Annotated in this window: 52 protein-coding genes (2 of these 52 cut by a window edge); 23 read left to right on the forward strand and 29 right to left on the reverse strand. The window is 66.9% G+C overall.

Annotated elements, in window-relative coordinates; genetic code table 11:
- From AUL30_RS10970 to AUL30_RS10995, 6 genes are all read right to left on the reverse strand, one after another.
- Positions 1-259: the beginning of an SDR family oxidoreductase gene (locus AUL30_RS10970; RefSeq protein ID WP_062227933.1), read on the reverse strand. It extends 467 nt beyond the left edge of the window; only the first 259 of its 726 coding nucleotides appear in the window; the start codon lies at positions 257-259; the stop codon falls past the left edge of the window.
- Positions 260-325: 66 nt separating this feature from the next.
- On the reverse strand, positions 326-1,057 hold the full coding sequence (locus tag AUL30_RS10975; protein WP_062228039.1) for an SDR family oxidoreductase: 732 nt from the start codon (positions 1,055-1,057) through the stop codon (positions 326-328).
- A gap of 39 nt (positions 1,058-1,096) precedes the next feature.
- Positions 1,097-2,068, reverse strand: coding sequence for an ABC transporter permease (locus tag AUL30_RS10980; RefSeq protein WP_062227934.1), 972 nt, complete (start codon positions 2,066-2,068; stop codon positions 1,097-1,099).
- Positions 2,058-3,560, reverse strand: coding sequence for a sugar ABC transporter ATP-binding protein (locus tag AUL30_RS10985; RefSeq protein WP_062227935.1), 1,503 nt, complete (start codon positions 3,558-3,560; stop codon positions 2,058-2,060). The genes AUL30_RS10980 and AUL30_RS10985 overlap by 11 nt, the downstream gene beginning before the upstream one ends.
- Positions 3,561-3,614: 54 nt before the next feature.
- Positions 3,615-4,529: an ABC transporter substrate-binding protein gene (locus AUL30_RS10990; protein ID WP_062227936.1), complete on the reverse strand. Its 915-nt coding sequence runs from the start codon at positions 4,527-4,529 to the stop codon at positions 3,615-3,617.
- 105 nt (positions 4,530-4,634) lie between these two features.
- A complete protein-coding gene (locus AUL30_RS10995; protein ID WP_062227937.1) occupies positions 4,635-5,516 on the reverse strand; it encodes a helix-turn-helix domain-containing protein in 882 nt (293 codons plus the stop codon).
- A 513-nt stretch (positions 5,517-6,029) separates the two neighbouring features.
- On the opposite strand from AUL30_RS10995, the gene AUL30_RS11000 reads away from it, so the two are divergent.
- Both AUL30_RS11000 and AUL30_RS11005 read left to right on the forward strand, forming a co-directional pair.
- A complete protein-coding gene (locus tag AUL30_RS11000) occupies positions 6,030-6,686 on the forward strand; it encodes a thermonuclease family protein (protein ID WP_244490797.1) in 657 nt (218 codons plus the stop codon).
- Between the two features lie 210 nt (positions 6,687-6,896).
- Positions 6,897-7,196, forward strand: a complete 300-nt coding sequence (locus AUL30_RS11005) for a BrnA antitoxin family protein (protein WP_062227939.1) — start codon at positions 6,897-6,899, stop codon at positions 7,194-7,196.
- A 42-nt stretch (positions 7,197-7,238) separates the two neighbouring features.
- On the opposite strand, the gene AUL30_RS11010 is transcribed toward AUL30_RS11005, so the two are convergent.
- Positions 7,239-8,282, reverse strand: a complete 1,044-nt coding sequence (locus tag AUL30_RS11010) for a tartrate dehydrogenase (RefSeq protein WP_062227940.1) — start codon at positions 8,280-8,282, stop codon at positions 7,239-7,241.
- 306 nt (positions 8,283-8,588) lie between these two features.
- Between AUL30_RS11010 and AUL30_RS19740 the strand changes: the two genes are divergently transcribed.
- The 5 genes from AUL30_RS19740 (at position 8,589) to AUL30_RS11030 (ending at position 12,992) form a co-directional block, all read left to right on the forward strand.
- Entirely contained in the window at positions 8,589-8,726 is a 138-nt protein-coding gene (locus tag AUL30_RS19740; protein ID WP_157070086.1) for a hypothetical protein, read from the forward strand.
- Positions 8,727-8,863: 137 nt separating this feature from the next.
- Positions 8,864-9,790: a hypothetical protein gene (locus tag AUL30_RS11015; RefSeq protein ID WP_157070087.1), complete on the forward strand. Its 927-nt coding sequence runs from the start codon at positions 8,864-8,866 to the stop codon at positions 9,788-9,790.
- A gap of 112 nt (positions 9,791-9,902) precedes the next feature.
- A complete protein-coding gene (locus tag AUL30_RS11020) occupies positions 9,903-11,354 on the forward strand; it encodes a UbiA family prenyltransferase (protein ID WP_062228040.1) in 1,452 nt (483 codons plus the stop codon).
- A 2-nt stretch (positions 11,355-11,356) separates the two neighbouring features.
- Entirely contained in the window at positions 11,357-12,625 is a 1,269-nt protein-coding gene (locus AUL30_RS11025; protein WP_062227942.1) for an ArnT family glycosyltransferase, read from the forward strand.
- A gap of 10 nt (positions 12,626-12,635) precedes the next feature.
- Positions 12,636-12,992, forward strand: a complete 357-nt coding sequence (locus AUL30_RS11030) for a hypothetical protein (RefSeq protein ID WP_062227943.1) — start codon at positions 12,636-12,638, stop codon at positions 12,990-12,992.
- A gap of 3 nt (positions 12,993-12,995) precedes the next feature.
- On the opposite strand, the gene AUL30_RS11035 is transcribed toward AUL30_RS11030, so the two are convergent.
- A complete protein-coding gene (locus tag AUL30_RS11035) occupies positions 12,996-14,201 on the reverse strand; it encodes an MFS transporter (protein WP_062227944.1) in 1,206 nt (401 codons plus the stop codon).
- A 59-nt stretch (positions 14,202-14,260) separates the two neighbouring features.
- On the opposite strand from AUL30_RS11035, the gene AUL30_RS11040 reads away from it, so the two are divergent.
- A complete protein-coding gene (locus AUL30_RS11040) occupies positions 14,261-15,247 on the forward strand; it encodes an AraC family transcriptional regulator (protein ID WP_062227945.1) in 987 nt (328 codons plus the stop codon).
- Between the two features lie 11 nt (positions 15,248-15,258).
- On the opposite strand, the gene AUL30_RS11045 is transcribed toward AUL30_RS11040, so the two are convergent.
- A complete protein-coding gene (locus AUL30_RS11045; protein WP_062227946.1) occupies positions 15,259-16,317 on the reverse strand; it encodes an alanine racemase in 1,059 nt (352 codons plus the stop codon).
- Between the two features lie 160 nt (positions 16,318-16,477).
- Between AUL30_RS11045 and AUL30_RS11050 the strand changes: the two genes are divergently transcribed.
- Positions 16,478-16,867 (forward strand): RidA family protein, encoded by a 390-nt coding sequence (locus AUL30_RS11050; RefSeq protein ID WP_062227947.1) that lies wholly within the window; start codon positions 16,478-16,480, stop codon positions 16,865-16,867.
- Here the strand turns inward: AUL30_RS11050 and mmsB are convergent.
- The 6 genes from mmsB to AUL30_RS11080 all read right to left on the reverse strand — a co-directional run bounded on the left by mmsB (position 16,864) and on the right by AUL30_RS11080 (position 22,490).
- Entirely contained in the window at positions 16,864-17,754 is an 891-nt protein-coding gene (gene mmsB, locus AUL30_RS11055) for a 3-hydroxyisobutyrate dehydrogenase (protein ID WP_062227948.1), read from the reverse strand. The genes AUL30_RS11050 and mmsB overlap by 4 nt on opposite strands.
- 88 nt (positions 17,755-17,842) lie before the next feature.
- Positions 17,843-18,826 (reverse strand): branched-chain amino acid ABC transporter permease, encoded by a 984-nt coding sequence (locus tag AUL30_RS11060; RefSeq protein ID WP_244490804.1) that lies wholly within the window; start codon positions 18,824-18,826, stop codon positions 17,843-17,845.
- A 22-nt stretch (positions 18,827-18,848) separates the two neighbouring features.
- Positions 18,849-19,733, reverse strand: a complete 885-nt coding sequence (locus AUL30_RS11065) for a branched-chain amino acid ABC transporter permease (RefSeq protein ID WP_062227950.1) — start codon at positions 19,731-19,733, stop codon at positions 18,849-18,851.
- A gap of 5 nt (positions 19,734-19,738) precedes the next feature.
- Positions 19,739-20,479, reverse strand: coding sequence for an ABC transporter ATP-binding protein (locus AUL30_RS11070; protein ID WP_062227951.1), 741 nt, complete (start codon positions 20,477-20,479; stop codon positions 19,739-19,741).
- Positions 20,476-21,276 (reverse strand): ABC transporter ATP-binding protein, encoded by an 801-nt coding sequence (locus AUL30_RS11075; protein ID WP_062227952.1) that lies wholly within the window; start codon positions 21,274-21,276, stop codon positions 20,476-20,478. The genes AUL30_RS11070 and AUL30_RS11075 overlap by 4 nt, the downstream gene beginning before the upstream one ends.
- Positions 21,277-21,284: 8 nt before the next feature.
- A complete protein-coding gene (locus AUL30_RS11080; protein WP_062227953.1) occupies positions 21,285-22,490 on the reverse strand; it encodes an ABC transporter substrate-binding protein in 1,206 nt (401 codons plus the stop codon).
- A gap of 279 nt (positions 22,491-22,769) precedes the next feature.
- Here AUL30_RS11080 and AUL30_RS11085 point away from each other — a divergent pair, with 279 nt between their 5' ends.
- The 3 genes from AUL30_RS11085 (at position 22,770) to AUL30_RS11095 (ending at position 24,858) form a co-directional block, all read left to right on the forward strand.
- Positions 22,770-23,684, forward strand: coding sequence for a LysR family transcriptional regulator (locus AUL30_RS11085; RefSeq protein ID WP_062227954.1), 915 nt, complete (start codon positions 22,770-22,772; stop codon positions 23,682-23,684).
- A 62-nt stretch (positions 23,685-23,746) separates the two neighbouring features.
- Complete coding sequence (locus AUL30_RS11090) at positions 23,747-24,130, forward strand: CidA/LrgA family protein (protein ID WP_062227955.1); 384 nt, start codon at positions 23,747-23,749, stop codon at positions 24,128-24,130.
- Complete coding sequence (locus AUL30_RS11095; protein WP_062227956.1) at positions 24,127-24,858, forward strand: LrgB family protein; 732 nt, start codon at positions 24,127-24,129, stop codon at positions 24,856-24,858. The genes AUL30_RS11090 and AUL30_RS11095 overlap by 4 nt, the downstream gene beginning before the upstream one ends.
- A gap of 7 nt (positions 24,859-24,865) precedes the next feature.
- Here the strand turns inward: AUL30_RS11095 and AUL30_RS11100 are convergent, their stop codons facing one another.
- Positions 24,866-25,180, reverse strand: a complete 315-nt coding sequence (locus tag AUL30_RS11100; protein ID WP_157070089.1) for a hypothetical protein — start codon at positions 25,178-25,180, stop codon at positions 24,866-24,868.
- 99 nt (positions 25,181-25,279) lie between these two features.
- Here AUL30_RS11100 and AUL30_RS11105 point away from each other — a divergent pair, with 99 nt between their 5' ends.
- A complete protein-coding gene (locus tag AUL30_RS11105) occupies positions 25,280-25,549 on the forward strand; it encodes a hypothetical protein (RefSeq protein WP_062227958.1) in 270 nt (89 codons plus the stop codon).
- A 68-nt stretch (positions 25,550-25,617) separates the two neighbouring features.
- On the forward strand, positions 25,618-26,055 hold the full coding sequence (locus tag AUL30_RS11110) for an META domain-containing protein (RefSeq protein ID WP_062227959.1): 438 nt from the start codon (positions 25,618-25,620) through the stop codon (positions 26,053-26,055).
- On the opposite strand, the gene phbB is transcribed toward AUL30_RS11110, so the two are convergent.
- From phbB to AUL30_RS11125, 3 genes are all read right to left on the reverse strand, one after another.
- Complete coding sequence (gene phbB, locus AUL30_RS11115; protein ID WP_062227960.1) at positions 26,052-26,777, reverse strand: acetoacetyl-CoA reductase; 726 nt, start codon at positions 26,775-26,777, stop codon at positions 26,052-26,054. The two genes, AUL30_RS11110 and phbB, sit on opposite strands and share 4 nt — an antisense overlap.
- Before the next feature lie 48 nt (positions 26,778-26,825).
- Complete coding sequence (locus tag AUL30_RS11120; protein ID WP_062227961.1) at positions 26,826-28,010, reverse strand: acetyl-CoA C-acetyltransferase; 1,185 nt, start codon at positions 28,008-28,010, stop codon at positions 26,826-26,828.
- 97 nt (positions 28,011-28,107) lie between these two features.
- Positions 28,108-28,698 (reverse strand): cupin domain-containing protein, encoded by a 591-nt coding sequence (locus AUL30_RS11125; protein ID WP_062227962.1) that lies wholly within the window; start codon positions 28,696-28,698, stop codon positions 28,108-28,110.
- A 107-nt stretch (positions 28,699-28,805) separates the two neighbouring features.
- On the opposite strand from AUL30_RS11125, the gene AUL30_RS11130 reads away from it, so the two are divergent.
- Together AUL30_RS11130 and phaR are read left to right on the forward strand one after the other, a co-directional pair.
- The gene (locus AUL30_RS11130) at positions 28,806-30,143 is read left to right on the forward strand and encodes an aspartate aminotransferase family protein (RefSeq protein WP_062227963.1); all 1,338 of its coding nucleotides are present in this window, start codon (positions 28,806-28,808) and stop codon (positions 30,141-30,143) included.
- Positions 30,144-30,385: 242 nt separating this feature from the next.
- Complete coding sequence (gene phaR, locus AUL30_RS11135; RefSeq protein WP_062227964.1) at positions 30,386-31,000, forward strand: polyhydroxyalkanoate synthesis repressor PhaR; 615 nt, start codon at positions 30,386-30,388, stop codon at positions 30,998-31,000.
- Positions 31,001-31,092: 92 nt separating this feature from the next.
- Here phaR and rpmF read toward each other — a convergent pair whose 3' ends face one another.
- Both rpmF and mtgA read right to left on the reverse strand, forming a co-directional pair.
- Entirely contained in the window at positions 31,093-31,272 is a 180-nt protein-coding gene (rpmF, locus tag AUL30_RS11140; RefSeq protein WP_062228041.1) for a 50S ribosomal protein L32, read from the reverse strand.
- A 226-nt stretch (positions 31,273-31,498) separates the two neighbouring features.
- Positions 31,499-32,248: a monofunctional biosynthetic peptidoglycan transglycosylase gene (gene mtgA / locus AUL30_RS11145; protein ID WP_062228042.1), complete on the reverse strand. Its 750-nt coding sequence runs from the start codon at positions 32,246-32,248 to the stop codon at positions 31,499-31,501.
- 175 nt (positions 32,249-32,423) lie between these two features.
- Here mtgA and AUL30_RS11150 point away from each other — a divergent pair, with 175 nt between their 5' ends.
- Positions 32,424-33,281 carry a polyprenyl synthetase family protein gene (locus tag AUL30_RS11150; RefSeq protein ID WP_062228043.1) on the forward strand — a complete coding sequence of 286 codons (858 nt, stop codon included), beginning with the start codon at positions 32,424-32,426 and terminating at the stop codon, positions 33,279-33,281.
- Positions 33,282-33,285: 4 nt separating this feature from the next.
- On the opposite strand, the gene AUL30_RS11155 is transcribed toward AUL30_RS11150, so the two are convergent.
- The gene (locus tag AUL30_RS11155) at positions 33,286-34,167 is read right to left on the reverse strand and encodes a lytic transglycosylase domain-containing protein (RefSeq protein ID WP_244490799.1); all 882 of its coding nucleotides are present in this window, start codon (positions 34,165-34,167) and stop codon (positions 33,286-33,288) included.
- Positions 34,142-35,392: a flavodoxin-dependent (E)-4-hydroxy-3-methylbut-2-enyl-diphosphate synthase gene (gene ispG / locus AUL30_RS11160; protein WP_062228044.1), complete on the reverse strand. Its 1,251-nt coding sequence runs from the start codon at positions 35,390-35,392 to the stop codon at positions 34,142-34,144. Before ispG ends, AUL30_RS11155 begins: the two co-directional genes overlap by 26 nt.
- 152 nt (positions 35,393-35,544) lie before the next feature.
- On the opposite strand from ispG, the gene AUL30_RS19745 reads away from it, so the two are divergent.
- Entirely contained in the window at positions 35,545-35,703 is a 159-nt protein-coding gene (locus AUL30_RS19745; RefSeq protein ID WP_192843055.1) for a DUF3309 family protein, read from the forward strand.
- A 73-nt stretch (positions 35,704-35,776) separates the two neighbouring features.
- Positions 35,777-35,935: a DUF3309 family protein gene (locus AUL30_RS19385; protein ID WP_083507868.1), complete on the forward strand. Its 159-nt coding sequence runs from the start codon at positions 35,777-35,779 to the stop codon at positions 35,933-35,935.
- 137 nt (positions 35,936-36,072) lie between these two features.
- Here AUL30_RS19385 and AUL30_RS11165 read toward each other — a convergent pair whose 3' ends face one another.
- From AUL30_RS11165 to AUL30_RS11190, 6 genes are all read right to left on the reverse strand, one after another.
- Complete coding sequence (locus tag AUL30_RS11165; RefSeq protein ID WP_062227966.1) at positions 36,073-38,385, reverse strand: fibronectin type III domain-containing protein; 2,313 nt, start codon at positions 38,383-38,385, stop codon at positions 36,073-36,075.
- 392 nt (positions 38,386-38,777) lie between these two features.
- Positions 38,778-42,233, reverse strand: coding sequence for a pyruvate carboxylase (gene pyc, locus AUL30_RS11170; RefSeq protein ID WP_062227967.1), 3,456 nt, complete (start codon positions 42,231-42,233; stop codon positions 38,778-38,780).
- Between the two features lie 118 nt (positions 42,234-42,351).
- Positions 42,352-45,051, reverse strand: coding sequence for a malto-oligosyltrehalose synthase (gene treY, locus AUL30_RS11175; RefSeq protein ID WP_062227968.1), 2,700 nt, complete (start codon positions 45,049-45,051; stop codon positions 42,352-42,354).
- A 4-nt stretch (positions 45,052-45,055) separates the two neighbouring features.
- Positions 45,056-46,891 (reverse strand): 4-alpha-glucanotransferase, encoded by a 1,836-nt coding sequence (malQ, locus tag AUL30_RS11180; RefSeq protein WP_062227969.1) that lies wholly within the window; start codon positions 46,889-46,891, stop codon positions 45,056-45,058.
- Positions 46,888-48,774: a malto-oligosyltrehalose trehalohydrolase gene (gene treZ / locus AUL30_RS11185; protein ID WP_062227970.1), complete on the reverse strand. Its 1,887-nt coding sequence runs from the start codon at positions 48,772-48,774 to the stop codon at positions 46,888-46,890. The genes malQ and treZ overlap by 4 nt, the downstream gene beginning before the upstream one ends.
- 18 nt (positions 48,775-48,792) lie before the next feature.
- Positions 48,793-49,971: a zinc-binding metallopeptidase family protein gene (locus AUL30_RS11190; RefSeq protein ID WP_083507869.1), complete on the reverse strand. Its 1,179-nt coding sequence runs from the start codon at positions 49,969-49,971 to the stop codon at positions 48,793-48,795.
- Between the two features lie 185 nt (positions 49,972-50,156).
- Between AUL30_RS11190 and AUL30_RS11195 the strand changes: the two genes are divergently transcribed.
- The 4 genes in view from AUL30_RS11195 to lepA are tightly spaced (at most 60 nt apart) and all read left to right on the forward strand, a layout consistent with a single transcriptional unit that may run on beyond the window.
- Positions 50,157-53,471, forward strand: a complete 3,315-nt coding sequence (locus tag AUL30_RS11195; protein ID WP_062228045.1) for a transglutaminase family protein — start codon at positions 50,157-50,159, stop codon at positions 53,469-53,471.
- Positions 53,461-55,671, forward strand: coding sequence for a circularly permuted type 2 ATP-grasp protein (locus AUL30_RS11200; protein WP_244490800.1), 2,211 nt, complete (start codon positions 53,461-53,463; stop codon positions 55,669-55,671). Before AUL30_RS11195 ends, AUL30_RS11200 begins: the two co-directional genes overlap by 11 nt.
- Entirely contained in the window at positions 55,668-56,582 is a 915-nt protein-coding gene (locus AUL30_RS11205; RefSeq protein WP_062227971.1) for a transglutaminase family protein, read from the forward strand. The genes AUL30_RS11200 and AUL30_RS11205 overlap by 4 nt, the downstream gene beginning before the upstream one ends.
- Positions 56,583-56,642: 60 nt before the next feature.
- Positions 56,643-56,997, forward strand: partial view of a translation elongation factor 4 gene (lepA, locus tag AUL30_RS11210; protein ID WP_062227972.1) — the 5' end (the start) only. The gene runs 1,457 nt beyond the window's last position; the window shows 355 of its 1,812 coding nt (coding positions 1-355); it begins with the start codon at positions 56,643-56,645; its stop codon lies off the right edge, out of view.

Raw genomic sequence — 56,997 nt, forward strand, 5'->3', positions numbered from 1 at the left:
CCAGGACGTTCGTCCCGGCGCTGTTGACGAGATGGTCGCAGGTCCCAGCCTGCCGGATGGCCGCGCGCGTGGCGGCCACGTCGGACAGATCCACCTGGATGGACTGGCCGCCGATATCCGCCCGCAGGCTGTCGAGGTCCGCCGCGGTCCGCGCCAGGGCGACGATCTCGGCGCCGCGCCCGGCCAGGAGCGTGGCCGTGGCGCGGCCGATGCCCTTACCGGCACCGGTCACGATGATGCGCTTGCCCGTGAACTGCATATGATGTGCTCCGTCAGCAGAAATCCGAACGGGCGGAGCCGGAATGGCTCCGCCCGGACCCGAAGGTCAGACCCGGTCGAAATTGGTCGGCAGGACCAGCATGTCGCGGATGGTGACCGTGCGCTTGCGGGTCAGCATGTAGACGACCGCGTCGGCCACTTCGCTCGGGTCGATCAGGCTGCCGGATTCCTTGGCCTTGCGCAGGTTCTCCTCCGGCCAGTCGGCGAGCAGCGCCGACACGACGGGGCCCGGTGAAACCTGGCCCACGCGCACGCCATGCGGGATCATCTGCCGGCGCATGGTCTGCACGAAGCAGGTGACGGCCCATTTGGACGAGGCGTAGACCGGCTCCCAATAGGTCGGGTAATGGCCGGCCACCGAGCAGGTGACGATGATGTCGCCCGTCTTGCGCGCAGTCATGTGCGGCACGACGTCATGCACGTTCTTGATGACGGCGTTGACGTTGAGGTTCAGCATCTTGTCGATGGCCTCGGACGTCGTCTCGGTGATGTCGCCGCCGATATAGGTGCCCGCATTGCAGTAGAGAATGTCGATATGATCGACCTTCTCCAGGATCTGCGGGATCATCGCCGCGCAGCTTTGCGCATCCAGGAGGTTGGTCACCTGCGGGATCGCCTTCTCGCCGAGGCGGCCGGCCAGTTCGTTCAGGCTCGCCTCGTTCCAGTCGACCATCACCACCGTGGCGCCCTCTGCCAGCAGCGCCTCCGTCGTGGCGAGGCCGATGCCCGAAGCCGCGCCGGTAATGACGGCGATCTTGCCGTCGAGAGATTCAGCCATGTTCATGCTCCTGAGTGTTGGTCGTGCCGGGCGCGTGGCTCAGCGCCATTCGCGGCCGATATAGATGGCGAGCAGGATGATGCCGCCCTTGATGACGTCCTGGAGATACGGGTTGATACCCATGAGGTTCAGGCCGTTGTTCAGAATGCCGAGCAGGATCGCCCCGATCAGCGTGCCGAGGATCAGGCCGCGGCCGCCGGCGATGGCGGTCCCGCCCAGCACCACGGCGGCGATGGCGTCCAGTTCGAAGCCGACACCCGCATTGGGCTGTCCGCTCATGAGGCGCCCGGTCAGGATCAGCGCGGCGATGGCCGCCGTCAGGCCGGAAATGCCGTAGACGGCAAGCTTGATCCGCCGCGTCTTGACGCCGGACAGCTGCGCGGCAAGCTCGTTGCCGCCCAGCGCATAGACGTGGCGCCCGAAGGCCGTGCGCTGCAGGAGCACCCAGGCCAGAGCATAGACCACCAGCATGATGATGACCGGAACCGGCACCATGCCCACGCGCCCCACGCCGAACCAGGAGATCCAGCTCGGAATGCCGCTGACCGGGTAGCCGCCCGAATAGATGAGCGCCAGGCCCCGGGCCATGCCCATGGTCGCCAGCGTGACGATGATGGCCGGCATGCGGCCCCAGGCCACGAGCGCACCGTTGGCAAGGCCGATGCCGAGGCCGAGCGCAAGGCCCGCCGCCAGCGCGACGCCGCCCGGCAGGCCGGAATTGACGATCAGCCCGGCGGCGATGGTCCCCGCAAGGGCCATAACGGCGCCGACCGACAGGTCGATGCCGCCCGTCAGGATGACGAAGGTCATGCCCACCGCCAGGATGGCGACGATCGACACCTGCCGCAGCACGTTGAAGATGTTGCTGATGCTGAAGAAATTGTCGCTCGCCAGGCCCATGAGGCAGGAAACGACGATCAGTCCGACGAGCGGCAGGGTCAGCGGCGAATGCAGGAGGTTGCGCAAGCCCGCCGTGCGGCCGGCCGTGGCGGTGGTGGCGTCAGGCGACATTGTCGACCCTCCCTGTTGTCGCGTGGGTCATGATGACTTCCGAATTGATGGCATCGCCTTCGACCGTCGCCACGATCCCGCCGGAGCGGAAGACGCAGACCCGATCGGACATGCCGACGATTTCCGGCAGTTCCGACGAGACCATGATGATCGCGTGGCCTGCCTCAGTGAACGCGCGCATCAGCGCGTAGATTTCGGCCTTGGCGCCGACATCGATGCCGCGCGTCGGCTCGTCGAAGATCAGCACCTTCATCTGGTGGTTCATCCACCGGGCGATGACGACCTTCTGCTGGTTGCCGCCCGACAGCGTATCGACGCGCGCATCGGGCCCCTGCGCCTTCACGCGGACCTGCTCCATGGCAGCCTGCGTGGAGGCCCGCTCCTTCTTGAGGTCCAGGAACCAGTGGCCCTTGCGGTACTTGCGGTAATTGTTGAGCGAAATATTCTGCAGGATCGAGAAGCTGGTGATGAGCCCCTGCTCCTTGCGGCTTTCCGGCAGAAGCCCGATCCCTTGCGCCAAAGCCACATCCGGGCCTGAGAAGCGCGTCGGCTTGCCGCCCACCTTCACCTCGCAGCGCACGGCCGAATGCGCGCCCAGCATGGCAAGGACGGTTTCCGTCCGCCCCGAACCGACCAGGCCCGCAAAGCCGAGGATCTCGCCCTCCCGCAGATCGAAGCGGGAGACTGGCGCGCCCTTGCGCAGCTGGATCGCCTCCACCTCGATCATGAGCGGGGCATCGGCGGGCCGCGGGGGCTTGGGCGGAAAATTGCTTTCCAGCTTGCGGCCCACCATCATCTCGACGAGGCGGTCATTGTCGATCTCGGACACGGCGCAGGCGCCCACGAAGTCGCCGTCGCGCAGGACGGTGATCCGGTCGCAGATCTCGAAGATCTCTTCCAGGTGATGCGAGATGAAGACGATAGCGACGTTCTGCCGCCGCAATTCCCGCATGACCTTGAAGAGGTGCTCGACTTCCGACGGCGTCAAGGTGGCGGTCGGCTCGTCGAGGACGAGGATCCGCGCATCCAGGGACAGCGCCTTGGCGATCTCCACGAATTGCTGTTGCGCCACGGACAGCCGGTTCACCGGAACGCTCAAGGGCACGTCGATGCCGAGCCGCTGCATGATCTCGGCCGCGCGCTTGCGCATGGCCTTGCGATCGAGCAGCCCGAGCGGGCCCTTGACCTCGCGCGCCAGGAACATGTTCTCCACCGCGTCGAGATAGGGAATGAGGCTGAATTCCTGGAAGACGATGCCGATGCCGGCGGCGATGGCCTCGTCGTAATCGGCGAAGCTGCGCTCCTGCCCGTCGATGCGGATGGTCCCCGCGCTCGGCTGGACGATGCCGCACAGAATCTTCATCAGGGTCGATTTGCCGGCGCCGTTCTCGCCCAGGAGAGCGTGAATTTCGCCCGCGCGCACCGTCAGGTCGATACCGTGCAGAACCTCGATCTTACCGAAGCTCTTCCGGATCCCGCGCAGTTCCAGCATGTCGAATCCTCCTAGCGGAAAGCCCCCCGCGAAAGCTCGCGGGGGGCATTGATATTACCAGCTGAAGTCGGCCGCGTTCTTGGAATCGACGACCATGACGTCGATCGGCACTTCCTTCGGGACGACGCGGGCACCCCACTTCTGGGCCAGCGCCATGGCCAGGCCCACGCGGACCTGATCGCGCGGGAACTGCGCCGTCGTCTCGATGAAGGGCCCGCCTTCCGCGATCGCCTGCACCGCTTCCGGCGCACCGTCGACGGAGGTCAGCTTGATGTCGCGGCCCGAACCCTGGATGGCGGCCAGGGCACCCATGGCGCCGCCGTCATTGACCGAGAAGATGCCGGCCAGGTTCGGGTTGGACTGGATCATGTTCTCGACCACGCCGAGCGCGACGGAGCGGTCCTGACGGCCGTTCTGCGTCGTCACGAGCTTGATGCCCTCGAACTCTTCCAGCGCGGCCTTGCAGCCTTCCACGCGCTGCAGGATCGGCACGACCGGGATGCCGTCCAGGATCGCGACCTCACCCTGGCCGTTCAGCGACTCGCCCAGATACTTGCAGGACATGTAGCCGGCGTCGCGGTTCTTGGAGCCGACGAAGGTGTCGACCGGGCCGTTGGCGTTGGCGTCGACCGCCACCACGATGACGTCCTGCGCCTTGGCGGCGTGGACGGCCGCTTCGATGCCCGCGCTGTCGGTCGGGTTGAGGAGCAGGATGTCGATGCCCTGCTGCAGCATGTCCTCGACGTCGGAAATCTGCTTGGCGACATCGTGGCCGGCATCCGTCACCACGACAGTCGCGCCCAAGCTCGCGGCAGCCTCGTTCAGCGCTTCCTGCATGGAGACGAAGTAGGGATTGTTCAGTTCCTGGAACGTCATGCCGATCTTGAGCGGCGCGTCCTGCGCCAAAGCCGGCGATGCGATCAGCGCAAGCGCCGTCATGGACGTAGCGAAGAGGGTCTTGGCGAGCATTCTATCCTCCCAGAGGGGTTATACGGACATATTCGCACCGCGACCGGACCGGCCGTGGCGGAATGGGTTGGCGGTCCCGCGCGTGAGGGCGGGCCCGGATCGGGGTCAGTCGGACATGGCCAGTTCGCGATTGGCCGCGAAGGTCGCGCGGAAGCGCGCCGGCGACATGCCCTTCAGGTTCAGGAAATGCCGGTTGAAGTTGGACAGGTTGGAAAACCCGACCTCGTAGCAGACGGCGGCGATCTTGACCTGCGGATCGGTGACGAGCATCTGGCAGGCCAGGTCGATCCGAAGCTGGTTGCGGTAGCGCACAAGGGTCTGGCCCGTATGCCGCTTGAAGGCTCTGGAAAAGGCGCTCGGGCTCTGCCCCACCAGGGCGGCCAGCTCGGCCTCTTCGATCCGCTCGGTGATGTGCTCGCGCAGATAGGCGATGGCGCGGTTGATGCCGCTATCGTCCGTGCGGGTCATGTCGAGCTCGAAGCTCAGGCTTGCCAGCACCTCGTGCTCGCCGGCGGCGAGCCGGTCCAGGATTTCCCAGAACAGGGCGACGCGGCGCAGACCCTGCGCCTCGATCAGCCGCTCCATCAAGGGATGCACCGCCCGGCTGGTGCCCCTGTCGAACAGAAGGCCGCGGCGGCTGCGCTCGAGAAGCGGCCGGATGGCCTGCATCTCGGCGATGGCGCCGCAGGCGCTTTCGATGAACTCTTCCGGAAACTGGATCACCATGGAGCGCGCCGGCACCGCTTCGCCGGCCGGCACGTCGCTGATCCAGTTCTGCGGCAGGTTCGGCCCCGTCATGATCAACTGCCCGGGCTCGAAATCGCCCACGAAGTCGCCAATGTAGAAACGGCCCGTCGTGGCCGCGATCATGTGGATCTCGTATTCGGGATGATAGTGCCAGCGCACCGTGCGGAACGGATAGCCATGCATCCAGGCGGCGAAGGACTCGCCCTTGCGGATATGCACAAGCTCCAGATCGGGTTGCATTCGGCGGCTCTCCCACTGCGCGTCCTGCGCCTTTGACGGCGCGGGACCGGCTCCTCAACCGGCCCAGGCAACGCATTGCGCAGACGATAGGAGCCCGGCAGGCCACCGTTCCACATCACAAATCGCCGATTGATGATAGTTTTTTGACGTTTTCGTCGGGTGATTGTGGTCGTGACCTGCGCAAGTCCCTCAGATGCAGGCCTGGTGGAGCAGTGGGGCCGCTTCGGTGGTGACCGTAAACCCCATAAACTCTTTGCGATTTCTGGATGATGGCCGCACCGGGCAGTCGACGCACATCATCTCGCCCACCCAGCCGGGAACGAAATCACATCACCCATGACTCATACTTTTTCGCAAGTGCAGCATGCGCAGGCATCCACACTTTCTGGTGGGTAAGTTCACGCATTCATCAAACCTTTAGTTTAATTCTGATCGGATTTGCGCTACCCGTCCGCAATGATGTTCAAAGCCTTTGCCGCCCTTTTGATTCTCGCCTCCGTCTGTGGTCCTGCCGTGTCGCAGGAGCGCATCGTGTCCGGCCGCGCAAGCGTCGTCGATGGCGACACACTCGCCCTGGAGGGCGTGGCGCAGAGGGTGCGGCTGCACGGAATCGACGCGCCGGAAGGCAAGCAAAGCTGCACGAATGCCGCCGGCCAGACCTATCTGTGCGGTGCGAAGGCCGCGCAGGCGCTGGCGGGACTGATCGGGCGCAATGGCCGCGTCGTCTGCCGGCAGGAAGACATGGACCGTTACGGCCGCATCGTCGCACGGTGCAGCACCCGCGACAGGGTCGAGGTGAACGCTGCCATGGTCCGGTCCGGATGGGCGGTCGATTACCGGCGCTACAGCCGTGGCGCCTATGCCCGGCAGGAACAGGCGGCACGCCGCGACAAGGCCGGCCTGTGGGAAGGCCGCTTCGTCACGCCAGAGGAGTGGCGGCGCGGCAAACGCATGCCGGCCGGAAGGGGCGACCCCGTCATCGCGGTCGAGGGCACCTGCCGCATCAAGGGCAATATCGGCCAGCGCGCGCGCATCTATCATATGCCGGGTTCTGCCGCTTACGACAGCGTGCGCATCGACACGTCCCGCGGCGAGCGCTGGTTCTGCTCCGAGCGCGAGGCCCGCGACGCCGGCTGGCGCCCGATCCACGGCCCTGGCGGCGCGAGCTGACGCGAGGCGCGCCGCGGCCCTGCCGGGTGCGTGACGACACAGCCGCTCCCTGCGCCCGCAGTGAGCCAAAAGCCCTTCGATGTCGCAACCCGTCTACACATCCATTGCGGAGCCGGTCGAAAACTCGTGTATACGGGTTGCGAAATCCTCTGTGCCGGACCCAAGCGGCAAAGAGCGCGCGCGGCGTCGCGCAAGGAGAAGGAAGCTGCGATGAGCACCAGGCCCTACGACCCGAAGCATGCCGCCGAGTACGGCTATACCCGGCAGGATTGGGAGGCGGTGGACGGTTCGGAAGCGACCGATGACCAGCAGTCCCAGGCCGCCATGTTCTCCGAGGCGTTCCCGGATATACACCATGCCATCCTGCGCAAGCGCGGACCGGCCAGGACCAAGACGCCCATCTCGATCCGGCTGGACGACGACCTCGTCGCCAGGCTCCGCTCGTCCGGGCCCGGCTGGCAAGCCCGGGTCAACGACGCCCTGCGTCGCTGGCTCGACGATGCGGCCTGAACGCAGCGCCTGCCGGCCCACGCCCAGGTCCCGCGCCCGGCATTAGCCGAGCGCGTCGAGGATCGCCTGGCCGATCGTCTCGGTCCGGTCGCGTCCGGGAACGGTTCCGATGCCCCGGGCCGTGGTGGCCTCGATGGCGGCCATGACGGCGGCTGCGGCCTCGCTTTGCCCCAGATGGTCCAGCATCATCGCGGCGGACCAGATCGCGGCGATGGGATTGGCGATGCCCAGATGGGCGATGTCGGGGGCCGATCCATGGACGGGTTCGAACATGGACGGCGCGCTGCGGTCGGGATTGATGTTGGCCGAGGCCGCGAAGCCGAGCCCGCCCTGTATAGCGGCGCCGAGATCGGTCAGGATGTCGCCGAAGAGGTTCGAGGCCACCACCACGTCCAGGCTTTCCGGCGCCATGACCATCCGCGCCGCCATGGCATCGATATGGTAGTGCGACACGGCGACATCGGGATAGTCCCGGGCCACGATGCGCGTGATGTCGTCCCAGAACACCATGGAATGCTTTTGCGCGTTCGACTTGGTCACGGAGGCGAGGATGCCCCGGCGTGTCCGCGCCATATCGAAGGCGAAGCGCAGGATGCGCTCGACGCCCGCCCGGGTGAAGATGGCCGTCTCCACCGCGACCTCGGCGGCGGTCCCCTGGTGAACGCGCCCGCCGGCACCCGAATACTCCCCTTCCGTGTTTTCGCGGATGCAGAGAATGTCGAATCCTTCGCTGCGCAACGGCCCCGTGACCCCCGGCAGCAGGCGGTGCGGCCGCATATTGGCATATTGCACGAAGGCTTTGCGAATGGGCAGGAGCAGGCCATGCAGCGACACGGCGTCGGGCACCGCGTCCGGCCAGCCGACCGCCCCGAGCAGGATCGCGTCGAAGGCCCGTAGCGTCTCGATACCGTCCGGCGGCATCATGGCGCCCGTTTCCTTGTAAAAGCGGCAGGACCAGGGAAACACGACGCCCGTCAGCTCGGCCCCGTGCCTGGACGCCGCCGTACGGGCGATGTCGAAGGCCCATGCGGTCACGTCCTCGCCGATCCCATCTCCGGGAATGAGCGCCACTTTGAACTCTGCCATGCATCCTCCACGTCGATTCGGACGGTCCGCCAAGATCGGCCCGGCGGCGCAGCATAGACTTGGGGTTGGCCGCATCGGAAGACCCATGCGACGGCGCGGATCCGTCAGCCGTCATGTCCCTGTCGCAGAATGGCGCTACTCCCCATCCCGGAAGCGTCGCCCGCCGTCCGAACCGGCCTGCCACGTGATCCCCATTTCGCCCGGCCGGGACAACCGCGCCGGGCATTTTCTTGGGCGCCTTGCAATACCGCTTCTTGTGCACTGCAGCAACGCATGCTTGTCTGGTTGCGCCGAGAGGATGAGCGCATGGACGATCTGAAACTTCGGGTGGTGCAGGCGGCCGCGGCCGTCGCGGTGATGATCGTCGCACTCTGTGCCCTGTCGGAGCGCGCCAGGACGAGCGATCTCATCCGGTCGATGCCGGTGGCTGAATCCGCTCCTTGATACCCGGCCGACCGCCCCCCCCGGATGGCATCCGCCTACGCCCGAAGACGGATGCCGATCGCCCATGGGCTGAATTGATCCACACCCCCCAAAAGTCTGTATTCGAGCCGATCTTCACCAATACGGAGCACGGCGACATGGCACGACGACAGATAAGCTCGAAGAGGCACCGGACCGGCCCAGGCCGGACCTGGCCTTTCGCGCGCCTGTCGGCCGCGCTCGGCCTTGCGCTCCTGATGTTCGGGCCGGCGGGTGCGCAGGCGGTCTCCCGCGACTTCTCGACCCGTGTCATCCAATCCGGCCACAGCCTGACCGACCCGATCCCGCCCATGCTGGAGCGCCTGGTCGCGGCAGGGGGTGGCGGCCGTGTCACGATCGCCCGTTCGACCATACCCGGCAGCACGATGGACTGGCGCTGGGCGCATGACACGACGCCATTGCCCAACGCCCGGACGCAGATCGCCGATTACGACCTTCTCGTCCTGACCGAGCGCGTTTCCCTGTCGGGCACCATGCCCTGGCACAATTCCGACCGGGAGGCCCTTCGCTGGGCCGAGAACGCCTGGAAGAACGGGCGTGGCGGCAATGGCGCGGAAACCATGCTCTACGCCACCTGGGTCCAGATCACGAGCGGGCCGAATTACGACAACCCCTACAAGGATGTCGAAGGCCATATCCCCTTCCGCCAGCGCATGCCGCTGGAATGGGCCCGCTGGGAAGCCATCGAGCGCTATGTGAACCTGCACCGGCCGCAAGGCATGCCGAAGGTGCAGATGATCCCCGGCCCGCTGCTCTTTGCCGAACTCTACGACGCGATCGAAGCCGGCAAGGCGCCGGGCGTCAGCGATATCTCGGCCCTGTTCCTCGACGACATCCATATCAACGATCTCGGGGCCTATTACATCTCCCTCGCCCATTACGCGATGATCTACGGGCGGGATCCGAGGGGCCTGCCGGCCGATGTCGGCCAGGACTCTCCGCCGAGCCCCGAGCTGGCGGCCTTCATGCAGGACACGGTCTGGCGGGTGCTGACCGGATATCAGGGCTCCGGCCTGACCGACTGATGCCCGTGCCGGCCTTTTGCCGGCCCGGTCCATGACGACGATTTTTGAGCACGGTTTCATTTTCAACAGCCCGCGCCCCGTAGAAGGGCGCCATTTTCAGAACAGGTGGTTCATGAGCGTCGCGAACACGCCCTCCCCTGTCCTCGTGATCGACCTCGACGGGACGCTCTGCCGGACCGATACGTTGCACGAGGCACTCCTTTCCGCGGTGGCCGCCAACCCCTTCCGCCTGGTGCGACTGATGGCCTGGCTGCGCGCCGGCAAGGCCGCCTTCAAGCGCAATGTCGCGGCGCAGACCATCATCCCGGCCGACTCGCTCCCCTATGACGAGGATGTCCTGGCCTATGTGCGCCAAGCCCGCGCCGAGGGACGGCGCACCGTCCTCGTCTCCGCCGCCGATCACCGCCAGGTGGAGGCCGTGGCCGACTATCTTGGCCTGTTCGACGAAGCCGTGGGAACCGGCGGCGTCGGCGGGCGAGAGATCAATCTGCGCGGCGGCGCCAAGGCGGACTATCTGGTGGCGCGCTATGGCGAGCGTGGGTTCGACTATGTGGGAGATTCGCGCGCCGACCTCGAAGTCTGGGCACGCGCCCGCCGGGCCATCGCGGTGCATGCCACCTCCGCCCTTCTGCGCGCCGCCCGCAGCCTCGACATCGATATCGAGGAGCTTGGTTCGAAGTCGGCGGCGCGCGCCAAGGCCTATGTCAAGGCACTGCGCCCGCACCAATGGTCCAAGAACGTCCTGGTGCTTCTGCCGGTCCTCGCCTCGCACCAGTTCCACACCCTCGGCGCAGCCCTGGCGGCACTTGTCGCCTTCAGCCTGACGGCGTCCGGCGTCTATGTGTTGAACGACCTCGTCGATCTGAAGGCCGATCGCGCGCATCCGCGCAAGCGCAACCGTCCCTTCGCCTCGGGCGCAATCCCCATCACCCATGGCATCGCCATGGCTGGGCTTCTGCTCGTCGCCGCGCTGGGGATCGCCTTTCTCTTCGCGCCGCCTGCCTTCATGGCCGTGCTCGGCCTCTATTTCGTGGCGACATGCGCCTACTCCTTCTGGCTGAAGCGCAAGCTCCTGGTCGACGTGGTGGCTCTGGCCGGCCTCTACACGGTGCGCATCCTGGCCGGATCGGCCGCGACGGGCATCTTCCTGTCGCCCTGGCTGATGGCCTTTTCCATGTTCTTCTTCTTCTCGCTCGCCGCCATCAAGCGGCAGGCCGAGCTGGTCGACCAGTTGAAGGCAGACCGTCCGGCCGTAGCGGGGCGTGGCTATTTCACCATCGATCTTCCGGTGCTGCGCTCCATGGCGGTCAGCGCCGGCCAGGCTTCGGTCATGGTGCTGGCGCTCTATATTTCGAGCAGCGACATCGACGCGCTCTATGCCCGCCCCGAGATCCTGTGGCTGGCCTGTCCGATCCTCTTCTACTGGTTGTCGCGCATGGCCGTCATGACCGATCGCGGCTACATGAACGACGATCCGATCGTCTTCGCCATGCATGACCGGATCAGCCTCCTGTCGGGGGCGCTGGTCCTGGCCGTCGTGGCGGCAGCGGCACGGGGATGGTGAGCATGGAAACCCAACTGGCCCTGCGCGGCTCGTCCCGCAGCTTCGCATTGTCGACGCGCGGCGCGCTCTGGTGCATCCTCACCGTCGCGCTCATGCTGCGGCTGGCCTGGGCGGCGCTCATTCCGCTCGATCCGGTGTCCGACAGCGTCGCCTACGAAACCTTCGCGCGCAATATCGCCGAACACGGCGTCTATGGCTGGACGCCGGACGAGCCCGGCGCCTTCTGGGCCGTCGGCACCTCGGCCATCGCCGCAGGCACCTATCTCCTGTTCGGGCAAAGCCATGCGGGCGTCATCGGGCTGAACATCCTGGCGAGCCTCGTTTCGATCCTGGTGGCCTACAGCCTCGGCAATCGCTGGTTCGGGCATCCGAACGGCCTCGTCGCTGCGGCGATCATGGCGGTATGGCCGAACCTCATCCTTTTCACGACCATCCTGTCGAGCGAATTGTTCTTCCTCGGCCTGACCATGGGCGGTCTCTGGTTCTGGACGCGCCGCTCCGGCAACGCGCTTCTGAACCTTCTGGCCTGCGGCGTGATCTGGGGCGCGGCCTGTTACGTGCGTCCCGTCATCCTGCTGTTTCCGGCGGCCATGGCACTGGCCGACATGATCCGGGAGCGGCAGTTCCTGCGCCCCGTGGCACGGACGATCGGCGTCGTCGCCATCATCCTGGTTTGCGTGTCCCCCTGGACCTACCGCAACTATCTGGTCTTCGGGGAGCCGGTTCTCGTCTCTACCAATTTCGGCCCGAACTTCTGGATGGGGAACAATCCGCAGTCCAATGGCGGCTACATGGACATGCCGGAATGGTCCAAGGCGATGAGCGAAACCGAGCGCGCCCATGCCCTGTCCCGTGAAGCCAAGGCCTATGTTGCCGAGAACAAGGTGGCCTTCATCACCAATTCGCTCGTGAAGGCGGTCAAGCTCCACAACCGCGAGACGATCGGCGTCTGGTGGAACGGCATCTCGATCGAGCGGATCCTCGGCCATGCCGGCTCGGTGGCGCTGAAGATCGTCTCCAACGGCTACTGGTTCGTCACGCTCGGGCTGGCGCTCTGCGGCATCGTCCTTCTGGCCCTGGAACAGGGCCTTCTCGGACTGGCCCATCCGGCCCTTGCCGGCTGGGCCTACTTCACGGCCCTTCACGCCATCATCGTCGTGGAAGACCGCTATCACATGCCGAGCGTCGGCTTCATCGCCATGCTGGCCGCCCTTTCCCTCACTGCCATATGGCGCCGTATGAGCGGCGGCCAGCGGCAGGCCGCCCGATAGGCATATCGCGATGACCCACTGGACCCTTATCTTCATTGCCGCCGCGGCCAATGTGATCCTGAACCTGTGCCTGCGCCAGACCGGCAAGGCCGTCGACCCGTCGAGTGTCGGCACGCTCATCGTCAGCCTTCTGACGACACCCTGGGCCTGGGTGTCCGGCGTCAGCGCCCTCGTCCTCGTATCGGCCTTCGTCGTGGCCGTGCGGACCTATTCGCTGAGCCTGACCTATACGGCGGTCACTGCCATCGCCATGGTCGCGCTGACCGCCGTCAGCGCGTCCCTGCAATATGAGACCGTCTCCGGCATGCGCATGGCGGGCCTGGCCTTCATCGTGGTCGGCCTGGCCATCAGCGCGCAGGCGGCCTGACGGTCAGGCCACCGCTTCGCGCAGCCGGCCGGGGCCGAACATGGTGATGCCGCCCAGGAAGGTCGCCGCCCCGGCCAGGAGTATGGCGCCTTGCGGACCCAGCCCGTCCGTCAGGAGGCCGCCCGCCACGGCGCCGAGCGCGATGGCGATCTGGAAGGCGGAGACGAGCAACGCCCCGGCGCTTTCCGCCTCGTCCGGCGCCGCCCGCGTCATATAGGTCTGGAGCGAGACCGGAAGCGCGCCGAAGGCCATGCCCCACAATGCCGTCAGGCCGGCCGCCACGGGCACCGAGGCGCCGAGGGTAACGAGCCCGAAGGCCGTGATGGCGATGGCGAAGGCGGCCGTGCCCGCGGTGCGGGCCGCGCTGCGGCTGGCGCCGGCGCCGCCAAGGAGGTTGCCGAGAAAGCCGCCAATGCCGAAGGCCAGGAGGACGAAAGAGATCGTCTCGACCGACATGCGCGGCACCGCTTCCAGATAGGCCCGGATATAGGTGAAGCCGGCGAAATGGCCCGATATGGCCAGAACCACCGTCAGCAGCGCCAGCCGCACCCGCAGGCGCCGCGTCAGTCCGAACATGACCCGCAACCCCGGCGCGCCCGCAGGCGGCAGCGTCGGCAGGGTCGCCACCTGCACCGCCAGGGCGACCAGGCCGACGGCGCCGGCTGCCATGAATGCGGCGCGCCAGCCCCAGGCCGCACCGATGGCCGCGCCGAGCGGCGCGGCACAGACCGTCGCCACCGACACACCGGTCAGGATGATCGCCATGGCGCGGGCGAGCTGGTGCATGGGGACAAGGCGCATGGCGAGGGCGGCCGACAGGGCCCAGAAGCCACCGAGCGCAAGGCCCAGCGCCATGCGCGCCAGGAGGAGGATGCCGTAGCTCTGTGCCGTTGCCGACAGGATGTTCGACAGGGCGAGCAGCAGCGTCAGGCCGATGACCACGCGCCGCCGGTCCATGCGCCGCGTGCCGATGACGATTCCGGGGCCGGCCAGCATGGCCACCAGCGCGGTCGCGGTGATGGCCTGGCCGGCGGTTCCGGACGATACACCGAGGTCGGCCGCCATGGGCGTCAGGAGGCTGACCGGCAGGAACTCGGCCGTTACCAGCCCGAAGACGCCGAGCGCCAGGGATATGACGGCAGCCCAGGCCGCCGGCCTTTCGTCACCGTCTGCGATCTGCGTTAAGGATGTCATGGGAGGACTCCGCATTGAATAGGAGCCGGACGTTAGGGGTGACGTCCTGGACTTTGAATGCTAGTTTATCCAACATGCTTGACCAATCGTCCAATCCCGACACCTCCACGATCGATCCGCTCAGCGATATGCTGCGCGGCCTGCGCCTGGAGGGCGTGACCTACAAGCGCTGCCAGATGGACACGCGCTTCGGCCGCAGCTTCGCCGATGGCGGGATGGCGCGGCTGCATGTCGTCTCCGGGGCCGATTGCTGGCTGCGGGAGCCCGGTGGTGCCTGGGTCGAAATCCCGGACGGAACCGGGGTCTTCCTGCCGCGGGGAGAGGCGCATGCCCTCGCCAGCAGCCCTGACGAAGCGTTGCTCCCCTTCGAGGCCGCCGCCGGAACCAGACTCTGCGATGGCGTTTTCGATCTCGATTGCGGCGCCTGCAAGGGTGGCCCCATCATCTTCACCGGGCTCCTGCGCTTCAACATCGATGCGTCCCATCCGCTGCTGCGCCTGATGCCCGACGTCATGCGCAGCTGTGCCCTGGCGCATGGCGGCGACGGCCGGGATGCGGCCGTGCCCTCGCTCATCGAGGCCATGGCGCAGGAACTGTCGCTGGAGCGCGTCGGTGCGGCCGGCATCCTGGCCAGGCTTGCCGATGTGCTGGCGGCGCTGATCATCCGCTCCTTTGTGGAAAACGGGTGTGCGGACGCCACGGGGTGGATCGCGGCCGTGCGCAACCCGGATATTGGCCGCGTCCTGGCAGCCATCCACCGCAACCCGGAGGCGGAGTGGAGCCTGGCGCGGATGGCCGGGCTGATGGGTGCATCGCGCTCCGGCTTTGCCGAGCGCTTCGCGCGGATCGTCGGCGAGACGCCGGCCCGATACGTGGCGCGGGTGCGCATGTACGAGGCGCGGCAGTGGCTGCAGCGGGACGGCATCCGCGTCGCCGCGGCGGCCGACAGGCTGGGCTACGAATCGGAAGCCTCGTTCAGCCGCGCCTTCAAGCGCATCGTGGGCGTGTCGCCCGGTCGGCTTCGCGCCGCGGCCTCCGACGGGGCCGCCTCGGCACGCTGAGGCGGCGTCGGCTACAGGACCTTGCCGCGGGCGGCGACGGGCCAGAGCTCCATATGCCCATCCTCATGCCGGACATGCACGGCATCGACCATGTTGGTCACCACGCAGGCGTGGTTGGGGATGATCGACACGCGGTCTCCCACCGTCAGGCCGATCGGCCCTTCGCTGACCAGCCGGCCGTGCTCCTCGGACAACTGGTCGATGAGGATGTCCGGCCGACCGACGACCGCCCCGTGACCGACCAGGCCCAGGAGGTCGGATGTCAGCACTTTCGATCCCGCGTCGATGATGGCGCGGTGCGGCGTCGGCACGGACACGACCGTCGCCTCGACCCGCAGCGCGCAATCCCCCTCCTGCGCCACGCCGCGCGCCATGAGCGAGCGGTCGTTATAGACGTAGGTGCCGGGGCGATACTCGGTGATGACGCCGGCGGTCTCAGCCGACCATATGTCCGGGGTGCCGCCGCTCGTCACCGTCGGAACGTCGAGCCCGGCCGCTTCGATCAGGCCGCGCGCCTGCGCCAGGAACGCCGCCGCGCCGGCCGCGCCGCCGGCCGGTGGATAGGTCATCAGCCCGCCAAAGCGCAGGCCCTTGAGTCCGGCGATGTGCAGGGCCAGCGCGCGCGCGGCCTCCGGCGTCTGCACGCCGCAGCGCTGGCCGCCCGTGTCGCATTCCACCAGGACGGTCAGCGGTTCGGGCGCGGACGTAAAAGCCGCCGCAAGCCCGTCGGCGACGGCGGCGCTGTCGGCCACGACCGACAGGCGCACCCGGGCGGCCAGTTCCTTGAGCCCGTCGATCTTCTGCGCGCCCAGTATGTTGTAGGTCAAAAGCACGTCGCGGATCTCGGGCGCGCCCTTTACCATGGCCAGCGCTTCCGAGACCTTCTGGCAGGTGATGCCCACGGCCCCGGCCTCGATCTGCCGCGCGGCCAGCCAAGGCAGCTTATGGGTCTTGATATGCGGCCGGGCGGCCAGGCCCTCGCGGTCCGCCACCGCCTGGAACTTGCGGATATTGGCGAGCGCCACCGCCAGATCGACGATCACGGCGGGGGTTTCGATCGGCTGTGCCATGCTTCCTGCCCTTGTCCTGCCTCTTGGCGTTGAACCTGTCCCAGATGCGGGGGCCGGGTCAATCCATGGTGGCCGGTATCCCTTGCCGCGCACGAACGATAGATTGCCCGCGCAACGCAAAAATGGCGGCCGCTGCCGGCCGCGATGGAAAGGACGAACCATGACGATCAAGCGTTACGGCACGGGATCCAAAGGCGCCGGTGGGCAGCCCCTTCCCTTCGCACGCGCCGTGGAGGCCGATGGCTGGCTCTACGTGTCCGGCCAGGTGGCGATGGAGAACGGCGAAATCGTCGGCGGCGGCATCGTGGCACAGACGCACAAGACGATGGAAAACGTCATCGCCATTTTGAACGAGGCCGGCTACGGGCTCGAGGATGTCGTGCGGGTCGGCGTGTGGCTGGACGATCCGCGCGACTTCTGGAGCTTCAACGGCGTCTATGCGCAGTACTTCACGCAACATCCGCCGGCACGGGCCTGCGTGCAATCCTCCATGATGGTCGATTGCAAGGTGGAGATCGATTGCGTGGCCTACCGCAAGCCGGGCGCCTAGCCGGCCCGGCCTGCGCGCAGCCGCTCGATGATGCCTGAAAAGTCGACGCCGCCCTGGCCCTCGGCATCCATGGCGGCGTAAAGCGCCTGAGCATGCTTGCCCAGAGGCGTTTGCGCCCCGCTGGAGCGGGCGGCGTCCTGCGCCAGCGTCAGATCCTTCAGCATCAGCCCGGCCGCAAAGCCCGGCCTGTAGTCCCGGTTGGAAGGCGCTGCGGGAACCGGCCCCGGCACGGGGCAGTAGCTGGTCAGGGACCAGCATTGCCCCGATGCCGTGGAGGCGACGTCGAAGAGCGCCTGATGCGACAGGCCCAACCGCTCCGCCAGGACGAAGGCCTCGCACACGCCGATCATGGAAATGCCGAGGATCATGTTGTTGCAGATCTTGGCCGCCTGGCCCGCGCCGCCGGCTCCGCAATGCACGATGCGCCGCCCCATCGCCGCCAGGATCGGCTCGGCCGCGGCAAACCCCTCCGTTGTCCCGCCACACATGAAGGTCAGCGTGGCCTCGCTCGCCCCGACCGTTCCGCCCGAGACCGGCGCGTCGAGCGAGACGAGGCCCTGCGCCTGCGCGATGGCATGGGCGGCGCGGGCGCTGTCGACGTCGATCGTCGAGCAGTCGATGAAGAGCGTCCCCTCACCACTGGCCGGGACGAGGTCGGTCCAGACGGACACGACATGGCGGCCGGCGGGCAGCATGGTGATGACGATCTGCGCCCCCCGCGCCGCCGCCACGGCGCTCGAGGCAATGGCAAGCCCTCGCGCGGCAGCACCCGCCGTCGCATCGGGCGACAGGTCGAAGGCCGTGACAGTGTGCCCCGCTGCGACGAGGTTCAGCGCCATGGGCAATCCCATATTGCCGAGGCCGATGAAGGCGATGGAATGCGGCATGCTCACTCCTGGCATATTGAAACGATCATCCGCGCTTGCAGCCGGCCAGCCGCCCACCCGACCGGGACGGCGCGAAAGCTGCCCGCGATCAGGGGTTCGGCGCCCGGTCGTCCATCCGCGCGGACAGGCGCCGCCCAAGGCGGGAGTGGAGGAACTCACCCACGAGGCCGCGGCGGAACAGAAGCACGCAGATCATGAAGATCAGGCCGGTGATGATGGTCACGGGAAAGGCCGAGGTGGCGAGGTAATTCTGCAGCGTCACCACGAGGGCGGCCCCCACGAAGGGTCCGAGCATGGTGCCGATGCCGCCGAGCAGCGTCATCAGGATGACTTCGCCCGACATCTGCCACGCCACGTCGGTCAGGGTGGCGAACTGGAAGACCAGCGCCTTCAACGCGCCGGCCAGGCCCGCCAGCGTAGCCGACATGACAAAGGCAGCCAGCTTGTAGGAGGACACGGAATAGCCGAGCGAGATGGCGCGGTTCTCGTTCTCGCGGATGGATTTCAGGATCATGCCGAAGGGCGAATGGACGATGCGGTGGATGGCGAACATGCCGATCAGGAAGACCGCCAGGACGAAGTAATACATGTTCAGCCCCTGGTTCAGATCGATGAGCCCGAAGAGCCATCCGCGCGGCACGGCCTGGATGCCGTCCTCTCCGTGGGTGAAGGGCGCCTGGAGGCAGAAGAAGAAGAACATCTGCGCCAGCGCCAGGGTGATCATGGCGAAGTAGATGCCCTGGCGCCGGATGGCGAGCCCGCCCATCAGGAGGCCGAGCACCGCCGCACCGGCCATGCCGGCCAGGATGCCGAGTTCGGGCGGCAGGCCCCAGACCTTCACCGTATGCGCCGTCACATAGGCCGCCCCGCCGAAGAACGCCGCATGGCCAAAGGACAGAAGGCCCGTATAGCCGAGCAGAAGGTTGAAGGCCGCCGCGAAGAGGGCGAAGCACAGGAGCTTCATCAGGAAGATCGGGTAGAGCCAGAAGGGTGCCGCCACGAGCAGCACCAGGCCGGCGGCCACGAGGGCAAGCTTGAGTGGCGTGGCGCGCCGGGCGGAAGCGTGTTTCATGGCCAATGCCGCGTGCGTCATGTCAGGCCCTCCCGAACAGGCCGGCCGGCCGCACCAGCAGCACCACCGCCATGATGACGAAGATCACGATATTGGAGGCTTCCGGGTAGAAGACCTTGGTCAACCCCTCGCACAGGCCGAGGAGATAACCCGTCACGATGGCCCCGCCGATGGAGCCCATGCCCCCCACCACGACCACGGCGAAGACGATGATGATGATGTTGGAGCCCATCAGCGGGCTGACCTGATAGACCGGCGCCGCCAGGATGCCGGCCAGTCCCGCCAGCGCCGCGCCCAGACCGTAGGTGAAGGTCAGGAGGAGCGGCACGTTGACGCCGAAGGCCCGCACCAGCGTCGGGTTTTCCGTCGCGGCGCGTAAGTAGGCGCCGAGCTTGGTCTTTTCGATCAGCAGCCAGGTGGCGATGCAGACGACGAGCGATGCAAGAACGATGAAGCCGCGATAGTTCGGCAGGAACATGAAACCGAGATTCGTCCCGCCCGCCAGTTGCGGCGGCGGCGCATAGGGCTGCCCGGACGCGCCGAAATAGTAGCGGAACGTGCCTTCCAGGACGAGCGCCAGCCCGAAGGTGAAGAGCAGACCATAGAGATGGTCCAGATCGTAGAGCCGCGACAGGGCGAAGCGCTCCAGGAGCGCGCCGGTCAGCCCGACGATCAGCGGCGCCAGGATCAGCGCGGGCCAGAAGCCGATGCCGGCATAGGCCAGCAGCAGGTAGCCCGCAAAGGCGCCCAGCATGTACTGCGCCCCATGGGCGAAGTTGATGATGCGCAGGAGCCCGAAGATGATGGCGAGCCCCAGGCTCAGCATCGCATAGAAGGAGCCGTTGATCAGGCCGACGAGAAGCTGGCCCATGAGCGCCTGGACGGGGATGCCGAAGATCATCGTCATGTCGCCTATACTCCCAGGACCTCGGCCAGCCGGTCGCGGTGGGCCGGCAGGTCACGCGTGGCGAAGCTGTCCACCATCTGGCCATGGTCCATGAGGTAGAAGCGATCCGCCACCTTGGCGGCGAAGCGGAAGTTCTGCTCCACCAGAAGCACCGTCAGGCCGCGCTTCTTCAACTCCACCAGGATCTCTCCGATCCGGTCCACGATGACAGGCGCCAACCCCTCCGTCGGCTCGTCCAGGAGAAGCAGCCGCACGCCCGAACGCAGCATGCGGGCAATGGCGAGCATCTGCTGCTCGCCGCCGGAAAGCTGCGTGCCGCCGGAGCCGCGCCTCTCCTTCAGATTGGGAAAGAGCGTGTAGATTTCTTCTATGCTCATGCCGCCCGCGCCCAGCATCGGCGGCAGCGTCAGGTTTTCCTCCACGGTCAGGGAGGCGAAGATGCCGCGCTCCTCGGGCACGTAGCCGATCCCGTGATGGGCGGTGCGGTGCAGCGGGACGGGCATCATGTCCCGCCCGTCCAGCCGGATCTCGCCCGTGCGCTTGCGCAAAATGCCCATGATCGCCCGCAGGGTCGTCGTCTTGCCGACGCCGTTGCGCCCGATCAGGGTGACGGTTTCGCCGGCGGCGATGTCGAGGTCCACCCCGTGCAGCGCATGGCTTTCGCCATACCAGGCATTCAGGCCGCGCACCGACAGGAGCGGCCGGGCCGCCGCCTGCGCATTGCCGGCATAAAGGGCGGCGCTCATGCCTCGCTCCCCATATAGGCGGTCCGCACGCGCGGATCGGCGGCGACGGTGGCATAGTCCCCGGCCGCCAGGATCTCGCCGCGCTGGAGCACGGTGACGCGGTGGCACAGATTGGCCACGACCTTCAGATTGTGTTCCACCATCAGGACGGCGCGGCTCCGGCCGACGGTGCGGATCAGTTCCGAAACCGTGCCGATATCCTCCTGCCCCATGCCGGCCATGGGCTCGTCCAACAGGAGCACCTTCGGCTCCAGCGCCAGCGTGGTGGCGATTTCGAGCACGCGCTTGCGGCCATAGGACAGGTCGGCCGCCAGCGCATCGCGCGCATCGCTGAGGCCGACTTCGTCCAGGAGCTCCAGCGCCCGCCGATTCAAGACGTCGAGCGCACTGAGCGGCCGCCAGAACTGCGTGGCCAGGCCCTGCGGACGCTGCAGCGCCACCTTCACATTGTCGAGGACGGTCAGGTGCGGAAAGGTCGCCGAAATCTGGAAGGAGCGCACCAGCCCCATCCGCGCCACGCGGGCGGGGCGGGTTCGGGTGATGTCCTCGCCCGCCAGGCGAATTTCGCCGCGCGTTGGCTGCAGAAACTTGGTCAACAGGTTGAAGACGGTCGTCTTGCCGGCCCCGTTGGGACCGATCAGGGCATGGACCTCACCGTGGCGGACGTCGAGATCGACGTCCTTGACGGCCGTGAACCCTCCGAAGTCACGGCGCAGGCCCCGGCAGGACAGGACCACCTCCCCTGCCGCGCCGACGCCGGCGGGCGCGTGCGGCCCGTCGCGATCCAGCTGCGTCATCCGAGCGCCTACTGCGTGACCAGGGGGCAGCCGCTCTCCTGAGCGGAGAGATAGGCCTGGTCGCCCGGAATGGTCGCCAGTACCTTGTAATAATCCCAGGGCTTGGTGCTTTCCGAGGGCGCCTTCACCTCCATGAGATACATGTCGTAGACCATGCGCCCATTGGGCAGCACCTTGCCGCCGCGCCCGAAGACGTCGTCCACCGGCATCTCGTGCAGGATCTTGGCGACGGCTTCCGTCTCGTCGGTACCGGCCTTGTCGATGGCCTTCAGATACTGCGTCACCGTCGAGTAGGTTCCGGCCTGGACCATGTTCGGCATGCGCTGCGTGCGCTCGAAGAAGCGCTGGGAGAATTCCCGGCTTTCATCGTCCCGGTCCCAGTAGAAGCCTTCCGTGAGCGTGATGCCCTGCGCGGCTTCCAGGCCCAGACCGTGCACTTCCGCCAGGGTGAAAAGCAGCGCGGCAAGTTTCTGCCCGCCCTGCACGATGCCGAATTCGGCCGCCTGCTTGACCGTGTTCGACGTGTCGAGCCCGGCATTCGCCATGCCGATCACCTTGGCGCCCGATGCCTGCGCCTGCAGCAGGAAGGAGGAGAAGTCCGTGTTGGACAGGGGGTGCCGGACGGAGCCGACCACGGTGCCGCCATGCTCGGTCACGAATTTCGAAGTCTGGGATTCGAGCGAGTAGCCGAAGGCGTAATCGGCCGTCAGGAAGAACCAGGTGTCGCCGCCCTGTTCCACGAGCGCGCCGCCCGTGCCCACCGCCAAAGCGTGGGTATCGTAGGCCCAGTGGAAACCATAGGGGCTGCATTGTGCGCCGGTCAGCTCGGTCGTCGCCGGGCCGGTCGCCATGGTGATCTTCTTCTTGTCCTTGGACAGGCCCTGCACCGCCAGCGCCACCGACGATGTCGTCAGCTCCATGATCGCATCGACCTGTTCGGTGTCGTACCATTGCCGCGCAATGTTGGATGCGACGTCCGGCTTGTTCTGATGGTCGGCGGTGATCACCTCGATCCGCGCGCCGCCGACTTCGCCGCCGAAATCCTCGACAGCCATCTTGGCCGCCTCGAAGGACCAGCGCCCGCCGAAATCGGCATAGACGCCGGACTGATCGTTCAAAATGCCGATCTTCACGACATCGTCGGAGATCTGCGCCATGGCCGGCAGGGCGACGGCCGTCGACAAAGCTGCGGCAAGGACGGAAAGAGTTTTCATGTGGCGACCTCCCAGGAACCGATCGAAACTCGGACATGATTGGGGGAGGACACGCCAGGCGCAGCCTTGGCCTGCCGGCCGGCACGCACCTGATCGATCACCTCCCCGCGCCCGCCGCCGTTTCTGTGCCGGCCTGTCGGACGCATTTCCCGTCTGCCGCTCAAGGGCCGCATCGACGGGTGGTACAGAAAGGCTAGACCAGCCACAGGCGGTGCGAAATGGCGAATTCCGCACAGATGCTGTACACATACGTACAGCGGATTGTACGAAAGATACGCAGTGGCTGGCTTCGCCTGGGACGATCTCCAATACTTCCTTGCGGTTGCGCGCACCGGGCAGCTCAGCTCCGCCGCCCGCCGCCTGCGCAGCAATCACGTCACTGTGTCCCGGCGTATCGACCGGCTGGAACAGGCGCTGTCGATGCGGCTCTTCGAACGCTCCCCGCGCGGCTATACGCTGACCGCCATCGGCGAACGTCTCGTCGCCCATGCGGAGGCCATGGAAGCGAGCGCGGAAGGCCTGCATGAAACCCTCTCGGGCGAGCGCGCGGCGCCGCGGGGCGTGGTCCGGCTGTCGACGCCGGAAGGCTTCGGCAGCTTCTTCCTGTCACCCCGCCTGCCGGACTTCGCCGCGCGCAATCCCGGCCTGTTGATCGAGTTCATGACCCTTCAGCAGATACTGTCCCTCTCGCGGCGGGAGGCGGACATCACCATCTCCCTTCACCCGCCGTCGAGCGGACCCTACCGGATCGAGCGGATCGCCCGCTACCGGCTCCTGGTCTATGCCGCGCGCCGCTATCTCGACCGGCATCCCCCGCTGCGCACGCGTGAGGATGTCATGGCCCATCCGCTGATCGGCTATATCGACGATATGATCTTTTCGCCGGGGCTCGACTATATCCGCGATATCCTGCCCGGCACGCGCGCCAGCTATCAAAGCTCGAGCATCATCGTGCAGCTTTCCGCCGGGCTAGCGGGCTACGGGATCACGATCCTTCCCTATTTCATCGGCTCCACCTATCCGGAGTTGGTGCCGGTATTGCCGCAACAACTCTTCATCGAGCGCGAATACTGGATGTCCTGTCACGAACAGCTGGCCGACGCGCCGCGCATTCGCGTGCTGCAGGACTATCTGCGGCAAACCGCGCGCGATCACGACACCGCCTTCATGGCGCGAGCGATCATTCCGGATTGATCGGCGCGCGCTTTTGCGCTTCGACTGTGTGAAACGCCAGCCGCCGATTCAAGATTGCCCCCATGCTCAAGCCCATCGCGGTCCTGTTGACCTGCCAGCTCATCGGCGAAGCGCTCGCACGCGGCCTCGCCCTCCCGGTGCCCGGGCCGGTCATCGGCCTCGTCCTCCTGTTCCTCCTGCTCCTGTGGCGCGGCACAGTGGCGGACGGCATCCTCGATGCGCGCCCGCAGGGCATGCTGGGCGGAACGGCCGACCGGATCCTTGCCATGCTGGGCCTGCTCTTCGTGCCGGCAGGCGTCGGGCTGATCGATCACCTGGGCCTTGTGGAAAGCAACCTCCTGGGCTTTGGCGTGGTGCTCCTGGCGTCCGTCGTCGTCACGCTGACGGTTACCGTCCTGGCCTTTCTCGGCGTCGAACGGCTGATGCGGCGCGGGGAACGGTCATGACCGGCACGCCGACACCCTTCGAACTCTGGGCCTATCTGTCCGCGACGCCGCTGCTCTGGCTGACCGTCACCCTGGTGGCCTGGCTCGTGGCGGATGCGATTTCCATGCGCACCGGTCGGCACCCCATGGCCAATCCGGTGCTCATCGCCATCCTGATCCTCGGCGCGCTCCTCAGCCTCACCCGGACAAGCTACCGGACCTATTTCGACGGGGCGCAGTTCGTCCACTTCCTGCTCGGCCCGGCAACGGTCTCCCTCGCCATCCCGCTCTACCGGGCGCGCAGCGTCATCGCGCGCAGCCTCGCGCCGCTCGCGGCGGCGCTGGTGGCCGGATCGGTCACGGCCATTTCAATGACGGTGCTCCTGTCACGGGCCTTCGACCTGCCGCGCACCGCCATCCTGTCGCTGGCGCCCAAATCGGCGACGGCACCCGTCGCCATGGGCATATCGGAGGCGATCGGCGGCCAGCCGGCCCTGACGGCGGCCATGTGCATCCTGACCGGCATCATCGGCGCGCTCCTGGTAACGCCGCTGATGAACGCCCTGCGCATCCGCAACTATGCCGCACGCGGCTTCGCCGTCGGCCTGACATCCCACGGGATCGGCACGGCGCGCGCCTTCAGCGTCGATTCGCTCGCCGGCGCCTTTGCGGGCATCGCCATGGGGCTCAATGCGCTGATGACGGCGCTCGTGCTGCCGGCGCTCCTGCGCTTCCTCATGCCCGATTGAGCAGCCCTCAGTTCAGCCGGCCGGACAGGCAGCGCTCATAGGCGCGATCGGCCATGCGCTCGGCTGTCTGGCGCGTCATGAGGTGGGTGCCGAAGCCCTCGCCGCGGTCCGAATAGTCTTCCAGCGCGTTGTAATAGGTTTGCCGGGCGTAATTGTCGCAGCGTGCATTGCCGCGTTCGGGATAGGTCGCCACCTCTCCGTGGAAGACGGTCGCACCGCCCGCCGCCGTGCACCCCGCCATCAGTCCGGCAACGAGCGGCAACACCAGGGCAATACGAATGGGACGGGCCGGCACAGGCGCCGGTTTGCGATCTGCGCGCACAGGCGCCTCCTTCGGTTCCATCTTCGCCCGCCGTTCATGGGCTGGCGCAAGCTTGAGATGGGAAGATAGCTCGCCAATCCACGCGGACGAGAGTGTATCATGACCACTGCAGGCCATACCGAAACGCTGGTGACGACACGTTTCCGGACGCTGGGCTATGTCGGGGCCCTGCTCTTCACCTTCTGCCCGCCCGTCTTCCTGTACGAGACCTACCAGATCTTCTACACGACCGCGATGGAGGACAATCCGCTGATCGGCCTTTTCGCCGCCGGCGCGCTCGTCCTTGCCTTCGCCAGCATCCCCCTGATGATCGTCGGCCGCAAGCAGCGCTACATGCTCGTGGAACATGTGAGCCGGAACGCGGGCTGACCACCGCCGTTGATCCTGCAACGGCCGGCCCGCACGGCCTGTCCGAGGATCGAAGGAGGAACGGACCCATGGCTGGCAGCCTATCGCCCATCATCGTGGCGCTGACGCTCGGTCTGGCGGCGCCCCTGCCCGCCCTCGCTCAGGATGGAGACACGAGCGGCGCAGCCGCCCCGGTCGGCGCCTGGCTCGTCCAGACGATCGAAGGCGCGCCGACCGACGCAGGCGTCGAGACGACGCTCGTGATCACCCCCGGCGGCCGGGCCAGCGGCACGGGCGGATGCAACCGCTTCAACGCGGAGGCGATGATCGACGGGGAGCAAATCCATTTCGGCCAGGCCATGGCAACCCGCATGGCCTGCCAGGAGGCGGCCATGCGGCAGGAAGCCGGATTCTTCGCCGCACTGTCGAACATCACCGCCTGGCGCGTCCTGGAAGATGGACGGCTTGAGCTCACCGATGCGGTGGGGCAAGCCGTCCTGACCCTGACACGCGGGCAGTCCGCCTAGGCGAAATACTGCCCGCCATTGATCGACAGGGTGGCGCCGGTCATGTACCCGGCCTCTTCCGCCGCCAGGAACACCACCGCGCGGCCGATCTCCTCCGGCGTGCCGAGCCGTCCGACAGGGATCTGCGGCAGGATCTGCCGCTCCAGCACCTCGGCCGGAATGCTCGCCACCATCTCCGTCCCGATATAGCCGGGGCAGATCGCATTGACGGTGATTCCCTTGCGCGCGCCTTCCTGCGCCAGGGCCTTGGTCAGGCCGATGTCGCCTGCCTTGGCGGCACTGTAATTGACCTGACCGACCTGCCCCTTCTGGCCGTTGATCGACGAGATGTTGACGATCCGGCCGAAGCCGCGCTCCCGCATCCCGTCCCAGACAAGGCGGCACATGTTGAAGACGCCGGTCAGGTTGGTGCCGATGACGGCGTTCCACTGCTCCGGCGTCATCTTGTGGAACATGGCATCGCGCGTGATGCCGGCATTGTTGACGAGCACATCGACCGGGCCGAGCGCCTCGGTGGCCTGTTTCAGCCCTTCCGCGCAGGCGGCGTAATCGCTGACGTCCCAACGGAAGCCCGGTATGCCCGTTTCGTCGCAGAAGCGGCGGGCGGCCTCCTCGTTGCCGCAGTAGTTCACGCCCACCTTAAATTTCGCATCGCGCAGCGCTATGGCGATGGCGGCGCCGATGCCGCGTGTACCGCCGGTCACGATTGCCGTTCTCTGCATGCTCTCCCTCCCAGAAGACGTCTCACAACCCGCGGGCGTCTGCGCCCCTTACATGGCCTCGAAGCACATGGCGATGCCCATGCCGCCGCCGATGCACAATGTCGCCAGGCCCTTGCGCGCGCCACGGCGCCGCATTTCGTGCAGGAGCGTGTTGGCCACGCGTGCGCCCGACGCGCCGACCGGGTGGCCGATCGCGATGGCGCCGCCATTCACATTCACGATCTCCGGGTTCCAGCCAAGTTCCTTGTTGACGGCGCAGGCCTGTGCGGCGAACGCCTCGTTGGCCTCGACCAGGTCAAGATCCTGCAAGGACCATCCGGCCTTTTCCAGCGCCTTGCGGCTGGCCGGGATGGGGCCCGAGCCCATGAGAGCCGGATCGACGCCCGCCGTCGCCCAGGAGGCGATCCGCGCCAGCGGGGTCAGGCCGCGCCGCACGGCCTCCTGCTCCGTCATGAGGACGAGGGCCGCCGCGCCGTCATTGATGCCCGACGCGTTGGCGGCCGTGACGGTTCCCTCCTTGTCGAAGGCGGGCCGCAGTTTCTGCACCTTCTCCAGCGTGGTGCCGGGCTTGATGTACTCATCCGCCTCCACGACCGTGTCGCCCTTGCGGCCCGTCACCGTCACGGGCGCGATCTCGTCCTTGAAACGGCCGGCTGCCTGAGCCGCTTCGGCCTTGTTCTGGGATGCGACGGCAAAACCGTCCTGCTCGTCACGGGTGATCTGCCACTGACGGGCCACGTTTTCGGCGGTGATGCCCATGTGATAGCCCTGGAAGGCGTCGATCAGGCCGTCCTTCAGCATCGTATCGACGAGCTTGAGGTCTCCCATCTTCTGGCCGCCGCGCAGATGCGCTGCATGCGGTGCCATGGACATGGATTCCTGCCCGCCCGCCACGATGACGGAGGCATCCCCCAGCGCGATCTGCTGCATGCCGAGCGCCACCGCGCGCAGGCCCGACCCGCAAAGCTGGTTGAGCGCCCAGGCGGTCGTCTCCTTGGGGCAGCCGGCCTTCATCGCGGCCTGGCGCGCGGGGTTCTGCCCCTCGCCGGCCTGCAGGATCTGGCCCAGGATGACTTCGTCGACCTCGTCCGGCGCAACACCGGCGCGCGCCAGCGCGGCCGATATGGCAGCGGCGCCCAGCACATGCGCCGGAACGTCGGCGAAGGCCCCGTTGAAGGCGCCGACGGGGGTTCGCGCCGCGCCGACAATGACGATGGAGGGGGAGGCACTCATGGATTCTCGCTTCCTTCTTATGTCTTGGGCGGCTGATCGCCTGGCGCATCAAAGCCTGTGGCCATGACTTTGTGAAGACCGTTCGCGCCGGCGCCCGTCAGAATGTGGGGGGCGTGCAGGCGCTGATCAATTCACACGGGTTCGGACCGACGCAACGGAACCGGTGCGGCCTTTTGCTTTCGAAGTAATAGGCATCGCCCGGGCCGAGGATCCGCCGCTCACCGTCCACGCTCACCTCGAGCCGGCCGGACAGGATGATGCCGCCTTCCTCCCCGTCATGGACAAGCGGGACCGTGCCCGTATCGGCGCCCGGCTCGTAGCGCTCGGACAGGATCTGCAGGCTGCGGCCGAACAGATCGCCCCCGACCTGCCGGTACGAGATGCCGCCCTTGCCGATCTCCACCAGCTCCTCGGCGCTGTAGAAGGCCTGCCGCTTGCCCTGCGGCTCGATGGCGAAGAACTCGGCAAGCCCGATCGGAATGCCGTCGAGTATGCGCTTCAACGCCCCGACCGACGGGTTGGTGCCGTTGGACTCGATCAGCGAGATCGTCGAATTGGTGACACCGGCCCGCCTGGCAAGCTGCCGCTGGGACAATTTATGCGCAAGCCGCAGGCTGCGCAGCCGACCACCAATATCCACATCCGCCACGCCGCTGTTCTCCCTGTTCGATATCGCGCAATTCTGCATGAACGCAGCGTTCTAGATCAAGGACTTGGCCGTCGGCAGAAAAGGCCTTGTTGCCGGGTCCGATCGGGGGTCTTGATGGGGGACACATCCTTGATCCGGAGCCTGCCATGAACAGCCACACCCGCCCGAACAGCCCGGCGCTCGACAGCTACTGGATGCCGTTCACCGCCAACCGGCAGTTCAAGGCCGCGCCCCGCATGCTCGTTTCGGCAGAGGGTATGCATTACACGAGCCAGGACGGGCAGCGCGTGCTGGACGGCACGGCGGGCCTGTGGTGCGTCAATGCCGGGCATGGCCGCCGTTCGATCGCCGCGGCGGTGGAGCGCCAGCTCGCCACCCTGGATTACGCGCCTTCCTTCCAGATGGGTCATCCGATCGCCTTCGCCTTTGCCGAGCGGCTGGCGGAGATCGCCCCCGGCCTGGGCGACGAGCGGCTCGACCGCATCTTCTTCACCGGCTCGGGCTCCGAATCGGTCGATACGGCGCTCAAGATCGCCATCGCCTATCAGCGCGCCATCGGCCAGGGCACCCGCAACCGGGTGATCGGGCGTGAGCGCGGCTACCATGGCGTCGGCTTCGGCGGCATCTCCGTCGGCGGCCTCGTCAACAACCGCCGCGTCTTTCCGCAGCTGCCGGGAACGGACCATCTGCGCCACACGCACGACCCGGCCCGCAACGCCTTCGTCAAGGGCGTGCCGGAGCATGGCGCGGAGCTGGCCGACGATCTGGAGCGGCTCGTCGCCCTGCATGGGGCGGAAACCATCGCCGCCTGCATCGTCGAGCCGGTGGCCGGCTCGACGGGCGTCCTGATCCCGCCGCGCGGCTACCTGCAGCGCCTGCGCGATATCTGCACGCGCCACGGCATCCTGCTCATCTTCGACGAGGTCATCACCGGCTTTGGCCGCCTCGGAACGCCCTTCGCCACGGATTATTTCGGCGTCCTTCCCGATATCGTCACCACGGCCAAGGGCCTGACCAACGGCAATATCCCGATGGGCGCCGTCTTCTGCGGGCGGCATGTCCATGACGGGCTGATGCAGGGCCCCGACGCCCAGATCGAGTTGTTCCACGGCTATACCTATTCGGGCCATCCGGTGGGCTGCGCCGCCGGTATCGCCACTCTGGACATCTATGCGCAGGAAGGGCTCCTGACCCGCGGCGCGGAACTTGCCGATCACTGGGCCGATGCCATGCACGGGCTCAAGGATGCACCCGGCGTCGTCGACATCCGCACGATCGGGCTCGTCGCCGGAATCGAGCTGGCGCCCGTGGACGGCAAGCCCGGCAAGCGCGCCTATGATGTCTTCGTGGACTGCTTCGAGAAGGGACTGCTCATCCGCGTGACGGGCGACATCATCGCCCTGTCCCCGCCGCTGATCGTATCGCGCGATCAGATCGACGAAATGGTGTCGATGCTGGGTGATTCCCTGCGCCGGAACCCTTGAGCGCCTCCGCGCTGAAGGAGCTTTGAACCTCGACGCGCCGGCGCTGCATGCGCCGCGCTTCGCCCCCCGCGTGCCGTGCACAAACTGCGCCGCCCGTTTCGGCCATCACGATTGGTTCGCAGCCCGGCCACCGTCGAAGGTTTGGATTGCGGACAGCGGCGTGCTTATGTTCTTTTAGGCGGTGCAGCATTCGCCCGCAGAGGCGAAGCCGCACGGAGGCGACACGCTTTGGGGAGTGAGGCATGGCACGCAGAAACGAAACGACCATCATCAAGAAATACGCGAACCGGCGCCTCTACAACACCGGCACCAGCATGTATGTGACGCTCGAAAACCTGGCGGCCATGGTAAAGGGCAATGAGGATTTCGTGGTGCAGGACGCCAAGACGGGTGAGGACATCACCCATTCGGTCCTGACGCAGATCATCTTCGAGCAGGAAAACAAGACCGGGCAGAACCTCATGCCCATCACCTTCCTGCGGCAGCTCATCCGCTTCTATGGCGATCAGATGCAGATGGTGATTCCGGCCTATCTGGAACAGTCCATGACGGCCTTCTCCCATGAGCAGGAGCGGTTCCGCACCAATCCGGCCGAGGCCGTGGCGCAGACGACCCGCCTCATGGAAGATCAGGTGCGCCGCAACACGGAACTCTTCCGCCAGGCCATGAGCGTCTTCAACCCGTTCCTCGCCAATGCGATGGGGGATCAGCCCGCCGGCGGTGCGAAGGCGCCGGCAGCCGCGTCCGCCCCTGGCGCATCGGGCACGGCGGCGCGCAGCGACGACCTTGCGCTCATGCGCGAACAGCTTGCCGAAATGCAGAAGAAGATCGAAGCGCTCGGCGCTTCCAAGAGCTGACGCCAGCCGCGCCCTGCCGGCCTGCGGACAAACGAAAGGGCCGGCGCATTGCGCCGGCCCTTGAAGCTTGCACCTGAAGGGCGCGCTGGAACTTAGTCCTGCGCCTTCAGGATCTGACGACCGCGATAGACGCCGGTCTTCAGGTCGATATGGTGCGGGCGACGCAGCTCGCCGGAATTCTTGTCCGTCACATAGGTCGGCGCGGCGATCGCGTCGGCCGAGCGGCGCATGCCGCGCTTGGAGGGCGACGTCTTTCTTTTGGGTACGGCCATGTTCTGCTCCGTCGCGATGACGGCAGGGCCCCATCGCATCTGTGAAATTGAAGTTCCGGCCATCATGATGCAATTGCCTCGATGAAAGCCGTCCGCGCCGCGCCGGTTCGAAGGGACCGCCTGACTGGCAGCCCAACGCATCCGTGATACGACAGGGAAATCGTGACAGCCCCATACCAAAAGCCGCGCCCGATGTGAAGGCCCCACGCCCGATTCTTGAATCGGATCAGCGCGCCGCCAGTTGCAGGCACTCTGTATAATCGCCGGCCGCGCGGGCGCGGCCCTGGATCCGGTCGGCCAGACGCGCCATTCCGGCGGATGGCCGCGCCGGATCGCGGTCGAGCGGCGCCGGCAGGGTCACGGCCAGGAGCGCGGACTGGCGCGAGGACAGGTCGGCAGCCGGCCGGTTGTAATAGTAGCGCGCCGCGGCCTCGATGCCGTAGACGCCCGGCCCCCATTCGGCGACGTTCAGGTAGATCTCCATCATCCGGCGCTTGCTCCACACCGCGTCGGCATAGAGCGCCAGCGGGATTTCAAGCGCCTTGCGCAGATAGGAGCGCCCGTTCCACAGGAACAGGTTCTTGACCGTCTGCATAGGGATGGTCGAGGCGCCGCGACTCGCCCCCTCCCCAGCCACGACCTGGTTGAACTGGCCGGAGAACTCGGCCCAGTCGATCCCGTCATGGGCACAGAACTGGCCATCTTCCGACATCATGACCGAGCGCACGAGCACGGGGGCGATATCGTCCAGCGGCACCCATTGCCGGTCATAGGGCTGGAAGGCGAAATGCTCGCCCAGCATCAGCGTCGAAATGGGCCGAAGCGACGGCAGCCCGTAGACGGGCACCAGGATGAGCGGCACCAGAGTGAGGACCAGAACGACACCGGCCAACAGGCGCATCAACCGGCCGGCCAAAGACCGTCTGCGCAACAGCGGGCTCCTTTGTGATCCTGCCTCATTCTCCAGATCCGCCATATCCTGCGTGGTCTCCGCCGTCGTCAAACGACCAAATCGTGATGCCGGCCCCTTGCCCGGGGCGGGCCGCTCCGGCACAGGGGATAGCCCGGCACAAGCATGGTGAGGAAGACGCATCGTGACAAGCACCTATTCCCAGGCCTTTACCGACCGGCTCGGCGCTGCCGCGCGCGGCATGGAAGCGCTTCTGGGCGAGATCCTAGCCCGGGATGCGGGCGTGAGCGGACAGGTTCCAGAGCGCCTGGCCGCCGCCATGCGTCATGGCGCGCTGGGCGGCGGCAAGCGGTTGCGCCCCTTCCTCGTCCTCGAGAGCGCGGCCCTGTTCGGCCCCCCGCCCGCCGGCGCGGCGGAGGTGGCGGCGGGCCTGGAATGCGTCCACTGCTACTCCCTGATCCACGACGATCTGCCCGCCATGGACGACGACGATCTGCGCCGCGGCCGGCCGACCGTCCACAAGGCCTTCGACGAGGCCAGCGCCATCCTGGCCGGCGATGCGCTGCTGACGCTCGCCTTCGGCCTGACCGCCGGGGCCACGGGCCTTTCCGACGCCGCCCGCCTGGCGCTGGTGTCGCGCCTGGCGCAGGATGCCGGAGCCGTCGGCATGGTGGGGGGCCAGGCGCTCGACCTTGCAGCCGAGGCTGAGGACAGCCTGACCGAAGCGCAGATCGCCCGCATCCAGTCCATGAAAACGGGCGCGCTTATCGCCTATGCCTGCGAGGCGGGCGCCATTCTGATGGACGCTCCGGCGGCGGACCGCCAGCGCCTGCGCCGCTACGGGGAGATTATCGGCCTTGCCTTCCAGCTTGCCGACGATCTTCTGGACGAAACGGCCGACGCCGCGACGCTCGGCAAGGCGGCGGGCAAGGACCGCGAGCGCGGCAAGAAGACGCTGCCGGCACTCTACGGCCAGGACTGGACGCGCCAGCGCCTCGCCGCCCTGGTGCAGGAGGCCGAAACCGTCCTTGCGCCCTACGGCGAGGCGGGCGCGCTCCTGGTCGAGACGGCCCGCTACATTGCGGGGCGCGATCGCTGAGCCTCTAGCGGTTGCGCAGCACCATGCAGGCGCCGCCATCGGCCCGGAGCCGGCGGCAGAAGCTGTCGGCCTCGCCCCGGCTGTCGGCGCCGATGCGCACGGCGGTGATGCGCCGTGGGCCGGATGCCGGGCGCGCCCGCATTAGGATCGGCTCGACGCCGCCCAGGAGACGGGGATGGGCATCCTGGAGGCGGCGGTAGATGTTGAGCGCGATGGCCTCGTTCACGTGGCCCGCCACCTGGACGCCCCAGGGGCGCATGGGTGCGCTTTCCTCCAGCGCGAAGATGGCGCGGGTCCGCATGATCGGCAGGTTCCGGCAGGCTTCTGGAAAGTCGAGCGCGGCGTCCAGCGGGCGCGGCTCGATGTCCCGGCCCGCTTCCTCGCGGAACCAGGCCGCCGGCCGCGCGGTGATGGACAGGACGTAATCCTCTGTCTCGTAGGGGAGGCGTCCATCGCTTCCCATCCAGCGTCGTACGCGGTTGATACCGCCATTATAGGCCGCCGCCGCCAGCCCCCAGGAGCCGAGCGCATCGCGAAGATCGCGCAGATAGAGGGCCGAGTGTCGGATCGCTTGCTTCGGGTCGAACGGATCGGCAAGGCCGCGCTCGTCCGCCGTATAGGGCATGAACTGGGCGATGCCCCGTGCGCCGACCGGCGATACGGCCCCGGCATCGAACCGGCTTTCCTTCCAGATCAGCCGCGCCAGGAAATCGGGCGACATGCCCGTCGCCGCGGCATTCTCGGCAATCAGGTCACAGATGGCGCCGACGGCATCGTCCTTTGCGTCCGGCTCGGAGCGCGCCGGCCCGGCCACCATCAGGGCCACGGCCGCAAGGGCGAAGGCGGCGCGCCGCAGGGGCCTACTCGGCCGCGGCAGGGCGGCCAAACCTGCGCTCGATATAGTCGGCGACCATGATCTGAAACTCCTCGGCAATGCGGGGGCCGCGCAGCGTGGCCACCTTCTGGCCGTCGATATAGACGGGCGCAGACGGCACCTCGGCCGTGCCGGGCAAGGAGATGCCGATATCGGCATGTTTGGATTCGCCCGGCCCGTTGACGATGCAGCCCATCACCGCGACGGACAGGCTTTCCACCCCCGGATAGCGTTCCCGCCATTGCGGCATGCTGGCGCGGATGTCGGACTGGATCGTCTCGGCCAGTTCCTGGAACAGGGTCGAGGTCGTCCGGCCGCAGCCGGGACAAGCGGCGACGATCGGGATGAACTGACGGAACCCCATGGTCTGCAGGATTTCCTGCGCCACCTGCACCTCCCGGGTGCGGTCGCCACCGGGCTCGGGCGTCAGGGACACGCGGATCGTGTCGCCGATGCCCTCCTGCAGCAGAATGCCCATCGCCGCCGCGGATGCGACGATGCCCTTGCTGCCCATGCCGGCCTCGGTCAGGCCGAGATGGATGGCATGGTCCGTGCGGCGCGACAGATCCCGGTAGACGGCGATGAGGTCCTGCACGTTGGACACCTTGGCCGACAGGATGATCTTGTCACGCGGCAAACCGGTTTCCTCCGCCAGGGCTGCGGAGTGCAGGGCCGACTGGATGATCGCCTCGCGCATGACGGCGCGCGCCGGCCGCGGCGTGGACAGAAGGTTGTTTGCGTCCATGAGCCGGGTCAGCAGCTCCTGGTCGAGCGAGCCCCAATTGACGCCGATGCGCACAGGCTTGTCGTGCCGGATCGCCATTTCGACGATCTCCACGAATTGTCGGTCCTTCTTGTCGCGGAAGCCGACATTGCCCGGGTTGATGCGGTATTTCGCCAGCGCGGCGGCGCAGTCCGGATAGTCGGCCAGGAGCTTATGGCCGATATAATGAAAATCGCCCACCAGGGGGACGCTCTCTCCCAGCCGGTCGAGCCGCTCGCGGATACGCGGGACCGCGGCGGCCGATTCGGGGCGGTCCACGGTGATGCGCACGATCTCGGAGCCGGCACGCGCCAGTTGCGCCACCTGTGCCACCGTCGCGTCGATATCGGCCGTATCGGTGTTGGTCATCGACTGGACGACCACCGGTGCACCGCCTCCGACGCGCACGCCCCCCACGTCCACGCCCACCGTCTGGCGGCGCGGCAAAGGGTCGGCGACAATCTCTTCCATCATGGTCATCGGCATCAGGTCCGGGCTTGCACAGGCTCCGCCCCACCATATAGGGCTTCGCGTGTCGGGAAAATGGCCGGCTGCCCCGGCCGACCGGAATGAGAGCCCGGATCGAAGGCCCGACCAGAAAGCCCGGATCGAAAGCGGAGAATTCCATGACCTTCGGCGCGCTCGTCAACCTCGTGGCCCTGATCATGTTCATCGCGGCCTGGCCTATCTGGCCATGGTCCCGCAACCTGAGTCCCCGTCCCGCCATTGTCGCCGGCGTCGTGCTGACCGTAACGGTCCTCCTCTGGGTGACGCAGATCATCTGATTGCAGGCACAAGTGGAACCCGAAGCCTTCGTTCCGCGTTTTGTCTGAAAACTCTTTTCGGGGGAATTGCGGCATGTCGCTCGGTACGATTCTGATCATCATACTGGTGCTTCTTCTGATCGGTGCCTTTCCCGGCTGGGGCTATTCCCGGAGCTGGGGTTACGGGCCGAGTGGCATTCTCGGCTTCGTCCTGATCGTCGTTCTGATCCTGTTGCTGCTTGGCCGCATCTAGGCGCGCCAGCCCCCTCTGACGTTTCTGGAATAGCCGCGCGGTGGTCGCGCGCTCCAATCGGCGTTGAGCCGAAACGCAAAGGACCGGCCCGCTTGCGCAGGCCGGTCCAATGTCATGAAAGCAATCTGACGTTCGTGTCAGATGGCCGAGAAGATCTTCGAGAACTCGTAGTGCTGAAGATCCGCAAGGCCGGAGGCTGACGGGCTCAGGCCGGTGCCGGGATGGTCGCGTCCGATCGACCACATGGAGATGTGCGAGACATCCGGGTTGCCATCGGCAAAGGCCATGAGCTGGTAGGCATCCTCGACCGTGAAGATCTCCTTGCCGCCCGTGCCAGCGGTCGTGTCGTTGACGCCGATCATCGGAATGATGCCGATTTTCGCGTCCAGCCCGACAGAACGCACCTGGCTCAACGTCTTCAGGGTTGCGTCGATAGCACCCTGCCCCATGTCCTCGATCCCCTGATAGTAATCCATCGCCATGATGCTGACCACGTCGATCCGCATGCCGTTGGCCTTGGAAACCTTCAGAATGTCGATGCCATCCTGCGTGAGCCCCGTCGTCAGGACAGGCAGCGTATAGGCGAATTCGACATCCGTATACTTTGCCTGAAGCTGTGCGATGGCCTGCGCACGCAGGACATTGGCGGTGTGGTTCTGCATCGCCGCGCCTTCGATGTCGAAGTCCAGCTTATGGACGTCATAGCGCGTGATGACGCTTTCATACGCCGCGGCGAGCTTGTCGACGGCAGCCTGCGTAATCGTGCTGCCGCCCATTTCGGACGCGATTTGCACCGCCGCCTCCGTCCCTACGGCGCCGCCGAAGGAAATGGTCACTTCCCCGCCCAGAGCGTGGATGGCGTCCACCTGCGACTTGATCGTCACGCCGTTCCAATGCGTGTCCACGCCGGCGCCGATGTTGCCGCCGAGGCCACCCCACTGCACGGCATCGGAATGCGCGCCGCCCGTCATGACGAAGGCAAGCGTGAAGTTGGAGATGTGCGCATCCTTGGCCACCTTCACCAGATCCTGGCTGGAAGACAGCGACATGTCGATATAGGGCGAGAAATACTGCTCATGCCCGCCGACATGTGCATCGCCCGTCGGCAGCGTAACGGAGACGGCGTTCGAATGCAGGGACTCGCCGGCCTCGTCCACAGCCGACACGGTGAAGGAATGCGTCGATCCCGCGCTCAGATCGGTCAGCTTCAGACAGGTGCCCGTCGTCGTGGCAAGCAGCGTGTTGCCCTCATAGATCTTGTATGCGGAAACATTGCCGTAGCCATTCACCTCGGCCTTGTCCCACACCAGCACGACCGCGTTCGACTTGATCGCCGTTGCGGCCAGATCTTCCGGCGCGGAAGCGAGAACGGGTGTCGTGTCCAGAAGGCCGGCATATTTCCAGACGACGTTCGACGATTTGGAGGGGTCGTCGTTCTGCGTCCACCAGCCTGCGACATAGACCTTGCCATGCATCGCGACCCGATCGCCGCCATGATAGACGGTGTCGGCCGACCATTCCTTGGCGTAGGCGCCGCCATTGCTGGACGAACCGTTGCCGGAAGCCCCGCTGCCGGCATTCGTGCCGGCGCCGCTATTGGCGCCCGCGCCATTGTCCGTACCGGCCTGCGCGCCACCACCGGTGCTCCCACCCGTGCCGGCGTTGGCCGAGCCGGCGCCGCCTTCCGTGCCCGTATGCGCGCCGGAACCCGTGCCCGCGCCGGCTCCGGTGTTCGAACCGGCATTGGTGCCGGATCCGGTGTTGGCACCGGTGCCGCCGTCCGAACCGGTATGCGCACCGGCACCGGTTTCTGCGTTTGCTCCCGGAGTGGTCTGGCCCGGCGTCGTCGTGGTGCTGGAACCAGCTTCGGGCTCCACCGCCTTCCCGCCCAGTGCGGTGCGCCACGCCAGGACCGCGGATGCGTCCTTGGCGATGATGTTGTCCAGGCTCAACTGGGTCAGGGTCACACCCTGCAGCACGTATCTCTGCTGATTGGTCGGAATGCCGATCTCAACGGAACCCGACTTCTCCTCGATCGTGAAGTTGCCGGCCTGGAACCAGCCGAAATCCAGCTTGTCACCATGCGTGGGATCGAATTCCGATTTACCGAGGGCGATGGTCTCACCCCAGCGCCAGGTGATCGTAACCGTCTTGGCGGCGGCGGAACCCGTGGCGGACGAGCCATTCTGGCCCGATCCCTCAGTTGCGCCCGTCCCGGGATGGGTCGTTCCGGCGCCGCTGTCCACCGACGGCGTCACCGCACCGGAAGACGTTCCGCTCGAGCCGGTCGTGGAGCCCGAGCCGGTCGTCGAGCCCTGGCCGCCGGACTGCCCCGTCGAGGACGAAGCGCTGCCCGATGCCGGCGCGGCGATAGCGGCCTGCAACTTGTCGAAGGCACTCGGGTCGAAAGCGGTGATGTTGCGGCCCATATCGAGCTGCGACAGCTTCACGCCGGCCAGAACATAACGCTGGTCGTTGGATGGGATGGTGATCGTGACACCCTGAGCGGTGTCGGCAATCGTGAAATTCTAGGCCTGGAACCAGTTGAAATCGAGTTTGTCGCTCGCCGGATCGAAATTGATCGTCTGGGTCAAGCCCCAGGACCAGTTGATCGTCGTCGTCGTCATAATCATCACCGAAACGTTCACAAAAACTCGCTCGGCCTAGGAACTTATACCTAATCGTAAAACGGCCCAGTGATTGAGCCTGACGACCGCGGCGCGAAAAATTCGTAAGATCTCGATAGACGCTGCCGCGGATTCCAAGCGTCATGGGACACGCATAGGCCGCAGGTCCGGGCGGCCCCGTGGCAAGGGGCCCGCCCGGCATTGTTCAGGTGCCCTTAGGCAAAGGTTACGAGCAGATCCTTGGCGTCGATCTGGTCGCCGGCCTTCACGTTCACCGACTGGATGGTGCCGTCGCGCTCCGCGTGGAGCGCCGTCTCCATCTTCATCGCCTCGATGGACAGGAGGATATCCCCGGCCTTGACCGTCTGCCCGGCCGACACGGCAAGCGTGGAGACGACGCCCGGCATCGGCGCGCCAACCTGCGACGCATTGCCCGGATCCACCTTGGCGCGGGCAATTACCGTATCGGCGCGCGAGCGGTCCGGCACCTTGATGCGGCGGGGCTGGCCGTTCAGCTCGAAGAAGACCGTGCGCATCCCCTTCTCGTCCGTATCACCGAGGCCAAGGCACCGGACGACGAGCGTCTTGCCGCGCTCCAGATCGACGAGAACCTCTTCCTCCTGCTGCACGCCATAGAAGTAGTTGAGCGTCGGCAGGGCAGAGACCGGCCCGTACCGGTCGGCCGCCAGGGCGAAATCGGTGAAGACCTTGGGGTACATGAGGTAGCTGGCGAAAGCCTGGTCGTCGATGGGGCCGCCGAGCTTCTCCTCCGCGCGCCGGCGCTCGGCGTCGAGGTCGGCCGGCGCGATCAGCGCGCCCGGACGGACGGTGATCGGCGCCTCGCCCTTCAGCACCTTGGCCTGCAGCGCCTTGGGCCAGCCGGCCGGCGGTTGGCCGAGATCGCCCCGCAGCATCGAGACGACGGAGTCCGGGAAGGCGATTTCGCGATTCGGATCCTCCACATCCTGAACGGAGAGGTCCTGGCTGACCATCATCAGGGCCATGTCGCCCACCACCTTGGAGGACGGGGTCACCTTTACGATATCGCCGAACATGCGATTCACGTCGGCATAGGTCTGCGCGACCTGGTGCCAGCGCGTGTCGAGGCCGAGTGCGCGAGCCTGTTCCTTCAGATTGGTGAACTGGCCGCCCGGCATTTCATGCAGGTAGACTTCGGAGGCAGGCCCCTTCAGGTCGCTTTCGAAGGCGGCATACTGGCCACGCACCGCTTCCCAGTAGAAGGAAATGCGGCGGATGGCGTCCTGCGACAGGCCCGGGTCACGCTCGGAGCCTTCCAGCGCCGCCACGATGGAGCCCAGGCACGGCTGCGAGGTGTTGCCCGACAGTGCATCCATCGCGGCGTCGATCGCGTCCACGCCGCTGTCCACCGCCGCCAGAACCGTGGCCGCGGCGATGCCCGACGTATCGTGCGTATGGAAGTGGATCGGGATGGACACCGCATCCTTCAGCGCCGGGAACAGGAGCCGCGCGGCAGCCGGCTTCAAGAGCCCCGCCATATCCTTGACGCCCAGGATATGCGCGCCCGCCGCTTCCAGCTCCTTCGCCAGTTCCACGTAGTAGGCCAGGCCGTAGGTCGGCCGCGTTTCGTCGAACAGGTCCGCCGTGTAGCAGAGCGTGCCTTCGCACAGCTTCCCGGCCTCGCGCACCGCGTCCATGGAGACGCGCATATTCTCCACCCAGTTCAGGCAGTCGAAGACGCGGAAGAGGTCGATCCCGCCGCGCGCCGCCTCCGCCACGAAGCGCTGCACGACATTGTCGGGGTAGTTGGTGTAGCCGACCCCGTTGGAACCGCGCAGAAGCATCTGCAACAGGATATTGGGCGCCTGTTGTCGAACCAGCGCCAGCCGCTCCCATGGATCCTCCGTCAGGAAGCGCATCGCGACATCGAAGGTCGCCCCGCCCCAGCATTCGAGGCTGAGGAGCTGCGGCAGCCCGCGTGCGTAGGAATCGGCCACAGCGGCAATGTCGTGGGTGCGCATGCGGGTGGCCAGAAGCGACTGGTGCCCGTCACGCATGCTCGTATCGGTGATGAGCACCTGGCGCTGCTCCAGCATCCAGCGGGCAAAGCCCTCCGGCCCGAGCGCGTCCAGGCGCTGGCGCGTCCCGGGCTGGATCTCGTTGCGGAACATGGGCGCCTGCGGCCGGCGCAGATCGGCCGGCGGCTTCGGCCGGCCCCGCGTCTCGGGATGACCGTTGACCGTCACATCCGCCAGATAGGTCAGGATCTTGGTCGCCCGGTCGCGGCGGCGCACCTGGGCAAAGAGCTCGGGCGTCGTGTCGATGAAGCGGGTCGTATAGGAATTGTCCCGGAAGCGCGGATGGCCGATGATGGCTTCCAGGAAGGTCAGGTTGGTCGCCACCCCACGGATCCGGAACTCGCGCAGGGCGCGGTCCATCCGGGCGATGGCCTCTTCGGGGCTCGGTGCCCAGGCAGTGACCTTTTCTAAAAGCGGATCGTAGAAGCGCGTGATGACCGCGCCGGAATAGGCCGTTCCACCATCCAGCCGAATGCCGAAGCCCGTCGCCCCGCGATAGGCGGTGATGCGGCCGTAATCGGGGATGAAATTGTGCTCCGGATCCTCTGTGGTGATCCGGCATTGCAGGGCATGGCCGTTCAGCCGGATATCGGCCTGGGCCGGCACGCCCGATTCGGGTGTGCCGATGGCATGCCCGTCCAGGATGTGGATCTGCGCCTTGACGATATCGATGCCCGTCACCTCCTCGGTGACCGTATGCTCGACCTGGATGCGCGGATTGACCTCGATGAAGTAGAAGGCCCCCGAATCGGCATCCATCAGGAACTCGACAGTGCCGGCGCCCACATAGTCGGTCGCTTCCGCGATCCGGCGGGCATGGCCGGCCAGTTCGCGGCGCTGCGCATCGGACAGATAGGGGGCCGGCGCACGCTCCACGACCTTCTGGTTGCGCCGCTGGATGGAACAGTCGCGCTCATACAGATCGACGACGGTTCCATGCGTATCGCCCAGGACCTGCACTTCCACGTGCCGGGCGCGCTCCACCAGTTTTTCGAGATACACCTCGTCCTTGCCGAAGGCGGCCTTGGCCTCGCGCTTGCCTTCCGTCACCTCACGCGCCAAGTCCTCACGCGCGCGGATGGCCCGCATGCCGCGCCCGCCGCCGCCCCACGATGCCTTGAGCATGACCGGATAGCCGATCGTCTCCGCCAGGGCGGCCACGGCATCCATATCGTCCGGCAGCGGATCGGTCGCCGGGACGACCGGCACGCCGACCTCGATCGCCAGGTTGCGGGCCGCCACCTTGTTGCCGAGCCGGCGCATCGTGTCGGGGCGTGGGCCGATGAACACGATCCCCGCCTCTGCGCAGGCATCGGCAAATTCCGGGCTTTCCGACAGGAGCCCGTAGCCAGGGTGGATCGCATCGGCGCCGGACAGGCGTGCCACCCGCAGGATCTCTTCGATCGACAGGTAGGATTCGATCGGGCCGAGGTCTCGGCTCAGGTGCGGCCCGCGGCCGATCTGGTAGCTTTCATCGGCCTTGAAGCGATGCAGCGCGTATTTGTCTTCCTCTGCCCAGACGGCGACGGTCTTGATGCCGAGCTCGTTGGCCGCACGAAAGACCCGAATCGCGATCTCCGACCGGTTCGCCACCAGAATTTTGGATATTGCCACGCGCGCAGCCCCCGCCTCTTACAGTCCGCGACGGCCGGCAAAGGCCGACCGTCTTTTGCGGTGCAAGATTGAGCGGCGTTGCGCGCGCTTTGCAAGGGGTGTCTGGTTGTATCCGTGTTCAGTGCGCGCGTGTCACCAGGAGCGCCATCGGCAGCGGGCCGAACAGCGTGGCCAGATCGAGCGTCTGCCCGGGGCCATGGCTGCGCCCGGTCAGCCGATCCCGGAGCGCAAGCCCGGCCAGCGCATCCGGCAGGGTGATCGTGGTCGAGCGCAACTGCGCCGGCGACAAATCGCGCGCACCATCGAGGAGGCCGAGGCAGAGCCGCGGCGCGATCACGATGCCCACCTGCTCCCCGCTGACCCTTGCGAAGGCGATGAAATTCCCCGCGGCCGGCCCCTCCAGTTCGAGTGGCACATAGGCGCCATAGGTCCAGAGGTCCGGTGCGGCTGCGCGCTCATTCAGGCCGGCAGCGTTCAAGGCCGCCTTTACCCGCCCGTCACGCCACGCGGCGGCGAGCGCATCCGGGTCTTCCCCCGCCTCCAGGGCAGCCTGAACGGCCGCAAAATCGATCGGTCGGCGGTTGTCGGGATCGACGAGGCTGTTGTCCCAGAATTCGGTGCCCTGATAGATATCCGGAACGCCGGGGGCGCCCAGCCGGATCAGGGTCTGCGACAGGCTGGTCAGCGCGCCAGCCGCCACGAAGGGCTGGACAGATTCCCAGAACGGGCGAATGACGGCCTCGTCCTCGATGGCCGCCTCCACGAAGCGCTCCAGGGCCGCTTCGTAAGGCTCGTTCGGCGCGGTCCAGCTGGTGAAGCGCTTGGCCTCGCGGACGGCCTTCTGCATAAAGGCCTTCATGCGCGTGCTGATGCTTTCGCGCGCTTTTCCATCGGCGGGGTTGAAATCGGCCGGCAGCACGCCGAGCAGGGACTGGTAGAAGCCCCATTCGGTCGCCGGATCGGGGGACACGCCCCCGTCCTCCAAACTTTCACGCACATGCGCCAGACGCCCGGCCATCTCCTTGACGATGGCGTTCCACTGTTCCGGCGCTTCACTGATCGTGTAGATACGGGCCCGGGCATCTTCGCCCCGCTTGGTATCGTGCGTCGACAGGGCCAGGAGCCCTTCGGGCTGGTCCTCGATCCGGACGGCCATGGCCGCATGGAAGGCTGCGGGGTCGGCCCCGTAATGGTCGGGCTCCCCGCCCACCTCGTTCAGGGCGATCAGCCGGTTCCACTGGTAGAAGACCGTGTCTTCGACTGCCTTCGCCATGACGGCGCCCGTGGTCTGCTGGAACCTGCGCGTGAAGTTGAGCGCACCGGCCATGTCGCGCCCGTCCTCGAAATCGAGCTTCAGGAGCCGCCCGACGAACTCCACCGGCTCGTCGGCTTCCACCTTGCGGTTCGCCTTCACCCAGGCCACGGCCTCGTCGATGATCGCGGCATCCTCCGGCGGCACGCCGTCCACACCGGAATAGGTGCGGTAGACGGGGAGCGCCGTCGCCACTTCCAGGATCGACCGGGTCAGCGTGTCGGGCCCGAAATCACGCGTCGACAGGCCACGCCGTGCAACACCCAGCGCCTCGTCCGACAGGACAGAGAGTTCACCCGCCAGGTTCTGGCTGAAGATCGCGCGCTTCTGCTTGTGTACCAGCGCTTCGAGCCGCGCGGCATCGTCGACGAAGTCCTCGTAGGCGGCGGACATCGCCTCTTCCTGGGCCGCATCCACGTAGAGGCCCGACAAAGCGGTGATGAATTCGTAGCCGGTCGTGCCCTCCACATTCCAGCTTCGCCGCAGGCGTTCGGGTCCGGTCAGGATCTTTTCCACGTGGATGACGATATCGTCCTTGCCCGCCGCGCCCATGGCCTCGCGCAGATCGGACAGATAGGCCTTGGGGTCGGCGACGCCGTCCACGTGATCGATGCGGATGCCGTCGAGCCGCCCCTCGCCCGCAAGGCGGACGACCCGGCGGTGGCTGTCCCGGAAGACGCGGCGAATCTCCTGGCGCACGCCGATCAGGTCGGCGATCTCGAAGAAGCGGCGGTAGGACAGCTTCTCGCGCGCCAGCCGCCACCAGGCCAGCCGCCAGTGCTGGCGCTCGTGGAGGGCGTGAAGGGCGGCGCGGTCGGCGTTGATGGCCTCGATCGCGCTGTCGAGCGCCGTGCGGAAGCCGGCATTCTTCAGACTGTCGGTCAGCCGTTCCGACAGGTCCTGCGCATCGGCCGGTACGGCTGCGGCAAAGCGGCGGATCAGCGGCTCGCGTAACGGGTGGTCCAGAAAGGCGAAGATGTCCGGGAAGGTCCGCGGATCGATGGGGAGTTCGTAGCCCCCGGCCGAAAAGCGAAATGCCGTATCCTTCGCATCGAGCACGATGGTGAGGTCCCCGCCTTCGAGCGCCTCGCCATAGGGACGGCCGAGGACGGGGATCAGGATGCGCTCGGCTTCCCAGGAAATGTCGAACGTGTCGGCCTGGCGGCTCTCCTCCCCCCAGCGCAGGACGTCCTCCCACCAGCGATTGGCCGGGGATACGCCCATATGGTTGGGAACGAAGTCCAGGATCAGGCCGATCCCCGCCGCGCGCAGGGCATCGGACAAAGCGGTGAAGCCTTCCTCTCCGCCCAGTTCGGGCTCGAAGCGGTTGTAATCCACCACGTCGTAACCATGGGTCGAACCGGGAGAGGCTTCGAAGATGGGCGATGCATAGAAGTGGCTGACGCCCAGCGCCTTCAGATAGGGCACCAGAGCCGTCGCTTCGGCAAATCCGACACCGTTTCGGAACTGCAGGCGATAGGTGGCACAGAGCGGTCGCCGCGTCATGGTGTCATGGCCTTTCCTCGCGCATGGCCAATGCCATGCTGGTGAATGTCTCGTTCCCGGCCAGTGCCTCGAGCGGCACCTCGCTGCGGATCCGCCAATTGGGATAGGCGTCCGTCGTTCCGGGCATGTTGGGCTGGCGTTTTGCCATGATCATGTCGTCGAGCTGGACGGCCACCAGATGGGATGCCGTGCGCGCGGCGAAGCGATGGATGGCGATGGCGAGGTCTTGCGACAGCGCATCGGGGAGCGCCGCATCCGGCGCCACATATGGCTTTGCGTCCTGCGGCAGGAGCCCCTGTTCGTCCAGTGCGCGCAGGAGGGCGCGGCGATCGGCATCCCGCTCCAGGCGGTCGCGATCCGTGGCGGCCTCGTCCTGGCGGCCGAGCGTCTGGCGCAATTCGATATCCGTGCCCGACCACCAGCCGCTGAGCGTCGCCAGATCGTGGGTCGAGATGCAGGCGAGCGAGCGGTGCGGATAGTCCTGCGGCGGCACGAAGCCGTGGCCGCCGCGCTTCTCGAAATAGAGGACCCGGTAGGACAGGATATTGGCCTCGTCCATCACCGGGCGGAAACCGTCCGGTACGGTGCCCAGATCCTCCCCGATGACGAGGCAATGGTGCCGGCGTGACGCATCCGCCGCGACATCGACCATCGCGCCCAGCGGGTACCGGACATAGCCACCCTCTGATGCATCGTGCCCGCGGGCGATCCACCAGAGCCGGGCCAGTCCCATCACGTGGTCGATGCGCACGGCGCCCGCATGCTGCATCATCGCGTCATAGGCTTCTGCCAGCGGGCGGTAGCCCCGCTCGGCCAGAACCTCCGGCGACAGGGGTGCCAGGCCCCAGTCCTGCCCGGCTGCGTTGAACATGTCCGGCGGCGAGCCGACGCGTGCATCCGGCACGGTGACCTGCGGATCGATCCAGGTTTCCGCCCCGTCCGGCGCAACGCCAACTGCCAGGTCCAGATACAGGCCCACGGCCATGCCGGCCGCCAGGGCCCGGCGCTGCGCATCGTGCAACTGTTCCTCGGCCACCATCTGCAGCCAGGCGTGGAAGGCGATATCGGAGGCGTGGTCGTTGCGGAACTGCGCAACGGCGGCGCCGTTCACATCCCGCAAGCTCTCGGGCCAGGACAGCCAGCCCGCGCCGCCGCCCCCTGCCACGACATAGGCGGAGATGGCCTCGAAAAGCGCGAACTGCTCAAGACCCGCGCCATGCCGCGTGCGGTAGGCCGTCAGCGCCTGCCCATCGACGGCGCGGCCCTCGTCGAACACGGCGCGCAGCAGCCGTGCCTTGACGCTGCCGGCGCGCGCATAATCGATCAGGTCATCGTTCAGCCCATCGAGCAACCGCGGTTCCTCCGCCACCATCCGCGCCTTGACGTCCGATCCGCCGTCAAGGCGATCCACGGCAATGCAGAAGGGGTTCAGAAACCGGCGGGTGGATGGCGAGTAGGGGCTGTAATGGCCCGGATTGGCCAGGAAGGGGGCATGCAGCGGGTTGACGCCCAGGAAGCCCGCGCCGGCCGCGCCGGCCACCTCCGCCAGCTTTGCCAGGTCCTCAAAATCGCCGAAGCCGAGCGTGCGCTCCGAACGCAGGCTGTAGAGCTGGCATGTGACGCCCCAGAGCCGCCGGCCGGAGGGCGAGACGCAGGATAGAGACGGCGTGTGGCGGGCAGTCTCGAACCTGCCCGGCGCGCCTTTGTCGGGATCGACCCGCAACACCGCGAGCAGGGAGCGCAGGGCGGCGTCGCCCAGTTGGCGCGCATCGCCCGTCTCGGAAACATAGCGCGTCTCTATGCCATGGCTGGCGGCAAGCTCTTCCAGTGTCGGGGTCATTCACTCAGGCCTTCGGTCAAGTCTCGTCCGGTCAGGATAAACGCGACGCTGTATCCGCGCATCCTCCCCTCTTTCAGTTCCTCGACCGTATGGGCATGATTGCTGAAGACTTCCGTTGCATCGTCGAGAAGCGTGCCGTCGAAATCGTCGCCGATCTCCCACTCGGCATCCTCCAGATTGGCAAAGAGGTGATAGAATTGCCCCGGCGCCAGCTGCCAGGACACGATGAAGGCGCGCCCGTCCACCACGGCCTGCCCGCAATCGCCCGGCGCCTGCGCCAGAAGCGGGAAGAGCACTTCGCGCCGCAGACTCAGAAGTTCGCTGTTCACCTGCAATCGCCGCCGGTTGACCGGCCGCTCCAGAAGGCTCCAGTCGAGCCGTGAGGTGGTGAAAGTGGAATAGTCGTTCGGATCGGGGAAGACCTCCTGTGCGGACGGGTCCTCGAAAGCCGAGAAGTGGGCGAACTCCGCCTTGCGGCCGCGCGACACGGCCGCACCGAGCTCTCCATCGAAATCGGTGAAGAAGCAGAAGGAGTTGCAATCCCCGAACTCGTCGCCCTGGAACATCAGCGGGATCTGCGGCGACAGGAGCAGAATGGCCTGGAGGCAATCGAAGGCTCGCGCCGACGACAGGCTGCGCAGGCGATCGCCGAAGGCGCGGTTGCCGATCTGATCGTGATTCTGCAGGAAGTTCACGAAGGCCGTCGGGGGCAGGTGCTCAGATGCTTCGCCGACGATCTTCTTGCGGTGGGGCGAGTGTTCGCCCTGGTAGACGAAGCCCGTGGCCAGCGCCCGTGCGATCTGTTCGGCGGACTCCCACTCGTAGTCGATGTAGTAGCCTTCGCGGTCGTTGGTCGCCAGCACATGGGCAGCATGGTGGAAATCGTCGTTCCACTCGCCCGAAATGCGCGGCACCGACCCGTCGGCCCCGCGTTCGATGAACTGCGTGATGTTGCGTTCGTCTTCGGTCGTCAGGTGGACATGCCGATCGGTGATCCGCACCCGCACGGTCTCAGCCAGCTCCTCCACGAAGCTCTTGTCGGTCGTATCCTTGATGGAATCGATGGCATCCAGACGCAGCCCGTCCAGGCGGAACTCTTCCAGCCAGTACAGCGCGTTCTCGATCATGAAGGCACGGACGGGCGCCTCGTCATAGGCGATGGCCGGCCCCCAGGGCGTGTTGATATCCGCATGGAAGAAGGAGGGCAGATAGGCCGGAAGATAATTCCCGTCCGGTCCGAAGTGATTGTAGACGACGTCCAGGAACACCATGATGCCACGCTCATGCGCGGCATCCACCAGACGTTTCAGGCCCTCATAGCCGCCATAGACATTATGCGGACAATAGAGAAGCACGCCGTCATAGCCCCAGCCATGACGCCCGCCGAACTGGGCGATCGGCAGGAGTTCGATCGCCGTGATGCCCGCATCGCGCAGGTGGTCCAGCCGAGAGATGACGCCGCTGAAGCTGCCCTCGGGCGTGAAGGTGCCGACATGCAATTCGTAGAAGACGGTTTCGTGCCACGGCCGTCCCGTCCAGCCGGTGCTGCGCCATTCATAGGCGCGCGGATCGACGAGCCGCGAAGGGCCATGCACGTCGAAGACCTGGGAGCGGGAGGCCGGGTCTGGAACGCGCTTTCCGCCATCGACCGAGAAGCCGTAGCCGCCACCGACGGCAACCGCGTCCGTAACGAGCCGCCACCAGCCATCCTCCTCGCGCGCCATGTCGAGGGTGCGGGTATCGTCGCCCCCCTCGCCGGCGACGAGGGCGACCGACCTGGCATCCGGCGCCCATAGCTGGAACAGGGCGCCGCCCTCGACGGGCCGCGCGCCCCATTGCGTCTCCAGCGCGAAGCTCGCGCCCGTCCGTCCCTCATCGGCCATTCGATGCTCTCCTGCGCCTCAGGCGGCGTTGGTGTTGGCGGCCGTCGCATGCGGCGCCGGCATGTCAGGCGCCTCGGTGCCCGTCGGCAGCTGGCTTTCCACCAGCTCCTCCGACAGGCCCGCGCCGGCTGCGTGGCCGACCCGGCCATGCACGAGGTCATGAATGAAGCCGAGCTTCTCGATGACCGCCGGAGACAGGACGAAGGGGTACAGATCCTGCAGACCCATGGATCGGTTCAGCGCGTTCAGCGCCGAAGACAAGGCCAGCCAGGCCTCGGCGATCTGCGCCATGGTCGTTTCGGGGCCGAAAATGTCGAAGTCCAGTTCGGTCGTCAGGATCCCCTCGCGGTCGAGCCGCGGCGACAGGGTCATGCCCCAGGAGCCACCGGTCTCCAGCGTATCGACGATGTGCATGTAGTGGGCGAAGGTCTCGGCGAAATCCTCCCACGGATGGGCCGCCGCATAGGACGAGACGAACTCCTCCTGCCAGCCGGGCTTGGGGCCGTTGGCATAATGCGCCTGCAGCGCCGCGCCGTAATCCTGGCTGTCATCGCCGAAGAGGGCGCGGCAGGCATCGAGCGCTCCGCCGTCCCGCACCAGGCGGTCCCAGTACCAATGGCCGATTTCGTGCCGGAAATGGCCGAGCAGCGTGCGGTAGGGCTCGCCCATCGATGCGCGGCGCTTTTCGCGCTCGGCATCGTCGGCTTCTGCCAGGGCAATGGTGATGAGGCCGCGATCATGGCCCGTCATGACGTTGCCGCCGGTTTCCGGATCATGCGTCAGGAACTGGAAGCCCAGCCCCTCCGGATCCTCCGCCCGGGTCATCAGCGGCATATGCAGCCGCATCAGCGTGTAGATGAGCCGCTGCTTAGCGAACTCCATCTTCTGCCACAGCGCCACATTCTGCGGGTCGCTCAAGTCCGGCACCGTCAGGTTGAAGCGTGAGGCGATCGACAGCGTCTCGGGGCTGTCCGACGGCAGGAGCCAGTTGCAGACCCCGTACTGGAAATTGTCGCAGTACTTCCAGTGATCGCCCTTCGACCGCTTGCCGACCGAGACGAAGTAGGTCCCGTCCGGCTCCAGCGCGAGCATGCGGTTGGACAGGGGCTCGTAGCCGAGCGCGTGCCCACAGCGCTCACACACCGTGTTGGTGAAGTGGACAACCTGGTCACAGGACGGGCAGGAGAAGAGCTTCATGGGAATGCGCCTTCAGTGAGAGGCCAGACAGGCAAGGGGACGCGGTGGCTCGTTCGATGCAGCGCTCAGGAATGTGCGGTGCAGCTTTCGGTTCCATGCTGCGATGCAAACGCTTGTGGAGGATTGCGGTTCGTCTATTGTCCCTGCGCAAGAGCAACGCTTCCGCAAAGGCGCGCACCGGACCGATGTCGATACTGGCCGCCCTGACGCATCTCACCCATTATCGCTATGACAGGCCCGTGCGCCTGGGCCCGCAGACGATCCGCCTGCGACCGGCCCCGCATTCGCGCACACGGGTTCCGTCCTATGCGCTGAAGATTACCCCGGCCAACCACTTCCTGAACTGGCAGCAGGATCCATTCGGCAATTATATGGCCCGGCTCGTCTTTCCGGAGCCAACCACGGAATTCAAGATCGAGGTCGACCTCCTGGCCGACATGTCGGTCTACAATCCCTTCGACTTCTTCATCGAGGATTATGCCGAGCTTTTCCCCTTCGCCTACGCGGCCGACCTGCGGGAAGAGCTCAAGCCCTATCTGGCGCATGATCCCGCCGGACCGCTGCTGCAGGAATTCCTGAACGGTATCGACCTGACCCCCAAGGCGACGGTCGATTTCCTGGTGGCGCTGAACCAGAGCGTCACCACCCGCGTCAATTACGTGATTCGCATGGAGCCCGGCGTGCAGACGCCGGAAGAAACGCTGACGCGCGGGTCGGGCTCCTGCCGGGACTCCGCCTGGCTGCTCGTCCAGATCTTCCGCCATCTTGGCCTGGCGGCGCGCTTCGTGTCCGGCTATCTCATCCAGCTCAAGCCCGATGTCGTGGCGCTGGAGGGGCCCGCCGGCACGGACCACGACTTCACCGACCTGCACGCCTGGACCGAAGTCTACCTGCCCGGCGCCGGCTGGGTGGGGCTGGATGCGACATCCGGCCTCCTGACGGGCGAAAGCCATATCCCGCTGGCGGCGACGCCGCACTACGCCTCGGCCGCGCCGATCAGCGGCGCCGTCGACTATGCCGAGGTCACCTTCGACTTCCAGATGCATGTGGCGCGCATCGCCGAGCGTCCCCGTGTCACCTATCCCTTCCCGGACGATAGCTGGGACGCGCTGGATGCGCTCGGCACGGCCATCGACGCCGAGCTTGCCGCCGGCGACGTGCGGCTGACCATGGGCGGCGAGCCGACCTTCGTCTCCATCGACGATTTCGAAGGGGCGGAATGGAACGCCGAGGCGACGGGCCCTAGCAAGGAGGGGCTTGCGGAAACGCTGGTCCAGCGCCTGCGGGACCGTTTCGCGCCGGGCGGGCTTATCCATTTCGGGCAAGGCAAATGGTATCCCGGCGAGAGCCTGCCGCGCTGGACCTATTCGATCTACTGGCGCAAGGACGGCAAGCCGGTCTGGACCGAGCCCCAGCCGACGCCGGCCGAGGGCACGGTCGATATCGAGGATGCGCAAAAGCTGGTCGGTGTCATCGCCCGCACGCTCGGTGTCGATCCGGCGCATGCCCAGCCCGCCTTCGAGGATCCGGCCTACTGGCTGGCGCGCGAAGCCAAGCTTCCGGACAATGTGGACCCGGGCGATTCCCGCCTCGATGACCCGGAGGAACGGGCCCGGCTCGCCCGTGTCTTCGACCATGGCCTGACCCGCCCCTCCGGCATGGTCCTGCCGATCCAGTCGTGGCAGGCGTCCACGGCCAACTCCCCCCGGCGCTGGATGTCGGAAGCGTGGCAGACCCGCCGCGGCAAGCTCTTCCTCGTCCCCGGCGACAGTTCGGTCGGCTACCGCCTGCCGCTCGCCTCGCTGCCGCATCTGGCGCCCACGGCCTATCCTTACGTGAACCCGGCCGATCCGATGCAGGAGTTCGGCGCCCTGCCCGATCCGGTCGAGCGCCACCGCGCACAGATGCGGATCGACGCCGCCGCGCCGGCCACCGCCCCCCAGCCCGAGGCCGAACCGGGAGAGATCGCCGGCGCCGTCCGCACGGCCCTGTCCATCGAGCCGCGCGACGGCCTTCTCTGCGTCTTCATGCCGCCGCTCACCTCGGCCGACGAATATCTCGACCTTCTGGCCGGCGTCGAGGTGGCCGCCGCGCAGACGGGGCTGCCGGTGCGCATCGAAGGCTACCCACCGCCCTTCGACCCGCGGATCGAGGTCATCCGCGTCGCGCCCGATCCCGGCGTGATCGAGGTGAACATCCATCCGGCGCGCAACTGGGCGGAAGCGGTCGCCACCACGACCGGCGTCTACGAAGATGCCCGGCACTCGCGCTTGGGCACCGACAAATTCATGATCGATGGGCGCCACACCGGCACGGGTGGTGGCAACCACGTTGTCGTCGGCGGCGCCACGCCGCTGGACAGCCCCTTCCTGCGGCGGCCCGATCTCCTGAAGTCGCTGATCGTGTATTGGCAGCGCCATCCATCGCTGTCCTATCTCTTCTCCGGCCTGTTCATCGGACCGACAAGCCAGGCGCCGCGGATCGACGAGGCCCGCCACGACAGCCTCTACGAGCTCGAGATCGCCATGGCGCAGGTGCCCGGTCCGGGCGCCGGCGCCCCGCCGCCGCCCTGGCTGGTGGACCGTCTGTTCCGGAACCTGTTGGTGGACGTGACGGGCAACACCCATCGCAGCGAAATCTGCATCGACAAGCTCTTTTCGCCGGACGGGCCGACGGGCCGGCTCGGACTCGTGGAGTTTCGCGGCTTCGAAATGCCGCCGGATGCGCGCATGTCGCTGGCCCAGCAGCTTTTGATCCGCGCGCTGATCGCGTGGTTCTGGCGCGCGCCGCAGGAGGGGCGGCTGACCCGCTGGGGCACCGCCCTGCACGATCGCTTCATGCTGCCGGCCTTCCTGTGGCAGGATTTCCTGGGCGTGCTGGGGGATCTGAACCGCGCGGGCTATCCGATCCGCCCGGAATGGTTCGAGGCGCAGGCCGAGTTCCGCTTCCCCTTCTGCGGCAAGGTCGAGGAGGGCGGCGTTACGCTGGAGCTGCGCCAGGCCCTCGAACCCTGGCACGTCATGGGCGAAACGGGCGCCATCGGCGGCACGGTGCGCTTCGTCGACTCCTCTGTCGAACGGCTGCAGGTTAAGCTGTCGGGCTACGATCCGGGCCGCCATGTCGTCGCCTGCAATGGCCGCTTCGTGCCCCTGCAAACAACCGGCGTCAGCGGAGAGGCGGTGGCCGGAGTGCGGTTCAAGGCATGGCAACCGGCCAGCGGGATGCATCCGGCCCTGCCCGTGAATGCGCCCCTCACCTTCGACATTTACGATCTCTGGTCGCAGCGCTCGCTCGGGGGCTGCACCTACCACGCAGCCCATCCGGGCGGCCGCAATTACGAGACGCTGCCCGTCAATGCCTATGAGGCGGAAGCGCGGCGGCTGGCGCGGTTCCAGGCCTTCGGCCATACGCCGGGTCACTTCGCCCCCACGCGGGAGCTTCCCGACCCGTCCTTCCCCATGACACTGGATCTGAGGCGTCCGCCGCATCTTGCCTTCTGACCTGTCACCGCGCACATCCCTGGCCGCCTACCGGCCGGCCGGTCCCGACATCATGGTGGGACCGGACGGCGCGCTGCGCCCGCACTATCGCTTCCTGGCCGACCGCATCGCCCAGATGGACAATTGGGAGCTGCAGGCGCGCCTCGGCCGGGCCGATCAGTACCTGACACAGGCCGGCGTCCATTACCGCGATGCCGCCGAAGGCGATGCGGGCGATGCCGCGGAGCGCGGCTGGCCGCTCGGTTTCCTGCCGCTCGTCCTCGATGCCGCCGAATGGCAGCGCATGGAACGCGGCCTCAAGGCGCGTGCGCAGTATCTGGAGGCGCTGCTCGCCGATCTCTACGGTGCGCGCAGCGTGGTGCGGGACGGGGTGCTGCCGGCATCGGTCCTTGCGGGCGACCCCGAATTCCTGCTGCCGCTCGCCAACCAGGCGGCGAGCGGGCAACCGCTGCTCACCTTCCTGGCGATCGATCTGCGGCCACGGGCGGATGGCGGCTGGGATGTCGTGGCGGACCGCACGCAGGCGCCCTCCGGCGCCGGCTTCGCGCTGGAGAACCGGGTTGCAACCGGCAAGGCCTTCCCGGATATTTTGAAAACCGCGCAGGTGCAGCGCCTGGCGGGCTTCTTCCACGCCTTCCGGGACGAGCTGCACGATGTCGCGGACCGGCTGGGCGGCGGGGGCATCGCAGTGCTGACGCCCGGCCCGATGAGCGAAACGGCGTATGAGCACGCCTATCTTGCGCGGTATCTGGGGCTGCAACTGGTCGAAGGCGGCGATCTGACCGTGGCGGCGGACAAGGTCTTCCTGCGCAGCGTGGGCGGCGACCGGGTGCTGAAGGTCCTGTGGCGCCGCATGGATGCCGACTATGCCGATCCCCTGGAGCTCCTGCCCACCTCGCAGATCGGCACACCGGGCCTGTGCCGCGCCATTCGGGCAGGCTCGGTGCGCATCGTCAACGCGCTCGGCGCGGGCATTCTGGAATCCCCGGCGCTCGCACCTTACGAGGATGCGCTGGCCGAGCACCTGACCGGCGGCCCGCTCGCCATGCGGATGCGGCGCGGCACGGGGCCCACCGCCTCTGCCCCCTTCCTGACAGGTGGAACGCTCACACCCCGGGCGCTGGTCCTGCGGGTCTATCTGGCGCGCTGCGCTGGTGCATGGCGCGTCATGCCGGGGGGCTTTGCGCGGATCGCCGCCGATGGGGGCTCGGATGCCGGCAGCATCCGGGATGGCGGGCGCTCTGTCGATGTCTGGGTCCTGTCGGACGGCATTCGCGACGAGGTGACGCTTCTGTCCGGCACCCGCCCCTTCCGCCGGCAGCGCCCCGGCCCGCTGCCGGCCCGCGCCGCCGACAACCTGTTCTGGCTCGGCCGCCAGGTGGAGCGACTGGATCAGGCCACCCGCCTCGTCCGCCTGTATCGCGACCGGGCCGACGGCACCCTGCCCGGCCCTGTCGATGCAGCGCTGCGGCATGGTCTGGCGCGCTTCGGCGTCATGCCGCGCGCGCCGCGCGCCGGACTTCTGGCCCTGGCGGAAACGGCCCGCGCCATCGCCTTCCGCATCCGCGACCGATTCTCGCCCGATGGCTGGCGCGTCCTGTCCGAGGTGCCACGGCTCCTGGAGCCGGGCGGCAAGGACGACATCACCGTCGCCAACAATGTGCTGGGGCGCCTGGCGGGCTTCACGGGCCTCGTGGCCGAGAACATGTACAGGCTCGACGGTTGGCGCTTCCTGCAATGCGGCCGCAAGATCGAACGCGGTATCGCCGCCTCGCAGACCCTGGCCGACCTGATCGCCCCGGCCCTGGGCGACGACGCGCTCGACGCCATGCTGGAACTGGCCGACAGCCGCTTGACCTATCGGCGCCGCTACTCGGTGGAGCTGTGGCGGCCGGCCGTGCTGGACATGGCCGTCCTCGACCCGCTCAACCCGCGATCCCTCGCCACCGTGGCGCAGGAGCTGGAAGCCGTCATGCTGGCGCTGCCCGGCGACGAGGCGGATTCCCCGCCACAGGCGCCGCTGGCCCGCGCGGCGCGCCTCTCTGTCCGCCTGCGCACCGCGACCGCGCCGGAGGTGACGGAAGCTTTCCTGCGGCGGATCGGCCAGGATCTTGCCGACATCTCCGATCTTCTGGCGGCGACCTGCTTTACCCCGTCAGCCGGCCCCGATGCTGCGCTGAAGAGCGGACGGGTGGAATGATGCGCTACGATATCCGCCTGCGCATCGGCTACGATTACGCTCCGCCGGTGCGCGATGCACGGCATGTGCTGCGGCTGACCCCGCGCACCGACCGGGGCCAGACGCTGGAGGCCGCGCGGCTCGTCATCCACCCGACGCCGAGCGAGCACCGCGTCGATCACTGCTTCTTCGGCAACCGCACCGAGCATGTGCTCCTGCGTGCGCCCCATGCCAGCCTGTCCGTCACCCTTATGGCGAGGGTGGGTGTCGCGCGGGGCCTGCCGGCGCTCGACACCGCGCCGCCCCTTTGCGAGGTGGTGGAGGCCGCGGCCCTCAGCCGGGGCGCGGACGGGACGGCGCCGGCCTTCCTGTCGGCGGCCGGCCGCCTGGTTGCGCCGCAGGCCGATGCCGGCGCCTTCATCCGCCAAAGCCTGTCGGCGGGATCGCTCGGCCCGGGCCTCCTGGCCGCGGCCCGGGCGATCCGCGACGAATTCGCCTATGAGCCGGGCTTCTCGGATCTGACCACCAGCGTGACGACCGTGCTGCGGGAAAAGCGGGGCGTCTGCCAGGACTTTGCGCATTTGATGATCGCGGGGCTGCGGCATCTCGGCATACCGGCCGCCTATGTTTCGGGCTTTTTGCGCACCGAACCGCCGGACGGCGCGCCGCGCGTCGAAGGGGCCGATGCCATGCACGCCTGGGTCGAGGCCTGGCTCGGGCCCGACCTCGGCTGGGTCGGCTTCGATCCGACCAATGGCTGCGTGGTGGAGGACGGGCATATCGCGGTGGCGATCGGGCGGGACTATGCCGACGTCGCGCCGGTGGCCGGCGTCGTCACGACCATGGGGGGCCAGGCCGCCTTCCACGCGGTCGACGTCGTGCCGCAGACGGAGCGTCCCGCGGCCTGGCAGGCGGCGCTCGATCCACGTTGACGGCCGCCGCCTGCGCGAAACCTGTTCCTGTTTGCCTCGGATTTGAATATATGCGGGGCCATGAGCACCACGACCGCCCTCGACCACATCCGCAACTTTTCCATCGTCGCCCATATCGACCACGGAAAATCGACCCTTGCCGACCGGCTCATCCAGCAGACGGGCGGCCTGGACCTGCGCGAGATGAAGGATCAGGTGCTCGATTCCATGGATATCGAGCGCGAACGCGGCATCACCATCAAGGCCCAGACGGTGCGGTTGCAATACACGGCCAAGGATGGGGAAAGCTACGTCCTGAACCTGATCGACACGCCCGGTCACGTCGATTTCGCCTATGAGGTCTCCCGTTCCTTGAGCGCCTGCGACGGTGCCCTTCTGGTGGTGGATGCCGCCCAGGGCGTGGAAGCGCAGACGC

Origin of the sequence: Aureimonas frigidaquae, from assembly GCF_001463905.1 — a bacterium.
Lineage (GTDB): Bacteria > Pseudomonadota > Alphaproteobacteria > Rhizobiales > Rhizobiaceae > Aureimonas > Aureimonas frigidaquae.

Bases quoted from the DNA above. Each gene is read 5' to 3' on its own strand.
- AUL30_RS10975 (WP_062228039.1), bottom strand. From the start codon at position 1,057: ATGGCTGAATCTCTCGACGGCAAGATCGCCGTCATTACCGGCGCGGCT.
- AUL30_RS10980 (WP_062227934.1), bottom strand. From the start codon at position 2,068: ATGTCGCCTGACGCCACCACCGCCACGGCCGGCCGCACGGCGGGCTTG.
- AUL30_RS10985 (WP_062227935.1), bottom strand. From the start codon at position 3,560: ATGCTGGAACTGCGCGGGATCCGGAAGAGCTTCGGTAAGATCGAGGTT.
- AUL30_RS10990 (WP_062227936.1), bottom strand. From the start codon at position 4,529: ATGCTCGCCAAGACCCTCTTCGCTACGTCCATGACGGCGCTTGCGCTG.
- AUL30_RS10995 (WP_062227937.1), bottom strand. From the start codon at position 5,516: ATGCAACCCGATCTGGAGCTTGTGCATATCCGCAAGGGCGAGTCCTTC.
- AUL30_RS11005 (WP_062227939.1), top strand. From the start codon at position 6,897: ATGAGCACCAGGCCCTACGACCCGAAGCATGCCGCCGAGTACGGCTAT.
- AUL30_RS11010 (WP_062227940.1), bottom strand. From the start codon at position 8,282: ATGGCAGAGTTCAAAGTGGCGCTCATTCCCGGAGATGGGATCGGCGAG.
- AUL30_RS19740 (WP_157070086.1), top strand. From the start codon at position 8,589: ATGGACGATCTGAAACTTCGGGTGGTGCAGGCGGCCGCGGCCGTCGCG.
- AUL30_RS11015 (WP_157070087.1), top strand. From the start codon at position 8,864: ATGGCACGACGACAGATAAGCTCGAAGAGGCACCGGACCGGCCCAGGC.
- AUL30_RS11020 (WP_062228040.1), top strand. From the start codon at position 9,903: ATGAGCGTCGCGAACACGCCCTCCCCTGTCCTCGTGATCGACCTCGAC.
- AUL30_RS11025 (WP_062227942.1), top strand. From the start codon at position 11,357: ATGGAAACCCAACTGGCCCTGCGCGGCTCGTCCCGCAGCTTCGCATTG.
- AUL30_RS11030 (WP_062227943.1), top strand. From the start codon at position 12,636: ATGACCCACTGGACCCTTATCTTCATTGCCGCCGCGGCCAATGTGATC.
- AUL30_RS11035 (WP_062227944.1), bottom strand. From the start codon at position 14,201: ATGCGGAGTCCTCCCATGACATCCTTAACGCAGATCGCAGACGGTGAC.
- AUL30_RS11040 (WP_062227945.1), top strand. From the start codon at position 14,261: ATGCTTGACCAATCGTCCAATCCCGACACCTCCACGATCGATCCGCTC.
- AUL30_RS11045 (WP_062227946.1), bottom strand. From the start codon at position 16,317: ATGGCACAGCCGATCGAAACCCCCGCCGTGATCGTCGATCTGGCGGTG.
- AUL30_RS11050 (WP_062227947.1), top strand. From the start codon at position 16,478: ATGACGATCAAGCGTTACGGCACGGGATCCAAAGGCGCCGGTGGGCAG.
- mmsB (WP_062227948.1), bottom strand. From the start codon at position 17,754: ATGCCGCATTCCATCGCCTTCATCGGCCTCGGCAATATGGGATTGCCC.
- AUL30_RS11060 (WP_244490804.1), bottom strand. From the start codon at position 18,826: ATGAAACACGCTTCCGCCCGGCGCGCCACGCCACTCAAGCTTGCCCTC.
- AUL30_RS11065 (WP_062227950.1), bottom strand. From the start codon at position 19,733: ATGACGATGATCTTCGGCATCCCCGTCCAGGCGCTCATGGGCCAGCTT.
- AUL30_RS11070 (WP_062227951.1), bottom strand. From the start codon at position 20,479: ATGAGCGCCGCCCTTTATGCCGGCAATGCGCAGGCGGCGGCCCGGCCG.
- AUL30_RS11075 (WP_062227952.1), bottom strand. From the start codon at position 21,276: ATGACGCAGCTGGATCGCGACGGGCCGCACGCGCCCGCCGGCGTCGGC.
- AUL30_RS11080 (WP_062227953.1), bottom strand. From the start codon at position 22,490: ATGAAAACTCTTTCCGTCCTTGCCGCAGCTTTGTCGACGGCCGTCGCC.
- AUL30_RS11090 (WP_062227955.1), top strand. From the start codon at position 23,747: ATGCTCAAGCCCATCGCGGTCCTGTTGACCTGCCAGCTCATCGGCGAA.
- AUL30_RS11095 (WP_062227956.1), top strand. From the start codon at position 24,127: ATGACCGGCACGCCGACACCCTTCGAACTCTGGGCCTATCTGTCCGCG.
- AUL30_RS11105 (WP_062227958.1), top strand. From the start codon at position 25,280: ATGACCACTGCAGGCCATACCGAAACGCTGGTGACGACACGTTTCCGG.
- AUL30_RS11110 (WP_062227959.1), top strand. From the start codon at position 25,618: ATGGCTGGCAGCCTATCGCCCATCATCGTGGCGCTGACGCTCGGTCTG.
- phbB (WP_062227960.1), bottom strand. From the start codon at position 26,777: ATGCAGAGAACGGCAATCGTGACCGGCGGTACACGCGGCATCGGCGCC.
- AUL30_RS11120 (WP_062227961.1), bottom strand. From the start codon at position 28,010: ATGAGTGCCTCCCCCTCCATCGTCATTGTCGGCGCGGCGCGAACCCCC.
- AUL30_RS11125 (WP_062227962.1), bottom strand. From the start codon at position 28,698: ATGCAGAATTGCGCGATATCGAACAGGGAGAACAGCGGCGTGGCGGAT.
- AUL30_RS11130 (WP_062227963.1), top strand. From the start codon at position 28,806: ATGAACAGCCACACCCGCCCGAACAGCCCGGCGCTCGACAGCTACTGG.
- phaR (WP_062227964.1), top strand. From the start codon at position 30,386: ATGGCACGCAGAAACGAAACGACCATCATCAAGAAATACGCGAACCGG.
- rpmF (WP_062228041.1), bottom strand. From the start codon at position 31,272: ATGGCCGTACCCAAAAGAAAGACGTCGCCCTCCAAGCGCGGCATGCGC.
- mtgA (WP_062228042.1), bottom strand. From the start codon at position 32,248: ATGGCGGATCTGGAGAATGAGGCAGGATCACAAAGGAGCCCGCTGTTG.
- AUL30_RS11150 (WP_062228043.1), top strand. From the start codon at position 32,424: ATGGAAGCGCTTCTGGGCGAGATCCTAGCCCGGGATGCGGGCGTGAGC.
- ispG (WP_062228044.1), bottom strand. From the start codon at position 35,392: ATGATGGAAGAGATTGTCGCCGACCCTTTGCCGCGCCGCCAGACGGTG.
- AUL30_RS19745 (WP_192843055.1), top strand. From the start codon at position 35,545: ATGACCTTCGGCGCGCTCGTCAACCTCGTGGCCCTGATCATGTTCATC.
- AUL30_RS19385 (WP_083507868.1), top strand. From the start codon at position 35,777: ATGTCGCTCGGTACGATTCTGATCATCATACTGGTGCTTCTTCTGATC.
- treY (WP_062227968.1), bottom strand. From the start codon at position 45,051: ATGACGCGGCGACCGCTCTGTGCCACCTATCGCCTGCAGTTCCGAAAC.
- malQ (WP_062227969.1), bottom strand. From the start codon at position 46,891: ATGACCCCGACACTGGAAGAGCTTGCCGCCAGCCATGGCATAGAGACG.
- treZ (WP_062227970.1), bottom strand. From the start codon at position 48,774: ATGGCCGATGAGGGACGGACGGGCGCGAGCTTCGCGCTGGAGACGCAA.
- AUL30_RS11190 (WP_083507869.1), bottom strand. From the start codon at position 49,971: ATGAAGCTCTTCTCCTGCCCGTCCTGTGACCAGGTTGTCCACTTCACC.
- AUL30_RS11195 (WP_062228045.1), top strand. From the start codon at position 50,157: ATGTCGATACTGGCCGCCCTGACGCATCTCACCCATTATCGCTATGAC.
- AUL30_RS11205 (WP_062227971.1), top strand. From the start codon at position 55,668: ATGATGCGCTACGATATCCGCCTGCGCATCGGCTACGATTACGCTCCG.